Source organism: Streptomyces sp. NPDC042100 (assembly GCF_055582325.1).
The window spans coordinates 340,125-397,155 of record NZ_JBVJDK010000003.1 but is presented as its reverse complement, the minus strand read 5'-3'; the positions used below and the strand labels follow the sequence as shown (position 1 = coordinate 397,155).

The window sequence follows — 57,031 nt, the reverse complement described above, 5'->3', positions numbered from 1 at the left end:
CGTTGTCGAAGACGATGCCTGCCACGGTGGTTCCTTCCCATCACCGGCGGTACGTGCCGGACGATCCAAGTGGAATGAGAGCAACTGGTGTAGACCAATTGCCCTCACCCTCCTCAGTGGCGGCACCGCTGGTCAAGCCCTCCACGCCCCCACTCGCCCGCTCCGCCGAGAAGGGGCCGAACGGCCCCGCGCCCGACGGACCGAAAGACCCGCCGGAGCCCCGGATCAGCCACCCAAGGACCCGGGCTTCCGGCCCTCCCCGGCGACGGCGCCCAGGGCCGTTGTCAGTGGTGGATGAGAAGGTAGGTATATCGAGTTCGAGGAGGGGGAGCCTTCATGGCCGGAAACCAGAACTACATCAATCATGTCGCCCTTGTGCTGGACGCGAGTTCGTCGATGTCGCGCCTGAGCCGAAAGGTCGTCGAGGTCGCCGATCAGCAGATCTCCTATCTGGCCCGGCGTTCTCAGGAACTCGACCAGGAAACGCGGGTCACGGTCTATGTGTTCGCCGACAAGGTGGAATGCGTGATCTACGACAAGGACGTGCTTCGGATGCCGTCCCTGAAGTCGCTCTACCGGGTCGGCGGCATGACCGCCCTGCTCGCCGCCACGCTCAAGTCGCAGCGGGAGCTGGCCCAGACGGCACAGCTGTACGGCGACCACAGCTTCCTGACCTTCGTGCTGACGGACGGCCAGGAGAACGCGAGCCACCGCTGCGCCGACGCCCCGAGCACGGACCCGCGCGGCCTGATGCGGGCCGTCGCGGAGCTCGTCGAGAAGCAGGAGGACAACTGGACGCTGGCCGTCCTCGTGCCGGACCAGATGGGCAAGCGCGAGGCCATGCAGTGCGGTTTCCCCAAGGACAACATCGCCGTCTGGGACGCCACGAGCACGCAGGGCCTGGAAGAGGCCGGAATCGTCATCCGGGAGGCCACCGAGAAATTCATGGTGGGTCGCACGAAGGGAATCCGAGGCTCCCGCGCGGTCTTCTCCACCGGAGCCGAGGCGGTCAACACGGAAACCATCAAGGCGGCCGGTCTGACCCCGCTGGACACGTCCACTTATCAGCTGATTCCTGTAGCCCGTGACATAGCGATCCGGGAATGGGTCACCGAAAGCGGACACAGCTACCGGACGGGCTGTGCCTTCTATCAGTTGAGCAAGTCGGAGAAGGTCCAGGCACGCAAGCAGATCGCCGTCCTGGAGAAGAAGACGGACCGGATCTACAGCGGCCCCGAGGCCCGCGCCCTGCTCGGTCTGCCGGACGCGGAGGTCCGCGTGAAGCCCGACCACAACGACGACTTCACGATCTTCGTGCAGAGCACGAGTGTGAACCGCAAGCTCGTGGCCCAGACCCGGCTCCTCCTCATGAACTGACCGGACCGGACGCCCCCGTCCCCCGTGCCCCGCCATCGCTCATCTGCGACGCCCCCTCCCCCAGCAGGCCGGTGAGGGGGCGCGTCGGCTTCCCGGCCGGGACCGGTCACACATCCGGGGGTGACGTCGCTCCGGCGGGCTCGTTGGCCCGTGTATGCAGTCCCCTCAGACGAACAGCTCTCCCACTCGTCCGGCCTCGATACCCGCCCCCCGGCCGCCCTCTCGCGACCAGGCGGAGGCGGCGCTGATCGAGCACTATCCCGCCCTCGTGCGACTCGCCTATCTGATCCTGCCGCCCCGCCTCGGCCGGCACCGCAAGGTCCTCGCCTCCCACGCCCTGGTCCAACGCACTCTCAGCCGCACCAGCGGCCTCACGCACCGGGGTCCGTCCACGGGAGAACGGGACGCGGACAGGTACGAGGCCGGGGCCGGAGCCGGGGCCGGGGACCGCGCGCGGCCGGAGCGGACGGAGGAGGCGGGACGGGACGCGGCCACCGGCACAACCGAGGACGGAGCGGGCGCGCACGAGGCGAGCGCGCACGAGACAGGCGCGTACGACGTGGGCCCCGCAGGAACGGGCACGACCGGAACGGTCCCGGCAGGAACGGGCACGACCGGAACGGGCCCCGCAGGAACGGGCGTGGCCGGGTCCGGCGACGTGGCCGCCGTCGGACGGCAGCCCTCGCCCGGGGCCCCTGACCTCCCGCCGCTGCCACGGCCCCGCACCGAAGAGGCACCCGCGCGGTCGGCGCGGGACTGGCTCCGCGCCCGGGTCGTACGGGACGCCCTGCGCCCGCCGCTCCGCGTGGCGACCGGCGCGGCCCTGCCCAAGGCGCTCGGCCTGCGGATGTTCCCCCGGGCGGGCGGGACGGACGAGCTCGCGCTGGACCGGGCCCTCGCCGCCGCCGAGCCCGCGACCCGCGCGGCCCTGGCGCTGACGGCCCTGGAGGGCCTCGCCCCCGCCGCCGCGCTCGCGCTGCTGCGCGGCGCGGGCGTCGCCGAGCCGGAGCGGGCGGTGCGGGAGGCCGAGCGGCTGCGGACGCTCGGTGGCCCCGACGTGGCCGAGCTGCTGCGCCGCCCGGAGTTCGACCCCTGCACGGTCCACCTGCGCCCGACCGATCTGCTGCGCCGGAGCCGGCGTGTCCGCGCGGCCGCCCTCGTCGCCGCTGTCGCCCTCGTCACCGGAACCGCCGTCGGCGTCCTCGGCGACGGGCCCTCGGCCCCCGCTCCCCCGCGCACGGCCGGGGCTTCGCTCCCGGAGACCTGGACGCCGTCGCGCGTACCGTCCGAGCAGTGGGCCGACACCGCACGGGTCGACTTCACGGCCTGGCCGGCGCGTGGCGACCGGACCGGCGACCAGGCCCTGATCCGGCGGGCCATGACGGCGTGGACGGGCGGCGGCCCCGGCCCAGCGGCGGGCTCCGAGCAGCCGTCCCTGCTGTACGCGGGCACGGTGGACGGCTCGACCGTCGTTCTCCTGCACACCGGCCGCACCCTCATCCGCTACACCGACCCGGGCCAGGCCGCGCTCCGCTCCGGCCCCGGGGGCGACAGGGGCTCCCTGGTACGTACGCGGGCCGACAACAGCGATGTGACGACCGCGGCGGCCGTCGTGCTCACCCGGACGGGAGACCGCACCCGCTATCTGCTCGCGCCCTGGATCGCCGAGGTGGGGACGCGCGACCTGCGCGCCCCCGCCTCGGCGGCCCGCCCCCTCCGCGTATCGGCGGACGGGACCACGGAATCCGTGCCCTCCCCCTTGGCAGCCGGCTCCTGTGACCCGGTCCCGGTGCTGCAACTCCGTTCCTCCAGAAGGATCGTGGAGGATCACGCCTTCCTCGTCGCCGATCTGGGCGACCTCGTCCCCGCCCATCTGACCTGGACCCCGCTCCCCGTCCCCGGCGAGGCGGCACGGCGGCCACGGGAGGCGGCGGGCCCCCTCGGGCTCGCCGCCTGGGCGCACTCGGCCTGCTCGCTCTCCCGGCTCCGGGACGGCGGCATCCGTTCGGTCAACCGCTGGGAGTTCGCCGCGCAGTCCCTCCCCGAGAACGCGGGACGCGGGCTCTGGATCTGTGCCCGCGCCGACACCTGGGAGGGGCCGGGGCAGGCACAGGTCACGCTGGAGGTCCCCGGCCGCTCGCTGCCCGTCACGACCGTGCGCGACACCGCGGCCTGCGGGCGCTTCGGACAGGACGTCCTCGCGGGCGCCTACTGGTCGGCGAAGCCCCGGGGGCCGCGCTACCTCCTCGCGGCGGGCAGCCGCCGGGTCGTCGGCGTCGCCACGCGGGGCCCGGTCAGTGCCCGCGCCCCCGGACCGGTGCTGGCGGTGCGCGCGGACGGGCCCGCTCCGGTCCGCCTCACCGGACGCCTCCCCGACGGCTCGTCCCTGCCGGGGTGGACAACCCCCTCGATGGAAACCGGCGGGTGAGGAGAAGGGGGCGGGGCCACGGTCCCGCCCCCTCGCACGCACGGGTCAGGACACGAGCGTGCCGTCCACCTCGGTCAGCTTGACGGTGCACAGCCCGCCTCGCTCGGTCGTCACGTCGGTCACCTCCAGCCGGGTGCCCGGAGCGAGGATGTACTCCTCTTCTCCGGTGAAGGCCGAGAAGCTGCGGATGCCGACCGCGTGGGCGGGCGTCACCTCGAACAGCGTCCGCTTGCCCCGGCTGCCGAGGAAGGACCGGGCCACACTCAGCTGCGAGGTGCAGGACGAGACGCCCCACCAGGTGACCGTGCCGCCGACCGGGTACTGCCGCCGCAGGTCCAGGCCGACGCCCCGCCACAGCGGCTGCTTGTGGGCGGGCAGGTCCCCGACCGCGGCGAACAGCAGGCGCAGGTACGGCAGGTAGGGGACGACGCGGCTGCGGTCCGGGGAGCGCAGGACGGCGTTGATGTTCCGGTAGAAGCCGGACTCGCAGGTGTAGAGGAACAGCGCGGCGATGGCGTCGGCCGAGAGTCCCGTCCCGGCCTGTTCGTCCGCCCGCCGCTTGCCGAACTCGCGCGAGCGGTCGATGTGCCGGGCGAGGCCGGCCAGCACCCCGGTGACCGGCGCGACGGCGTCCTCGAACGGCATCAGGGGTGTGTCGAAGACGCCGGTGACCGGGGGCAGGACGTGGCCCTCGTCCTGGACGCTGGTGAGCCGCTCCAGATAGAGCTGGTGGAGCTCCATGGTGGAGGCGATGAAGGCTCCCATCCGCGCGGCGACCCCGGCGTCCGCGCCTGCCCCTCCGGCGCCCGCCGTGGCGCCCGCGCCGGCGGGCGGCGCGTCCCAGCCCTTGCTCGGCAGCCAGTCGACCGCCTCGGCGCCGAGCGAGAGCAGGGCGTCGTTCACCGTGGCGAAGTGGTCGCCCTCGCAGAACAGGTCGCCCTGGGCGGCCGGATTCGCGTGGTCGATGTGCCGCACCTCCACGCCCGGGTACTTCTTCTGCAGCCGCAGGACCGTCCGCTTCAGGCTGCGGGCGTGGGCGCCCCACCAGGTGAAGACGACTCCGCGGTCCCGCTCGTCCACGGCCTCCTGCTTGGCGCGGAGGATCTCCTCGACGATCCCCTCGGCCACCGGACGCCAGAAGCCGGTGTGCTGGTCGGTGGCCATCGCCCCGTCGGCGCTGGCCGTCAGCGAGGCGTTGAGCAGCAGCACGCCCTGCGTGAGCATCGCCTGGAACCACTCGGGCGGCTGGACGGTGTCGCGCTCCTTCAGCAGGGCGCGGACCTCTCCGACGGGCGTCTTCTTGGCGATGCCGTACTTCCACATCGCCGCCGCCTTGATCAGGCAGCGGATGCTGACGACCCTGCCGAACTGGCTGTCCTTCCAGTCGTTGAAGGTGTTGTCGAACATCGCGATGCCGGTGGCGCTCTCCGGCCGCGGATACGGGTTCTGCCCGAAGGCGACCACCTTCCACTTGTGCGGCGGGTGCGGCTTCAGCGCCTGGAAGGTGAGCTCCCGTACGGGCACGACCTGCGGGCTGCGGGCGGGGCCGATGAACGCGGCGGCGTCGGGACGTGCCTCGATGACCGGCTTGAGGACCGGAAGCCAGGACTCTCCCCCGCCCGCGAAGAGTCCGGTGAGACCGAGCGGGTCGTCGGCGGCGGGCGTCTCCGCGGGTGAGGGGGTGTCCGGGGACGCGGGGGTGGTCGTGTGGGCGGGAGCGGTCGTATGAGCGGGAGTGGTCGTGTGGGCGGGTGTGACCGTCTGGGAGGGCGGCGGAAGCTGACAGGTCGGCGGCGTGATCCGCACCCGCGTCGTCTCCGGCGCCTGCTCGATGCCCGCGAGCTGGTGGGTGATCGTGGTACGCAGCTCGTCGTCGTTCTCGAACCAGTGGTCGTGGAAGAGGGTGTAGCCGGTCCACATGAGGTTCGCGCAGACGCGGGGCGGCACCTTGCCCGTCCTGGCGCCCATTCCGACCAGGGCCACCGAGCGGATGCTGCCCGGGACCAGCCGGTTCTGGCGGTGCACGGCCTGGAAGGCCGCCGCGCAGGCCAGCGCCACGTTCAGGGTCTCGCTCACGTTCTGCGAGGAGTCCACCATCGTCGGCGTCGAGATCACGAAGCGCGGTACGGCCGCCCCGGACGGCACGCAGACGGCACTGCCCACGGGCATCCCCCCGGCGAACCGGTCCCGGATCGCCCGGCGCACCTTGAGCTGGATGCCCGCCCCGAGGTGCCGCTTGATCACCGCGTCGACGCCGCCGTCCATCCGGCCGGCCGAGTTCGTCGGCGTGACCCAGGCGTCCACGTCCTCGTCGAGGATCGAACCACGGCGGATCTCGATGCCCGGCGTGTCGGCGAACGCGGCCCGCCACGCCTTCACCACGCTCTCGTTGACATCCGTCAGAACGACCCGGAGCGGCGTCTGCGCACAGCCTTCGGTCATCACGAATCCCCCCTGTCAGAAGCTCTTTACTCCAGCGCTTCCGACGTTACGGGGCACCACTGACAATGCCGGTGGGGGCGCCGGGCACCGGCTCTCGCCGGGCCCGACGCCCCCTTCCGATCCCGTGCTCGGGTCAGCAGGTCACAGTGCCCCTGCGGATCGCGTGCCCGCCGGTGTTGCTGTCGTCGGACCAGTAGACGGGCTTGGTCCCGCCCACGCACTCGTCGGCAGCGGCGAGCGCGAAGCCCTCGTTGTTCAGGTTGGCCATGCCGGCCGGGCGGTTGTAGACGCCGGCCAAGGCGAAGCCGCCGTCGGCACCGACCTTGAAGGTGCGGTGCTGGCCGGAGCAGGTGTCGTCGCAGACGGCCCACAGGCGTGCCGCCTGCGGCTCCCACTGGAGCTCCATCACTCCGGCCATGCCGCTGCCGAGCGTGGCGACGCGGGTGGCGGCGCCGCCGTCCTCCAGCACGTACCCGTAGACCGATCCGGTGCCCTCCACGCCCACGAAGAAGACGCCGCCGGTGTGCGCGCCGAAGCGGGCGGGGTCGTAGGCGGCGCCGGTCGACTGGTCCTTGAATCCGGCGGCGGTGAGAGTGGCGTCGGGGATCCAGGTGATGGCCTCGAAACCGGCGTTGGAGCCCACGGACGGCAGACCGGCGGTCAGGTTCCACTCCTTGGTGGCGGTGAGGCTCGTGCCGCTTCCGGTGGCCACGTCGTACCGGAGGACGGACAGGCGGCTGGTGCCGGAGGCGTCGCCGTTGCGCTCGCTGGCGACGTACGCGCCGCCCGCGGCGCCCGCCCCCGTCAGGGTGACGGCCTCGCTGTCGGGTGCGCCGGAGCCGCCGGGGAAGCGCAGGGTCTTGCCGGAGGTCCAGCCGTTCGCCGTGTCGGGGCGCCAGCCGCCGGAGCCGTCGCGGACCAGCCGCCACAGCTTGCCGGAGTTCTGGGCGCCCCACAGCACGGAGCCCTCCTCGTACAGGCCGCTGAGGTCGGAGCCGAAGACGTTGGAGCCGTCGGCGGTGGCGACGGTGCTGCCGCCGGGCCATGCCTGGGGGCTCGTACCCCCGCCGGAGCCGCAGTTGTTCGGCGCGCCGAGCGTGAGAGCCGCCTGCCCGAAGGCGCCGGTGCCGTCGGGGCAACGCGACCAGGAGGGCGCGGAGTGGCTGGTCCAGGTGTAGCTGTCGACCAGAGTGCTGCCGCCGGGGAGGTAGAGGCGGGCCTTGTCGCTGGAGCCGAGGCCGAAGGCCGCGGAGACGTCGAACGCGCGGGCGGCGCCGGCGGCGAGCGTCGTGCCGCTCGGGACGGTGAACTTGGAGCTGTTGTTGTCGTCCTTGATGATCCACCCGGAGATGTCCACGGCGGCCGTGCCCTTGTTGAACAGTTCGACGGAGTCGTTGACGCTGCCGGTCGTCACCACCTCGTTGATGCGGATGTCGTCGGCCGGGGCCGCCTGGGCCGCGGGGGCGGGCATCGCCAGGGCGGCGGCCATGAGGGAGCCGGCGACGGCGAGCCGGAGCCGGCCGCGCGGGGAGGGGGCGAGGCGAAGAGGTCCACGGGGAGCACGCACTTCGGGCACGGTGTCCGTCCTGGTTGGGGGTGGGTGGGGTCGAGCGGGTGGTGCGGGGTGGAGCGGCGGGGCTGAGCAGGAAGAGGTTCGCGGCCACTGTCGAACGGCGGTCGGCATCGGACCGCTCGCCACGTGAACGCGCGCCGAACGGCAGGTCGCGGGCATGAGCGGGCGTGGGGCGTGGGACCTGGAGACGCTGGACCTTGGAGGCGAAGAGGCGAACTCGAAGAGGGAATCAATAGATAGGGGATACGGGCCCCGCAATCAAGACATACAGGGCGGTGATACGGGCGGTGCCGGGCCTGGCCGGTTCGCGACACCAGGGACGGGGTAGCGCTTCCCTCACCCGGGTCGCGGACCATACTGGTCGGGCCCCGATCACCCACTGAACGGTTCCATGGTCAACAACAGCGACAGCACCCCATCGAGCAGCGTCCCCGGCACCGCCTGGCTCGGGCGCGGCCGTCACCTCGGGCCCGAGCCCGAGCGGGACGTACGGCGCAATCTGATCGCCCTCAAGGCCGCCGGAGTCATCGACGACTTCCTGGACCTCGATCCGGTCGAGGCGGCCCGTTCCACCGACCTCTATCCGCGGGGCGAATCCGCCGACCCCGGTCCGCAGGCGCGCCGCCTGTTCGAGGCGCGGTGGCGGGTGGCGGACGAGGTCACGGTGCGCGCGCAGCTGACCACGTACGACCCGGTGTCACGGCGCGCGGAGGGCGAAGGCGTCCTCTGGGTGCTGGCGGCCGAGGCGGAGCGGTCGTGGGCGGCCGACTGGCCGTCGCCCGCCACCGTCTTCTGGCCGGACACCGAGCAGGTCGCCTGGGACCACGACACGGTGGCGGAACTGCGCCTGCGCACGCCGAACCATCTGCCGCAGGACGACGACGAACTGCGCCGCCTGCTGCGGGAGTGCGCCAGGCAGAGCTGGTTCGTCCACGTCGTGGTGCACGAGGCGATGACGCCGGACGCGGTGGGGCGCCGGCCGCTGACGGCGTTCCTGCCGCCGAGCCTGCGGCATCGCGTGGTCGAGCACCGGGCGACCCCGGAGCAGGCGCTGATCGCCGACTTCGCGATCAAGCGCGAGCTGGGCGTGGGGATACCGCGCGGCGGAGCCGTCGTCCTGCCCGGAGATCCGGGGGCTGACGGCTACGAGGCCGAGCGGTTCACGGTCCGGAACGTCTTCCTGGACGGTACGGAACCCTCCGAACTCATCGGCGCGATCGTCGCCTGCGCCGCGCTGCCGCGCCCGCTGTCCGCCGAGGCGGGGCGGGCCCTGGCCCGGCTGCGTGAGGGCTGGCACCTCTACACGCAGGAGGAGGAGTTGGTCCACGCGCGCGCCATGGTGACGCATTACGCCACGGCTCTCGCGTCGATGACAGCGTCCTGCGACCTGTACCGGGAGGCGGCGGAGTCCGCTCTGGCGGCTCTGGCGGACGTGAACGGAGGCGCCGCCGCCACCGGTGCATCCGGAAGACCGGGCAAGCCGGGACTGCTGCCCGGCCCCGGAGCGTCCGGCGTGCCCGGCGCCTCGGGAACACCGGGAGCGTCCGGGCCGCCCGGGTCGCCACCGACGAGACCGGCGACGGCACCGCCTGAGCCCAAGCAGGACTCGTCCCCTCTGAAGGCTCTGTCGAGAACCTTCGCCCGTTTCCGGAGCCCGAACGAGTAGCCGCCGTGAAGATGCCTCACCCTTCCCCCTTCCCCCTTCCCCACCCCCGCGCGGGACGTCCGGTGCTCGCTGCCGCCTTGGTGTTCGCTCTGCTCCCCCTCGCGGCCTGCGGCGGCCGGGTCGAGCCGACGGGCGAGGTGCGGGACACGACCGCGCGCCCGTCCGCGACGGCGCCGCCTGCCGCGATGGCCGTGACGGCGGACTTCGCGAAGCTGGAGCGCGCGTACGGGGCACGGCTCGGGGTGTACGCGATCGACACGGGCAGCGGGCGGGAAGTGGCCCACCACGCCACCGAACGCTTCGCCTACGCCTCGACGTTCAAGGCGCTGGCCGCCGCCGCTGTGCTGCGCACCCATACCGTGCGCGGCATCGACAAGGTGATCGACTACACGCGGAAGGACCTGGTCGACCACTCACCCGTGACGGAGAAGCGCCTGGCGTCCGGAGCGGGTGCCGGGGTGGCGCGGATGACGCTGCGCGAGCTGTGCGACGCCGCCGTCCGCTTCAGCGACAACACGGCGGCAAACCTCCTCTTCGACGCGCTCGGCGGTCCCGAGGGCCTCGCCGCCGAGCTGCGCCGGGCGGGCGACACGACGACCCTGGTGGAGCGCCGCGAACCCGAACTGAACCGCTGGTCCCCGGGGGACACCCGGGACACCACGACGCCCCGCGCGCTCGCCGGCACCCTGCGCGCCTTCGCTCTCGGGGACCTCCTCGGCCCCGCCGAGCGCGCCCAGCTCACGACCTGGCTGCGCACCAACACGACGGGCGACGAGCTGATCCGGGCGGGAGTCCCGGAGGGCTGGGTGGTCGGCGACAAGTCCGGCGGGGGCGGCGTCTACGGCGTCCGCAACGACGTCGCCGTGGTCTGGCCGCCGGACGCCGCACCCATCGTCATCGCGATCATGTCGAACCGGGGCACGAAGAACGCCCCCTACGACAACAAGCTGATCGCAGAGGCGACGTCCCTGGCCCTCGGTGCGCTGACGCGGGCACGGGGAACCTAGCCGACGCGGGGAGCCGGGCCCGGGGGGCATGGAACTCCGGCGGACTCCGTCCTTACCGGCGAGCAGCCGCCAGCGGGCGACGGCGACGATCGGTCAGAGCTCGTAGTCCTCGGCGAGTTCCTCCCACGGCAGCTCGCCGAGCGCGGGGTCGGCCGGTGTGCCCGTGGGTACGCTCGCGGTGGGCTGGAACCACACCACGGTGAGGGCGGAGCGGTACGAGACGGGGTCGAGTCCGGCGGCGATCACCGCCGACCGGAAGGCGCCGACGCAGGCCACGGCGGGTAGTTCCTCCACGGGGCCGAAGGCGCGGGCGGGCTGGTCCGGGTACGCGCGGACGGGCGGGACGACGTGCACCGGACCGGCGGGAAAGGCCCGTTCGGCTCGGTGCCGGAGCGAGCTGATCCTCATGTCGTTGACGGGCTTGCACGGGTAGCCCTCCAGCATCCCCGCGTACGTCGACGACATGTGCAGATCGACCAGTTCGATCGCACGGCCGGAGGACAGGACTATGTGACTCAGCGACATACGGTCACCCTACGGAGGGTGCCTCCGCCCCGTGCGCGGCGGGGCGGGGTGGTGCCGGCCTCTGGCCCTCACTCGAAGCCGAGCGGTCCCACGCCCAGGTCCTCGCGCATGAGGCGGCGCATCCGTGCCATGGCCGTGCGTCGCCGCTCGACCAGAGGGTCGGCCTCGGGCGAGCCGACCGTCGTCCCGCGCGCATAGGCGTCGCGCAGCGCGCGCAGGCAGTGGAAAGCATCGTTGCCCGCCTCCACGACCTGGGCCGGGCCGACGAGCCACAGGCGCTCGCCGGCGGTGTAGACGCCCGTGCCGCGCATGGCCTCCCGTACGGCCGCGTCGCGTGCCGACTCCGACCTGTGGTCGCCGAGGGCGACGGCCCGTATCTCCTCGCCCGCGGCCTTGAGCGCGGAGACGTACTCCGTGTACGCCTCCCGCCGTACTTCCAGGGCGTGCCGGCTCTGCTCGCGGCGCCAGCGGCCGCGGTCGGCGATCGTGGTGGCCGCGATGCCGATGACGGCACCGGCCAGCGTGGAGAGCAGGGGCGTCCAGTCCATGCCCCGCAGCTTGCCCAAGCCGCCGCGCGCGACACCAGTGACTTTCACCCGTCGTCGGGGCCGCTGAGGCCCCTTCACACGCGATGGCGGGTTACGCCTCCTCGGGCGCCGCCGTCTCGTCGGCGGGGCGGCCGGACCGCTTCCGGCGGCGGTAGAGGACCGCGCCGCACACCGCGAGGAGAAGCGCGGCCACGGCGGACACGCCGAGCGCCGTCTGCTCGGCGAAGAGCCGTCCCAGTACGGCGAGCACGCCGAGCCCCGCGGTCGCGTAGATCAGCGCCCAGGCGGCGCCGCCCAGGAACAGGGCGGGGAGGTAGCGGGGCAGCGGCATCCGCATGCTGCCCGCGAGGAAGTTCACGGCGGTCTGGAAGCCGACGGTGAGGAACGATACGGCGACCACAGGTGCGCCCCACCGCTGGATGGCGTGCTCGGCCCGGAGGAACTTCGCCGAGGAGATCCGCGCGCCGAACCTGCTGCGGCGGGCCCCGGCCCCGGCGAGCCACCCGACGGCGAAGGTGCCGCCGGCGCGGAGCAGGACGATGACGTACAGGGTGGCGGCGGTGAGCGCGATCTTATCCACGGAGCCTCGTCCCGGACGCTGTGTAGGACCCCGCGCCCGACCGCGTGTCGGACCCCATGTCGGAAGGCCCGTCGCCCGTCACCGGCATCGCCGGCCCGCCGGAGCGACGACGCGCGTCAGCCTGGTCACCGTCTTTCACCTGCGCCCTGCCTCCGCACATCCGTCCGCCGGGTCCACGCCCGCACGACCGGAACCCGAACCGCCTCGCCCGGGTCCGAGCGTCAGGCAAGGCCAGCCTAACCGAACATCCATACGGCGGGTGCAGGGCACCTGGCAACACGGTTCGACCGGCACGACCGGCGAGTCCGGCCGCCCCACCGACAGCCTAAACCTCTACCGGACCCCTCCCGGGACCACACCGGGTCCCTCGTGCCACCGGACGGACGGCTCGGTCACGCGCGCCTGCCCGGGAGACCGGCACGGGCCTGGCGGACGTCTGACGAGGGCCTGACAGGAGCGGGAGGCCGCATGTAGCGTCGCCGCATGACCGACGAGATCACCGCGCGGGCGGGCCGGGACTTCTACACCTTCGACGGCCGCATCTTCGAGATCTTCAGCAGCTACCCGAAGCGGTTCCATGTCCGGAACATGGAGCTGGAGCTCTCCGGACCCGACCGCAAGGGCAGGCGGACGGTCGTGGTCACCACCGGGACTCCCGAGGCACGATCGACGGAGAGCACCTGGCACTACTCGGCCGAGGAGTGGCAGCGGGCGCAGGGCCTGGAGGTGCTTCTCGAAGCGGTACGCGCGGCCATCGCGTCGGCCCGCGCGGGCGGCACGAGCGGCGTCTGAGCGCGGCGCGAGGCCCGAGAGCGCACCTGCCGCTCAGTCGTCGAACCAGACGACGAGGCGTACGTTGTCGTCGCCGTGCCGCTCCGCGAGTTCCGCCATGGCCCGCCAGACGGGCCGCCACTCCCCGTTCGGGCTGACGGCGTCCTTGCGGCGGATGACGACGGACCGGTAGAGGGTCCCCCGGATGAACCACTCGCTCCCCTCGGGCCACTCCCGCTCCTCGCCCTTCTCCAGCCCGACGGCCTCGGCGAACGCCCCGCTCCAGCCGGACTTGCCCGTCATCCGGAGCCCCTGCGGAGTCTCGCGGTACTGGTGCAGCCGCTTGTCCGGCTTCTCCGCGCGCTCCTCCCAGTCGACGGCCTTGACCTCCCCCCACGTGATCCACGTGTGCCCGTGGAACCCGTCCTCGCCGTACCACTCGGCGAGTTGGGCCAGCCTCGCGCCGAGCGCCGCGGAGACGTCGCCGGGAAGACCTCGATGGGCCGCCAAGGGACGGAAGTTGGCGAAGTTGCGGATGCCGAAGAGGCAGCCGAACGCGTCATAGTCGCGGGAGCCGTTGAGAGAGCCGAGATCGTGAGCGACGTACCAGGCCGCCTCCTTGCCGTCGTGCGATGTTCGATACTCGACGCATCCGCTGATGTCCGTACCCATGCCGATCATTGTGCGGACGGCGTCAACTGGCTTTGTCCGCGCGCCGCCCCGGCCGTACGAGCTGCACCTGGCAGCGGACAAGGTCCGAGGGGGTCCGCGTCCGGTGGGGGGGAGCGACAGCGGTCGCCTCTTAAGACGGCCGGTCGGTTTGCCGCCGGTTTCGGAGTCTCGGGTTCCGTATCGCGGGGAGGCGCATCAGGGTGTGGGTGAAGGCGTCGCCGTTCGGCCTGAGCGGGCACGCGGGGTGCGGGGGCAGCGGGTAGTCGTCGCGGAGGACTCCGGGCGGCAGGGTGCCCGTCGCGGGGAGCGGGGAGAGCTCGTCGGGGCGGGCGAGGTACGCCCAGACGCCGCTGTCCAGCGGTACCACCACGGCCTCCTCGTCGCCGGGCGGACGCCAGGGCTCTCCGGTGAGGGGGTGACGGGGGACGAGGAGGATGTCCGGGCGCGGTTCCGGGGCGGGTATCCCCGGGCCCGCGAGAGCCAGCGACCGGGTCTCCGGGTCCGGGGCGAGGCACTTGGCCACGGCGTACCCCAGCAACTCCCGTACGGGACCGGCCGGGAGGGTCACCGGGCGGTCCTCGGTGACCGCGACGAGGTGGGCGAGGGCCACCCCGAGCGCGGCTTCCCAGCGGGGGCTCCACCATCCGGTCGGCTCGACGGGCGGCACCCGGTGCCCGGACTCCGCCAGGTCGCCCCAGTCGGGCGGCGGTACGGCCGGGAGCCCTGAGGCACGGCGTACGACGGCGTCCGGTTCGAGCCACACCGCCTGCCACAGCCCGCAGTCGTCCATGCGGGTCGCCACCGCCCGCCCGCAGCCCTCGCACGCCAGGTTGGGGCCGGCCCTGCCGTCCACGCCCCTGCAGTAGCCCTCACACCTGTCCAGGACGAGGGTCATGTTCCGGGAGTCGCCCGGGGCGATCACGACCCTGTCGCGGGCCCCGAACGAGACGCTGTACAGGGGCGCGTACACGCCCTGGCAGGCTGCCGCGTCCTCTCCCGTCTCCTCCCAGAGGCGATACGGCGGACCGGTCGGGCGGGGCTCGACGGCATAGGTCGCCGGAGCCATCAGTGGAGGGTGGAGCTCCTCCCACGCCCCGTAGTGGGTGTGGACGGGAAGAGCGACCTGCGACATCGGGGCCGTCAGCTCTGTTCCGCAATCGGCGCACTCGAAGACATCCACGTACGGACAGGCGTCCCTTCACTCGTTTCCTCGCGATTGTGCGACCTCCCCGTCGGCGCGTCCAGCCGTTTTCACCACGCCCTGCCCCCGCCTTTCGGCCCTTCGGGCGGAGTCTCGCGAATCCCCCGGATCCGTGGCCTCGGCAGCGCTCGCAGAGGGCCCGGGAGGGGGTCCGGGCGCACTCCGCCGCCCCGGGTCTCGACGCGGATTCCGTCGCCGACGCGCTGCGCCATGGCCTCACGGTGGTCGTCTCGGTGGGGATCGACCACCCCGGTTTCGGTGGGAGCACGTGGGAGCGTCTGGACAACCCGGAGGTCCGCGCGCCGGTCGCCGCGGCCGTAGCGCGCCGGGTGGGCCACTGGTTCGCCGAGAATCCCGGCGTGGCCTCGGCCGTCGCCGACCGCGTCCTGAGCGGGCGGCGGCGAGCCGAGGGCTGAGCCCCGGCGGTCACACCGGGGCCGGCGGTCCCTCGCGGGCGTGTCCGGACGTGGGGGTGTCAGCGCGGGGCCGACCGTCCGGGCGCGGGATGGGGACCTGGATCCGGGCTTGGGCTTGGGCTTCGGCTTCGGCTTCGGCTTCGGCTTCGGCTTCGCCTTCGGCTTCGGCTTCGGCTTCGGCTTCGGCTTCGGCTTGGGCTTGGGCTTGGGCTTCGGCTTGGGCTTCTTGGGCCTGGGCCGAGGCCTGAATCCGGGCCTGGGCCTGGGCCTGGGCTCACTGCGAAGCGCGCGGCACGCACGGGTCGCAGCAGGTCGGTGCCGGTTCGACGCAGACCGATACCGAGTCGGCGTTGTCGGACAGGTCCGGGTCCTTCTCCGCGCCGGTGACCGAGGCCGTGTTCGTGATGAGGCCGGTCCTGGTCGCCTTCGCCCGGAGGACGAGTGTCACGCGGGCGCCGACCGCCAGGTCCCCGACCGTCCACCGGCCGGTCGCCGGATCGTAGGCGCCTCGGGACGCGTCGGCGGAGAGGAAGGCGAGGCCGGCCGGGAGCCGGTCCGTGACGGTGACGCCGGTCGCCGGGCTGGGGCCGGCGTTGTGGACGGTCACCCGGTAGGCCACGGTCTGTCCGACGGTCACGGTGGTCTCGTCGGCCGCCTTCGTCACGTCCAGGTCCGCCGCCGGGCGGACCATGGTGACGGCCTCGTCCGAGGTGGCCGTGAGCGGTTCGGGCGTGGCGCCGAGGCGGTTCTCGTACGCGGCGGTCGCCGTGTTGGCGACCCGGGTGCCCGCCGTCTCCAGGCCCAGGACGACCCGGTACTCGACGGTCGTCCCGCCCGGCAGGGACGCGGTGTTGGCCAGGCTCCCGCCCTGGGTGGCGGAGGCGTCGGTGCCCAGCCGGAAGACGACCGCGTCGGCGGCGGCGTCGTAGAACGCCTGGTCGTCCCCGCTCCGGTCGGTCTTCGCGCCGCTGTTCGGGCCGTCGATCACGCGCAGCGAGCCGGGCACGTACGTCGTGCCCGGGGGCAGCACGTCGGTGAGGGTGAGGCGCTCCGCCGCGCCGCCGCCCTCGTTCCTCGCGTTGATCCGGTACGTGACGACCTCGCCGACGTCCAGCGGGCCCACCGGGATCGCGGTCTTCGTGAGCACCACGTGCGGGGCGGTACCGAAGAAGATCCCGTCGAGGAAGTTGCCGATGCCCCGGTTGCCGCCGGCGGCCGAGACGGAGCGGAAGGCGAAGCGCGTGGTGGTCTGCCCGTCCGGGACGGTGTAGGTCCCGGTGTAGTAGCCCCACGCCGTGTTGCCGTCGGTGAAGGTGCGCTGCTCGACCACGCCGCCCGGGGCACCGATGTCCAGGGCCATCGTGTCCTGTCCCTGGCGGCCCCGGTGGTAGAGGCGCCAGTACAGCTTGGTGCCCGGGGTCGTCGGCAGGTCCTGGTAGAGCGTGGAGACCTGGTTGGCGTTGAGCTCGGCGAACTGCTCGCCGTCGGCGGAGGGCACGCCGTTGAAGCCGGAGTGCCACACCTCGATCATGTGGTCGGTGGCGGTGGTCAGCCAGCCGGGTACGTTCCGCGGCGCCTGCGTCTGGGAGGCGTCCGGCAGAAAGGCCATGTCGGTGACGGAGGGCTGCTCGAAACTGCCGTTGACGAGCGCGACCCGCAGCGGGGCCGGCGAAGGTGTGGTCATCTCGCGTCTCCAGTCCAGTCTCTCGGCGGTGGAAGCGCCGGAAGCCGCGGCGCGGCGCGGCGTGACGGCACGCGCTCGGAGCTCCTGACGCTCCGTAGCTCACAGGCCATGGCAGGTCACGTACAGTCGCGGCGAACGCGTCCCGGCCACCCCGGAGCTGGAGGTTTGCGCGCTCCGGCATCCGGCGTCACGGCCCTGCCGCTCCTCCCCTCACCCCCCCGGATCGCCCCATCCCTCCCCTGCCTCACGCCTCTCCCTCCCGCCCCACTCGCGCTGACCGAATGCCACCGTCGCCTGACGAGCGTGCGCCAACCGACACGGTGAATCCCCGGGCGCGACATTGACGCACGCGCGTTCGCCAGCCTGGCGCGGACGCGTGCGGGCAGGTGCGCGTGGCCGGAGGGGATGATGGGAGCGGAACGATGGATCACCAGGTCAGGAGCCTGCACGTGAAGCGGATGCACCAGCCCCGCGAGGACGCCGAGTTCGATTTCGCCCTCAAGATGAGCGGGGTCCCGGTCCTCGCGTACTTCATCGGGACCTGGCCCAAGGCGGTCGAGCCCTGCAAGACCATGGACCTCGTCGTGGGCGCCGTCGCCGACGAGTACGCGGGCCGCCTGCTGGCCGTCCGCGCCGACATCGCCCGCTGTCCGGCCGCGACCCAGCGCTACGGCGTCACGGGAGCCCCCTCGTACGTCCTGCTGCGGGACGGGGAGGCGGTCGCCCGGGGCACCGGGATCCTGAGCGGCGGGGAGTTGCGGGGGCTGCTGGAGGGGCACCTCTGACCGCCGCCCGCGGCCCGTCGCGCGTCGATACACGGCCGACACAAATCCGCGCGCTCGTGGACGCACGGCCCTGACTTCGTGGACGCGGTCGCCTTCCAGGCTTCGGTACGTACGCGGTGATCGCGTACCGGGGAGCATGGGAGGCAGCGGTCATGGACACGTGCGGGACACGTTCCGAGGGGCTTGCGGGCGAGGGGCCCGCGAGCGACGGGGTTGCGGGCGAGAGGCTTCCTGGCGAAGGGCTTCCTGGTCTGAGGCCTGTCGGGGAGCCGCGGTTTCTCCGGCGGCGGCTCCTCCTGGTCTCGGCCGCCGCGGCGCTCGCCGTCGGCGTGGGCGCCATGGGCGGCGTGGGCGGCTGGGCCGGGTTCGCGGCTCTCACCGGCGGTACGGACGCGGTCCACGGCTCCGGCGCCGCCGCTCTGGGCTCGCCCGAGGCCGCGCTACGGGCGCGGCTGAACCTGCCGTGGCCCGAGGAGGGCCAGGCCGGTGTCTCCGTCGAGGGCATCGGCAGCCTCGGCGGCAGCGGCGACCGCGAGCCGGTGCCGATAGCGAGCGTGGCCAAGGTCATGACCGCGTACCAGATCCTGCGCGACCATCCGCTCCGCGCCGGTGAGGAGGGGCCGGAGATCACGGTCGACGCGACGGCGGCGCAGGAGGCCTTCTCGCTCAGCGAGTCCGCCGCGCCGGTACGTGAGGGCCAGCGGCTCAGCCAGCGCAAGCTCCTGGAGCTCCTGCTGCTCCCCTCCGGCAACAACATCGCCCGTCTGCTGGCCCGTTGGGACGCGGGCAGCGAGCAGGCGTTCGTGGCGAAGATGAACAGGACCGCGGGCTCCCTCGGCATGGCCAGGACCCGGTACACCGGGGCCAGCGGCCTTGAGGACACGACCCGCAGCACCGCCGACGACCAGCTCGCGCTCGCCCGCAAGGCCATGGAGGAGCCGGTGCTCAGGGAGGTGGTCGCCATGCGCGAGACGACGGTGCCCGGACATCCCGGCCCCATCGCCAACACCAACCGGCTCCTCGACGAGCCCGGCGTGATCGGCCTGAAGACCGGTTCGAGCACGCCCGCCGGCGGCAACCTCATGTGGGCGGCCGAGGTGAAGTCCGGCGCCACCCGGCATCTGGTCCTCGGGGTGGTACTGGGCCAGCGCGCCCACACGACGCCCGCCGAGGGGCTGCGGGCGGCGCTGGACCGCAGCAGCCGCCTCGTCGGCGCGGTGCGGCAGGGCCTTCCGTCCGCGCTGTCCGGGATCGCGGGGACCCGCCCGTGAGCCAGGTGAGCCAGGTGAGCGGCGCGATCAGTGCGAGCGGCATGAACAGCACGAACGACACGAACGACACGAACGGCATTGACGCCGTGAACGGCACGAGCGACGTAGCCGACGAACCCTCCGCCGCGGCTCCGCGCCCGGAGGCGGCCCGTACACCTGACCGGAACGGCCGGTGGCGGCGGGGGCGGCTCATCGCCGCCGGGGCGGCCGTCCCCACGCTGCTCGTGGTCGGGCATGGCGCCGTCCCGAACGTCTTCGGCAATCCCGGGAGTCTCCTGGAGACCTTCCTCCCCTGGCTCGGGCTCGGCGTCCCCGTCTGCGCCGCACTGGCCGCCCTCCGGCGCAGCGCGAGCGCGGGCGTGGCCGTCCTGCTGGCGGCCGGGGTGTGGTGCGCCTCGTTCGGCGGCGCTCTCCTGGACAAGCGGGCCCCGGGCGGCGGCGACCTCACGGTGGTGTCCCAGAACGTCGGGGCCGAGAACCCCGACCCCGCCGGGACCGCCCGCGCCCTGGCGGCCTCGGGAGCGGGGCTGCTCGCCCTGGAGGAGCTGTCGCCCGCGATCACGCCGGCGTACGAGCGCGCGCTGGGCGGCTCGTATCCGCACCACATGGCGATCGGGACGGTCGGGCTGTGGAGCGCGTACCCGCTGCGGGAGGCCGAGGCGCTGCCGATCATGCCGTGGACCCGCGCCCTGCGGGTCGTCGCCGACACCCCCAAGGGTCCGGTCGCCGTGTACGTGGCCCATCTGGCTTCGGTACGGGTGCACCCGACGGCCGGATTCACGACCTTTCACCGCAACGAGGCGGCCGGCAAGCTGGCCGAGATCGTACGGGCGGAGTCGCTCCCGCGCGTGATAATGGTCGGCGACTTCAACGGCACCCTCGAGGACCGCGCGCTGCGGCCGGTGACCGAGGGGTTCCGCTCGGCCCAGGCGGAGGCGGGCGACGGCTTCGGCTTCAGCTGGCCCGCCGCCTTCCCCGTCGCCCGGATCGACCACGTACTGGTACGGGGCGGCACGCCGGTCGCCGCCTGGACCCTGCCCCGTACCGGGAGCGACCACTTGCCGGTCGCCGCGTCGTTTCGCTGGTGAGCGGGGCAGGCGCCCCTGTGGACACGGGGTCCCCGTGCTCCGGCGGCCACTCCCCCGCACGTACGCTCGCTGCACAGAATCCCACGTTCCACTTCTATCCAGGTGACGAGATGCGACAGCACGACAACACAGCGGCCGGGCAGGCCCAGCAGCCCGGGCCGGCCGGGCGGCAGGGCGGCGGTGAAGCCACTGGGACGCCCCCGGTGCACGTGCTGCTCGTCGAGGACGACGAGACGATCCGGAAGTCCATCGGCATGGCGCTCGAACGGTACGGATACCGGGTGTCGGGGGCGCCCGACGGCCTGACGGGCCTGGAGATGTTCCGGGAGGGCGACCACGATCTGCTGCTGCTCGACGTGATGCTCCCGCACCTGGACGGCATCGGCCTGTGCCGTCGGATCCGGGAGACCAGCCAGGCGCCGGTGCTGATGATGTCGGCCCTGGGCGACGCCCTGAACGTGGTGGCCGGCCTGGAGGCGGGTGCCGACGACTACGTCGTCAAGCCCGTGGACACCGGCGTGCTGGTGGCCCGGATCCGTACCCTGCTGCGGCGGGCCGCCTTCACCGCCCCGGCCTCGGCCGGCCCGGGGCCCGGCTCGACGGGCGACGACGCCGACGCCGACAGAGGGAGCGGCGGCGGAGCGGGGGGAGGCGGTGGCGACGGCAAGACGCTCTCCTTCCGGGACCTGACCGTCGACACCCTGGGTCTGGAGGTCCGGGTCGACGGGACCCTGATCGCCCTCACGCCCACCGAGCTGCGGCTGCTCCTGGAGTTCGTGGCCTCTCCCGGCATCGCGCTGCAGCGGCAGACCCTGCTGCGCGAGGTGTGGGACTACGGCTGGGACGGGGACATCCGGGTCGTCGACCTGGCGGTGCAGCGGCTCCGGAAGAAGATCGGGGCCGACCACATCGAGACCGTGCGCGGTTTCGGCTACCGGTTCAGGCGCTGACGTGGCGGGGACGGACGACCAGGCGATTCCGGGCGCCCGCGCGGGCGGCGGGGGCGGGAGCGGGGGCCCGGGCGGGGACGACGCGAAGGGGATGGAGGGCGTGGAGGGCGTGAACAGCATGGACGGCACGGACGGCGCAGAGGAAGCGGGCGGGCCGCGCGGGGCCCTGCGGCGCCTCGCCGATCCGCGTTCCCTGCGGTGGCGGATCGTGGCGGTGGTCGCGGTCGCCGCGTGCGCGATGGCGGTGGGCATCGGCGTCCTCGTACACCGCACCACCGTGGACCGTTCCCGGCACATCAGTGCCGGCTATGTGCTGCGCGAGCTGGACACGGCCGTGGAGGAGTACCGGGGGCTCCGGCCCGCCCCGCCGGGTCCGGCGGCCGACCCCGGCTACCTCAGCGGCGACGAGCTGCCGGACCACCTGCGCGCCATGGTGGCGGAAGTGCCTGCGGGCACGCCCGTGACCTGGTACGACACGCAGTCCCGGCAGGGGCCGTGGATGTGGGCGGCACGGCGTGTCGACGGCGAGGTGATCGCCACCAACATGCACATGGGGGCTGAGGAGCGCAGCATCGAGGCGCTCGACCGGCACATCCGGTACGCGACGATGGCCACGCTCGCCGTCGTCGTCCCGTTCACGCTGCTCGCCGCCGAGCTCGTCCTGCGCCGGCTGCGGCGGGTGGCGGGGACCGCGCGGCGGATCAAGCGCGGTGATCTGGACGCGAGGACGCTGAGCCGCCGTCACGACGAGATCGGCGAGATCTCGTCGGCGGTGGACCTGATGGCGGACGCCTTGCGGGAGCGGCTGCGCGCGGAGCAGCGATTCACCGCGGACGTGGCGCACGAGCTGCGGACGCCACTCACGGGCCTCGTCACCTCGGCGTCGCTGCTGCCGGAGGGCGAGGCCACCGATCTGGTCCGGGACCGGGTCCATGTGCTCCACGGGCTGGTGGACGACCTGCTGGAGGTCTCCCGCCTGGACGCGGGCACCGAGGAGGCCGACCTGCGGCCGGTGCCGCTGGACGAGCTGGTGACGGAGTCGGTGCGGCGTGCGGGGCTGGACTCGGAGACGCGGATCTCGGTCGTCGGCCGTCCGGTCGCCGTGACCGATCCCCGGCGGCTGGACCGGATCGTCACCAACCTGGTCGTCAACGCGCACCGGCACGGCGGTGCGCCGGTCGAGGTCGTGGTCGACGGGACCTCGGTCGTCGTCCGCGACCACGGTCCGGGCTACCCGCCCGAACTCCTGGCCCACGGGCCGCAGCGCTTCCGCACCGGCACGGCGGCACGCGGCCGGGGCCACGGCCTCGGCCTCACCATCGCCCAGGGCCAGGCCCGCGTCCTCGGCGCCCGGCTCACCTTGTCGAACGCGGCAGGGCGAGCGGGAGCGGACGGCGAGACCGGCGGCGCGGTCGCCAGACTCGTACTCCCGGAACCTCTTCCGCAAGAGCACTGACGACCGTTTCGAACTTGGCATTGTCAAGCCATCACAGAATGCTGCACGCATGATCGAGAAAGAGGTCGCCGTCAGGACCGTCGAGGAGCACCTGGAGCGCGACTACCAGCGGTGGCGGGCCGAGAGCCCGAAGGCGCTGAGGATGGCGGTGGCCAGGGTCACCGAGCACGAACTGGCGTGGATCGTCTCCTGGACCTCCGAGGAGCACTTCCGCACCCGGGACTCACGCTACGCGCTGGCCGGCAACGGACCCTATCTGGTCGACCGTGTGGACGGCGGATTGCACCAGATCGGCGTCGTCACCGCGGCGGCAGGGGGCTGGGAGGACGACTACCTGGTTCAGGTACGGGGTTTCCCGGCACCGCCCACCGCCCTGGAGCTGCTGCACACCGATCTCCTGGAAGCTGCGGCACGCGGGCGGCTCCACGCCGTGCGGGCGCTGCGCCGAAGGCTTCCCTCGTTCTCTCCTGCAGAAACGATCGAGTACGTGGGCGCACTGCTGGAGGGGGCACCGCCCCCGCATCTGCTGGACGTTGCCACCAGGGAGCTCACCGACCGGCCCGGCGCCGGAGACGGCCCGAAGGTGGTGCCTGTGCCGATGCCCGAAGCCGGTCAGGTCGTGGACCGAAGGTGGGTCTCGGGCGGTGATTGATCGTGGTCTGTGGTTCCGGACCGGGCCGGCGCCCCATGGCAGGACATCCCCCCATGCGGGCGTCGCATGGGGCGAGCAGGCGCGCAGTTCGCGGGCTCCACGTCGAGTCGTCGCCCGCATCACGTCATCGAGCAGGGCACGGCCTTCGAGTGGGTTACCGCAGCAGTACCAGTAGAGGTTGCCGAATTCGTCGTCGTGCCGGAGCTCGCCTTCGGGGCGGCGCGCATAGTCCTTCCAGAGGCGTGCGATTCCTCTCCTTGGAACGAAGTACGGGATGCACGTCCTGGACAATCCCTCCGAACTGTCGGAGCGCGCCCGGGAATGCCTCCACCGCGCGGGGCGAAGGGCAGACCCCGGCCGGTTCGAGATTCCGATCGAGATGTGGCGTGTGCGCGACCGGGTGGGGCGTACGGCCAGCGGGTCTCGAAGCCCTGCCGGGACCTGATCCACACGAACGGAAGCGTCGGCGGCGACGTGGACGGGGGCGGTCCGTTCGTCCCCACCGCCCCGTCGCTCACCCGGCTCGTCGAGTCCCACACCCTGACCGACTCCGTCGCCGGCTGACGGCCCTGGCCGATGCTCGTGCGGTCTGGGCCGGAGCCGGACCTGGGGCCGCTCGACCGGCTCGCTCCGGCGCCGGAGGCCTCCTGGGACGCCCAGGGGTGGCTGCTGTCGGATGCCGTCGCCGTCTCCGATTCGCGTGCCATGGGCTCGGCGACGGCGACGCCCCGCGCCTGCGCGTCTGCGTCTGGTCGCGGGGCGAGGACGGGCACTGTCAGGTCCGGGAGGCCTTGGCGGCCGTACGGGAAGCGGAGCGGTGGGTGTCAGCCCTGGGCGCGGCGGCGGCGCGTGACCAGCAGGACCGCCCCGCCCACCGCCCCCAGCGCGGCGGCCGCGGCCAGGTAGGGACCGACCTGGCCGCCGGTCGTGGCGAGGGAGCCGTCACCCGAGCCGCCGCCCGTGGGAGGCGCCACGGACGTGCCGGGCGTCGCCGGCTCCGTGGTCTCCTCGCCCGGCCGCGCCGTCGTGGGCGTCGGAGCGGGCGAGGTGGTGGAAGTCGAGGTCGGGGTGGGGGTCGCGGACGGCTTGGCGCCGCCCGGCGGGGTGGTGGGGACCTCGCCCGGAGTTTCGGGCGCCTTGGGCGTCGGCCGGCAGGTGAACGTGGACGATCCGGTCCACGGGTAGTTGTGGCTCTCGTTGCCCGTGCCGTGGGTGCGGATGTCGCCGCCGACGTAGACGCGCCCGTTGGTGCTGGCGGTGAGGTCGGCCGTGGCCTTGGGGGCGAGGATCGAGCCCATGAAGTTGCCCCCGCCACCGAGGCTGAGCGACGTGGAGCCCTCGAAGTTGTACAGGATCCGCGACGCCGCCTCTCCGAAGCGCGGGGAGTCGTACGTGTCGGCGCGGTCGCCGTTGAACCCGACGGAGAGCGGGGAGACGGCCACGGCCTGGCCGCCCGTCACGTTGACTACGACGGCCGCCCCTTCGGGGATCCCCGTGAACAGGAACGTCGAGGCCCCGTCCAGCTCCTTGGCCGCGATCTCGAAGACCTGCGGGCTCGCCGCCTTGCCGCCGGCGCCCTTGAAGGTGACCGTTCCGCCCGAACTGGTCGTCGTGCCGGTGCTCTTGAGCGCGGCGAGCGACGCGGACTCGCGGCGGATCGTGTCCCCGAACGCGTCGTACGGGCTCAGGGCCGTACGCGCCCCCACTCCGGCGGTGCGGGAGCCGCCGTTCGTCTCCAGTGAGCCCTTCTCGTCGATCGCGCCACCGACCGCGACGGAGCCCCCGTACCGTGGGCCCGCCGTCAGGCCGTGGCCCACGTCCACCGTCGTCCCCTTGGCGATCTTCAGATCGCCGCCCACCGCGAGCATCACGGCACCCGACGGGGGCAGGATGCCCGAACCGGCGCCGACGCGGCCGACGTTGAAGACGCCTCCGGAGCTCTTGGCGAAGGTGGCGTCACCGGCGATGACCAGCAGGCCCTCGGCCTCGGCCGTACCCCCGTCGGCGGTGTAGTCGCCGCCCGCGTAGAGGGCGACGTTGGCGTCGGTGAAGCGGGGGTTGTGCCCGATGCCGGGCTCCTGCCCGGGAGCCGGGCAGCCGGGAGCCTGCCCGCCGGCCGCCGGCGCCAGCGGCTGGGCGAGCGCGGCGCACGGGGCCGAGAGGCCGAGGACGAAGGCGAGCGCCACGGCGCCGCGCATTCCTGAGCGCATGGCGGCAGTGACTGTGTGCGACATGGTTGTGCCGTTCTCTTTGAGGGGCGAGAAGGAAGGAAGAAAGGAAGGAAGAGGGGGGTGAAGGGTGATGTGGGAGAAGTGGGGGCGGGACTAGTCAGTAGCCCCAGCCGTCCCAGTCGTTACCGTCGGATCCCGCCTCGCGGTCCGACTCGGCCTGCAGCGCGGCGCGGGTCATCGGGCCGTACACGCCCAGCTCGTCGACGAGGGCGCGGGAGGCCTGGAAGCGGGTGAGGGCGGCCTGGAGGTACTCGCCGAACATCCCGTCCGCCGAGCCCAGGTACAGGTGGAGCCGCTGGAGCCGGCGCTGGAGGTCCTTCACCCGGGGGCCCGAGCTGCCGAGCCGCAGGACGTCCGAGCCCGTCCGCTCGGGGGGCCCCGAGGTACGGGTGGGCGGCTGCGCGGGCGGAGGGATCGTGCGCGCGGATGCGGTCGTGCGCGTCGGCGCGTGCGTGGTGCGGGGTGTGGCGGCGGCGGTGGCAGGGGGCGTCGTCGTGGTTCGAGTGACAGGGGAGGTGGCGTGGGGCTTCGGCGGGGTGGTGGCCGAGGTGGCCGGCGGCGTCGTGGTGCCCCACGAGGAACTGGGGAGCGGCAGGTCGGGCACGGTCAGGGACAGGTCGCTGGGCGCCTCCTGGTCCATCCCTGAGGTGAGGCCGACCGTCAGCCCGATGCCGGCGGCGATGGCGCCCGCGATGAGGAGCGGGAGCGAGAGGCCGGCACCGTACTCGCGCCGCTCCGGTCTCCCGGTCGGTTTCGCGTCCGGATGCCAGCCCGACTCCGGCTCACACCCTGAGCCCGAACCCGGACCCGGACCCAGACCCGAACCCGAACCCGGACCCGGCCTCGACCCCTGCCTCGGTCCCGGCTCCTGGCTTCGCGCGGCCCTCCGGCCCCGGGCCGTCCCGCTCCTTCCGGCCTTCCCCCGGCTGCTCCCCCGGCCCCCGCCCGCCGCCGACTCCGCCTCCACCGCCGACTCCGTCTCCGCCCTCCAGGACCTGGGCGCCCTCCTCGCATGGCGGGACCTGCCCGCGCCGTGCCGCGCGCGGGGGCGGCCCTCGCCGGGGGCGCGCGGGAGCGGCGGCGCGGTGTCGAAGAGCTCGACGTCCTGCTCGCGGGCGCCGGGACCGATGGTTTCGGGACCTGCGACCACACCGAAGACGGGGTGGTCGCGCCCGGGGCGCGCGGGCGGCTCGGGGGCGCTGGAGGCGACTGCTTCGGTCAGGGCAGTCCTGTTGCGCATACGTGTGCTCCAGAGATGGCGAAGCTGTGGGCGTTGTGGCGGGAACGCGGAGAAACGCGGGGTGCCGAGGAGACTCTGACCGGCGTTCAAAGTAAGCGTCAACTGCATGCATAGGGGTACAGAAAGGGGCGCTCGCGACCTTGATTCTTAAACAACCCTTAATAAGTGACGCACGTCACTCGCGGACTACGCGAGACCAGGCCGACCGGCTTAAATCCCGCTCTTCGGGGCGCAGTTGAACACCCGGTTCGACCCTCACGAAAACCGCGTGCCCCGAGACGGCTCGTCTTGTTATGGTGGGGGCATGGCTTTCTACTTCTTCGTCTGAGTCCGGGCACGGCCCTCGCCGCCGTTCACGCCGCCCGTCGATTCCTCGTACGCAAGGAAAGTCACCCATGCGCGACCGCGCCCATCCCACCCTGCCCTCCGGCCCCTCGATGCCTCACGCGTCCGCGCCCGCTCCCGCCACCGCCACCGCCACCACGCAGCTGGCCGTCAGGGAGGTCACCAAGTCCTACGGCACCCGGACCGTCCTCGATCAGGTCTCCTTCACCGTCCGCCCCGGCGAGCGCGCCGCCGTCATCGGCGAGAACGGTTCCGGCAAGTCCACGCTGCTGCGGCTGCTCGCCGCCGCCGAACAACCGGACGCCGGGACGGTCACCGTCCGCTTCCCCGGCGGCGTCGGGCATCTCGCCCAGACGCTCGCGCTTCCCCCGTCCCGCACCGTGCGCGACGCGATCGACCTCGCCCTCGCCGAGCTCCGCGCCATGGAGTGCCGGCTGCGGGCGGCGGAGGAACGGCTCGGCGAGGCGAGCGAGGCCGAACTCGCCGCGTACGGCGAGCTGCTGATCGCCTACGAGGAGCGCGGCGGCTACGAGGCGGACGTGCGCGTGGACGCCGCCCTGCACGGCCTCGGGCTCGCGGGCGTCACCCGCGAGCGGGTGCTCGGCACCCTCTCCGGAGGCGAGCGGTCCCGCCTCGCGCTCGCCTGCGTGCTGGCCGCCGCCCCCGAGCTGCTGCTGCTCGACGAACCGACCAACCACCTCGACGCCGCGGCCGTGCGCTGGCTCGTGGACCACCTGCGGGCGCACCGCGGCACCGTCGTCGCCGTCACGCACGACCGAGGGTTCCTGGAGCGCGTCGCCACCACGATCCTCGAGGTCGACCGGGACGCGCGCGCGGTGCACCGCCACGGCGACGGCTGGGCCGGGTACCGCGCGGCGAAGGCCGCCGCGCGGCGGGGCGCCGAGCAGCGCTACGCGGAGTGGACCGAGGAGCTCGCCCGCGCGGAGGAGCTGGTCGAGGCCGCGGGGCGGCGGCTGGGCGGCACCGGCGGTGACCCCAAGCAGGGTTTCGGCAAGTTCCGCCGCTCCAGCGAGGGGAAACTCGGCGGGCAGGTGCGGGCCGCGCGGGAGCGGCTGGCCCGGCTGCGCCGCCACCCCGTGCCCGCGCCCGCGCCGCCACTGCGCTTCACCACCGCGCTCACGGCGGCCGCCACCGCCCCCGGCACTCCCCCGGACGCCCGCCCGCCGGCCGGCGAGCCCGCACCGGGGCCGGAGCCGCTCGCCGTACTCGACGGCGTACGGGTCGGGCGGCGACTGCGCCTGGACGGGGCCCTCACGATCCGGGCCGGGGGACGGCTGCTGGTCACGGGCGAGAACGGCGCGGGCAAGACGACGCTGCTGCGCCTGCTCGCCGGAGACCTGGCACCGGACACGGGCACGGTGCGCCTCCCCGCGCGGGTGGGCTATCTGCCGCAGGAACTGCCCGCGCGGGCCACGCACCGCTCCCTGCTCGCCGCGTTCGCCTCGGGACGGCCGGGGCCCCCGGACGAGTACGCGGAACAGCTCCTGGGGCTGGGCCTCTTCCGCAAGGAGGACCTGGACGTCCCCGTCGGCGCGCTCTCCGCGGGCCAGCAGCGCCGCCTCCAGATCGCCCGCCTCGTGACCCTCCCCGCCGACCTCGTCGTCCTCGACGAACCGACCAACCACATCGCCCTCGACCTGGTCGAAGACCTCCAGGCCGCGCTCGCCGCGTACCCCGGAGCCGTCGTCGCCGTCTCCCACGACCCCGCCTTCCGGGACCGCTTCGAGGGCGAGCGGCTGGAGCTGCGGGCGGGCCTGGCCGAGGGAGGAGAGGAGGGTTCCGGCTGACCGGAACCGGCCCCGGGCGGCATTGTCAGACCCCCACGCGATGATGCCCGCATGACCGCGACTCCCGCCGTTGAGGCGTGCCCTGCCCTGTCCGTTCGTGCCGACTACGAGGCCGCTCTGGAGCGCCTCCGTGAGGCTTCGCGCGCCTACTACGGCGGCGAGAACAGCCCCATGGACGACGCCTCGTTCGACCGGCTGCGCCGCGCCGTGCTGGAGTGGGAGGCCGCGCACCCGGACGACGCCGCCGGCTCGCCGACCGGGATGGTCGCGGACGGCGCGGCGCCCGAGGGCGACGTCCCGCACACCTCGCGGCTGCTCAGCCTCGACAACGTCTTCAGCCCCGAGGACCTCGTCGGCTGGGAGGCCTCGCTGCGGCGGCGCCTCGGGCGCGAGCCCGAGGGCGGGTTCACGGTCGAGCCGAAGCTGGACGGCGCGGCGGTCGCCGCCCGCTACCGCGCGGGACGGCTCGTCCAGATCGTCACCCGAGGCGACGGCAGCCACGGCGAGGACGTCAGCCATGTCATCGGCTCCGTCGTCGGACTGCCCGAGCGACTGGCCGAGCCGCTCACGTTCGAGGTCCGCGGCGAAGTGCTCTTCACCCAGGAGCAGTTCGAGACGGCGAACGAGGTGCGCACCGCGCACGGCGGAGCCCCGTTCGCCAACCCGCGCAACGGGGCGGCCGGCACGCTGCGCGCCAAGGACCGGCCGTACCGACTGGAGCTCACGTTCTGGGCGTACGGCGTCGTCGACCTGGACGGCGCCTCGTTCCTGCCCCCGGGCGCGGGCCACGCCCGGGCGCTCGCCGCCGTCGCGGACGCCGGGGTGCGGACCACCGCCGACACACCCGCCGGGCTGCACGTCGTCGACACGCTCGCCCAGGCCCAGCGGCAGGTGGACGCCATCGCCGCGATGCGCGCGGGGCTGCCGTTCGGCATCGACGGCGTCGTCATCAAGACCGACAGCGCCGCCGAGCAGGAGGCGGCAGGCCTCGGCAGCCGCTTCCCGTACTGGGCCATCGCCTACAAGCTGCCCGCCGTGGAGCGGCAGACGGTGCTGGAGGACGTCGTGTGGGAGGTCGGCCGGACGGGGGTGCTGGCGCCGACGGCGATCCTGACGCCGGTCGAGATCGACGGCTCCACGGTCTCCCGGGCCACCCTCCACAACCCCGCCGACATAGCCCGCCGCGGCCTCCACCTCGGCGACACCGTCACCGTCTACAAGGCGGGCGACATCATCCCCCGCGTCCAGGCCCCGGTCGTCGGGCTGCGGCCCGCGGGCGCGCCGCCGGTCCCGCTCCCGGAGGCGTGTCCGAACTGCGGCGGCGCCATCGACACGAGCCAGGAGCGCTGGCGGTGCGCCAAGGGCACCGCGTGCGCGCTCGCCCCGTCCATCGAGTACGCCGCCGGGCGCGACATCCTCGACATCGACGGCCTGGGCCGGACGTACGTCAAGGCGCTCATCGACTCCGGTCTCGTCACCGACGTCGCCGATCTGTTCACCCTGACCGAGGAGCAGCTCACGGTCGCCTCCGGCAGCGAGAAGCGCGGCGCGAAGCTCGCCGAGCAGCTCGGTCTGGCCCGGACGCGGCCGCTCAGCCGGGTGTTCTGCGCGCTCGGCATCCCGGGCACGGGGCGCAGCATGTCGCGCCGGATAGCCGGCCACTTCGGCACGATGGACGCCATCCGCGCGGCGACCGTGGAGGATCTGCGGGCCGTCGAGGGCATCGGCCCGGAGAAGGCACCGGTCGTCGTCGCGGAGCTCGCCGCGCTCGCCCCCGTCGTCGACAAACTCGTCGCCGCCGGCGTCAACATGACCGAGCCTCGGCGGGCCGGGGCCGAGGAGGCCACCGCGGCAGGGCAGGGCACGGGCGCGCTCGCCGGGAAGACGGTCGTGGTCACCGGCAGGATGACCGGGCGTCTGGACGGCTTCGGGCGCTCTCAGATGAAGGAGCTGATCGAGCGGGCGGGCGGCCGGGCCGGCAGCGGCGTCAACGCCAGGACCACGTATCTGGTCGCCGCCCCCTCGGCGTCGGGCAAGCCGAGTTCCAAGGCGACGGCCGCGCGGGAGCTCGGCGTCGAGGTGCTCACCCCGGAGGAGTTCGCCGATCTCGTCGCCGAGCAGCTCGGGGCCGAGGACCTCGTGACCGAGCAGCGCGAGACCGAGCAGGGCGTAACCGTTGCTTCGTAACTTGGCCTCGTAGCCGACGACCTCGTGACCGATTCGCTCGGCTGACGCCGGCCTCGGACCGGGAGGCGCGGCCCGGGGGCCCGCGGCCCCGCACGACGCCCGTGCCCGCCACCGGGGAGGGGTGGCGGGCACGGGCGTCAGCGGTCGTTCAGGTCACGCCTTCCTGGCTTGGCCGGAGCGGGTCGCGTGCGCGGCGCAGCCGCCGTAGCCGGGGTCGCCGTAGCCTCCGTCCCCGTACCCGCCGTCGCCATGGCCACCGTCGCCGTGGCCCTCGTCCCCGTAACCGGTCGGCTCGCAGGGGTTCTGCTCGCGGCTGTTGTCCAGTCGCGCGACGACGACCGCGTGCTCGGCGCTCACGACGTACGGGCCCGTGACGGGGTCGGCGGGCAGCACGTAGCCGTCGGGCACGGCGGTCTCACGAAGGTAGTACGTGCCGTTCTCCAGGTTGTCGAAGGAGCACAGGCCGGCCGCGCTCGTGGTGCACGCGGTGCCGACGCGGGTGTCCGGGTCGGCACCGGTCGCCTGCAGACCCGCGCGCCCGTTGGTCTCCTCCCACAGCTCGAAGCTCGCGCCGGGCAGGGGATCCTTCGTGTCGGCGTCGGTCTTGACGAGGGTGACCTTGCCCTTGTCCTGCGGGACCGGGGACTTCCGGTTGGGCGCGGTGACGGAGACTCCGGCGCTCGCGTTCTGGTCCGTCAGGACCAGCGGGCCGAAGACGGCCGGGGAGGGAAACTCGTAGCCGCTCGGCGCGGCCGTCTCCTCCCAGTAGTACGTACCGGTCTCCACCGTCCGCGAACAGATGCCGTCCGCTCCGGTCACGCACACCGTGCCGACCTGCGTGTCCGGCTGCGCGCCGCCCGTCTGGAGGCCCGGCACACCGTTCGTCTCCTCCCACAGGCGGAACGTCGCACCCGGCAGCACCGCACCCGACTCCGCGTCCGTCTTCACCACCTTCACCGCACCCGTGACCGGCGGCGGCGTCGTACCGCAGTCGGGCAGGTCGCCGTTGAAGGGGTACGCGTGGAACTCCTGGCCGCCGCCTCCGGTGGCGGAGCTGGTGTGGGTGACGGAGCCCGTGGTGAAGAAGCGTCCGTTGATGCCGGGCAGGGTCACGGTCGTCATGGAGGACTGCTCGCCCATCAGGAAGCTGCCCTGGAACTGGCCGGTGCCGTTGAGGCCGACCGTGGTGGCGTCGGGGAAGTTCCAGAGCAGGCGGTCGCGATAGGCGTTCAGCGGGTCGAGGGAGTCGGTGAGGGCGCCGCTGTAGGTGTTGATGACGCGGTTCGCGCCGAGGAGGTTGACCAGGATCGTCGCTCCGGCGGGGATCCCGCTGAACACGACGCCCTGCTGGCCGCCGCTCGTGGAGGCGATGTCGAAGTCGACGTTGAAGACCTGAAGGGCGGAGGTGTTGTCGCCCGTGAAGAGGGTCTGGAAGTTCTGGTTGACCGCGGTGCCGGTGGGCGTCCGGGGCTTCCCGTCGACGCGTGCGTAGCAGCGGCTCGCGGTGGTGAGCCGGTCGCGGAGGCCCGCGTACGGGGTGACCGCGTTCGCGTCCTGGACGAGGGTGCCGGTGACGTCGCCGGTGGCCGTTCCCGCGTGGCGCACGGTGCCCGTCTCGGTGAGGAAGCCCCCGGTGGTCTCCAGGCGCTGGCCGGAGGCGATCGTGACGTCGCCGCCGGTGGTGAGGAAGTCCGCGTCCTTCGGCGGGACGACCCGGGAGCCGACGCCGACGATGCCGAGGTTGTAGAGGCCGCCGACGGTGGATTCCTTGTTCTGGTCGAAGTCGTCCAGGACCACGACCCGGCCCTCGGCCTCGGCCGCCCGGCCTCGGACGAGGAAGTCGTCGCCGACGAAGATGTTGATGCCCGCGTCGCGGCCCGCGAGCGGCCCGTTCCCGATCTGCGGGTACGGGTCGGGGCAGCTCCCCGGCACGCAGGGCCCGAGCCCGCCCGGCAGCGGTGCCGCGACCGCGGCCGAGCCGCCCGGGCCCAGGAGCAGGGCGGGGACGGCCGCGAGGCTGACGGCGCAGGAGAGCCCAGCCGAGAGGGCCCGCTTCCGGGGGCCCGGTGGGCGCCGGCGGCGCCGCGAGGTGTGGTGTCTCATGGGCCGGAGTCTTCGGCCCCCGGTACGGCTCCACCATTCGCACGGCCCGGGGTTGGGCCGCTCAGGGCGACCGCTCACCGAGAGGCGTGAAGCGGGACCGCCGAAAGGAGTACCGGCACGAAGGCCGGAGGCCGGAGGCCGGAGGCCGACACCCGACGGGGGCGGTCCCCGGCGGAGGTCGGCACCCGGCAGGGACCGTCACCCGGCAAGGACCGTCACCCGGCGCGGGCCACGTCACCGGCGCAGGCCGCGCCTCCGGGCGCTCACCCGCGCGCCGCGCCCTCGTACGTACGGATCTCCACCGGGACCACCGACGTGCGCGGCGCGGGCGGGGACGCCGGGGTGTCGAGGCGTTCCAGGAGCATCCGCGCCGCGCGGCGGCCGACCTCCTGGGCGTCGTAGGCGGCCACGGTGAGCGGGGCGTCCAGCAGGTCCGCCGTGTCGACGTCGTCGAAGCCGGCCACGGCGACCCGCGCGCCGGTGGCCTTGGCGGCGCGCAGGACGGCCAGCGTGTTGCGGTTGTTGGCGGTGACGACGGCCGTCGGCCCGGCCGCGAGCAGGTCGGCGGCGGCCGCGAGCGCCTCGGCGGGGTCCGTTCCGCAGTGCCGTACGAGGGCCGGATCGTGGAGCAGGCCCGCCTCGTCGTGGGCGGCGAGGAAGCCCCGTAGGCGCTCGGCGCTGGTGTAGGCGGCCTCGGCGTTGCCGAGGAAGGCGATCCGGCGGTGCCGCTCGCCGAGCAGGCGGCCCGCGAGGGCCCGGCCGCCGCCGAAGTCGTCGACGAGGACGCAGTCGGCCCCGTGGCCGACGGGCGGCCGGGCGACGAGGACGGCGGGGGTGCCCGCGGTGTGCTCGGCGCGCAGGTGCGTGTGGTCGTCGCCGGCGGGGACGACGATCAGCCCCTCCACGCGCCGGCCGACGAAGTCGGTGGTGAGCGCCCGCTCCTTGGTCTCACTGTCGGCGGTGTTGGCGACGACGGTGAACAGGCCCTGCCGCTCCAGCTCCGACTCGACGCCGAGGGCGAGGCGGGAGTAGAAGGGGTTGGCGAGGTTGGTGACCATGAGCGCCACCAACCGCGTGCCCTGGCCGAGACGCAGCGCGCGGGCGTTCTCGTTGATGCGGTAGCCGAGCGCGGCGACGGCGGCCAGCACCTCGCTCCGCGCGCTCGCGCTGATGCGCGGGTCGTCCCGGAGCACCCGGGAGACGGTCATGCTCGACACCCCCGCCCGTGCCGCGACATCGCGCATCGTGGGCTTCCCGCTCTTGCTCCGCGGTGTCATCGCGCCGTCCCGCTTCCCGTCCCGTGTCCCGTGTCCCGCTCTCCTGCCGTGACCAGTATCGGCGCATTCGCGTGACCACGGGGTGTTCCACCCGCGCACCGGGCCTCCGGGGTTCCTTCTGCCCCCGGAAAGGGGCCGAGCGGCCGTGCGGGTAAGGACTTTCGCCTCGGCTCCGGGGTGCTCCCGCCGCCCTATGTTATCGATAACTCGCAATGAGGCGAGGATGAGGAATCGAGATCCGAATGCCTTCTCCCCAGGTCTCCCCGACCGACAGCACGGCTCCCGCCCCCGGGCTCCGGCTCGTCGCGATCACCGCCTGTCCCACCGGCATCGCGCACACCTACATGGCGGCCGAGAAGCTCCAGCAGGCCGCCGAAGCGGCCGGACACACCATCAAGGTCGAGACGCAGGGCTCGATCGGCGCCGAGAACGTCCTAACCGCCGCGGACATCGCCGCCGCCGACGGTGTGATCATCGCCGCCGACAAGGACATCGACCTCGCCCGCTTCGGCGGCAAGCGCGTGGTCGGCGCCTCCGTCGCCGACGGCATCCACCGCCCCCTGGAGCTCATGGAGCGGACCAGGAAGGCCCCCGTCCACCACGTGGCGGAGTCCACCGCCGGACCGCCCGGCGGCGGCGGTCGCGAGCGGAGCACCGTCTACAAGGCCCTGATGAACGGCGTCAGTTACATGATTCCGTTCGTCGTCGTGGGCGGGCTGCTGATCGCCGTCTCGCTCGCCGCGGGCGGCCACCCGCAGGCCGACGGCGGCCTCGTCATCCCCGACGGCTCGCCGTGGAAGCACGTCTTCGACATCGGCTTCATCGGCTTCCAGCTGATGGTGCCCATCCTGTCCGGCTACATCGCGTACGCCATCGCCGACCGGCCCGCGCTCGTCCCGGGCATGATCGGCGGCTGGATCGCCAACACCGGTGCGCTGTACGACTCGGAGTCCGGCGCCGGCTTCATCGGCGCCATCGTCACCGGCTTCCTCGCGGGCTACCTCGTCCTCGCCATCAAGAAGGTCAAGGTCCCGAAGTTCGCCCAGCCGATCATGCCCATCATCGTGATCCCCATCGTGGCGACCACGACGCTCGGCATGTTCTTCATCTACGTGCTCGGCAAGCCCATCGCCGGGGTCTTCGGCGCCCTCACCTCCTTCCTCTCCGGCCTCACCGGCGGCAGCGCCGCGCTGCTCGGCGTGGTGATCGGCCTGATGCTCGCCTTCGACATGGGCGGCCCCGTCAACAAGACGGCCTTCCTCTTCGCCACCGGCATGATCGCCGAGAACAACCTGTACGTGATGGGCATGTTCGCGGCCGGCGCCTGCGTCCCCGCCTGCGGCATGGGCCTCGCCACGCTGATGCGCCGGCGGCTCTTCGACGAGCAGCAGCGCGAAGCCGGGCTCGCCGCGATGTTCATGGGCTTCTTCGGCATCGCCGAGGGAGCCATCCCGTTCGCCGCGGCCCGTCCCGCGCAGGTGATCCCGGCCAACATGCTCGGCAGCGCGGTCGCCTGCGGACTCGGCGGCGCCTTCGCCGTCACCGGCTCGGTGCCGCACGGCGGCCCGATCGTCGCCCTCATGGGCGCCATCGGAGGCGTCCCGCTCTTCTTCCTCGCCGCCGCGCTCGGCACCGTCGTCACCGCCGTCACCGCCGTCACGCTCCTGGAGCTCAGCGACCGGCGCGCCGCCGCACGCGCGGAGGCCGAGGCGATCCTCTCCGGCCCGACCGGACCCGGCGCGCCCGCGCCCTCGTCTGCGCCCGCGCCCGCGGAGATGGCACTGGCCGGGGCTCCCGCCGGGACCAGGACCGGGATCAGGGACGGGGCCCCGTCCCTGGACAAGCCCGCGCCCGCTTCCTCCCCCGTCTCCTCTCCGGAGCCCCGTTCCGTGCTCGGCGGCGCGATGACCTGCGACACCGTCACGACCGCGCTCGCCGCGCGGGACAAGCCCGCCGCCCTCCGCGAACTCGCCGGCCTCCTCGGCCGCTCCGGCCGCGTCACCGACCCGGCCGCCCTGGTCGAGGCCGCCGAACGGCGCGAGGAGTTGAGCACCACGGCGCTCGGCGACGGCATCGCGATCCCGCACGCCAAGACCGACGCCGTCGTCCGGCCGGTCGTGGGCTACGCCCGCAGCGAGCACGGCATCGACTGGGACGCACCCGACGGCGTCCCCGTACGCGACCTCTTCATGATCGCCGTACCGGAGCGGATGGCCGGGGACGAGCACCTGCGGCTGCTCGCCGCCCTCGCCCGCAAGCTGGCCGATCCCGACTTCCGCGCCCGGCTCGGCGCCGCGACGACGCGGGACCGGACCCTGACCGTCCTGGAGGACGTGGCATGACCCACTCCCCCCGCCCCACCGACGCCGACCCCCCTGCCCCCGCCCGTACTCCCTCCCTCACCCCCACCCTTCCCCGGAGCGCACCCATGACCGGCAGCCACACCCCCGAGCTCACCTACGACCGCGAGCCCCGCTACCGCCCGGCCGGCGGCGCCGTCGGCACCGGCTGGGACGGCCTCGTCGCCTCGCTGCCGACGCGCGGCGTGACCGTCGCCGTCGACGGGCCCGCCGTCCTGGACTGGGACCTGCTCGCCAAGGAGGTCCAGCGGGCGCTGGCCGCGCGCGGGGCGTCCGTCCGCGTCGTCGACGTACGGCGCCTGTACGCGCCCTGGGAGAAGATCGTCGAGCGCACGGCGTCCGGCCCGCTCGCCGACGACCCGTTCTACCTGCCGCTCGCGGACAACCCGCTGTCCGACCTGTTCGACAGCGCACTGGCCGTCGAGGGCGGCAGCGACTGCGTCACCCTCGTCGTCGGGCCGGGCGCCGCGGAGGCGCCGCACGACGTCCTCTGGTACGCCGACCTGCCCAAGCGCTACGCCGAGCGCGCCCACACCGAGCGCCGGGGCGCGCTGCTGGGCCGCGCGGACACGGTGGGCCGCGACTTCAGGCGCCTGTTCTACGTCGACTGGCCGATGATCGACCGCCACCGCGACGCCCTCGCCCCGCGCGTGGAGCGGTGGATCGACACCCAGTCGCCCGAGGGTCCCGCGTGGCTGGACGGGAGCACGCTGCGCGCCACGCTGGCCGAGCTGGCCGAGGCGCCGGTGCGCACGCGCCCGTACTTCAACTCGACGCCCTGGGGAGGCACCTGGGGCCGGGACGAACTCGGCTTCACGCCGCAGGCCGGCAACACGGCGCTCGGGTACGAGCTGATGGCGCCCGAGAGCGGCGTGCTGCTCGGCGAGGACGCGGGCGCGCAGGTCGAGGTGCCGTTCCAGCTGCTGCCCGTACTGCACCCGGAGCGGTTCCTCGGAGCGGACGTGCACGGCTGGTTCGGGACCTCGTTCCCCATCCGCTTCGACTACCTGGACACCGCGGACGGCGGGAACCTCTCCCTCCACCTGCACCCGAAGGACGCCTACATGCGGGCGCGCTTCGGCTACCCGTACACCCAGCACGAGACGTACTACATGACGGCGGTCGGCGAGGGCTCGCAGGTGTACCTGGGGCTGCGCGAGGAGTTCGACCCGGCCGCCTTCCGCGCGGACGTCGAGGCGTCCACGCGGGGCGCCGAGATGGACGTGGCCACGCACGTCAACGCCTTCGACGCCGAGCGGGGCCAGCTGTTCATGATCCCGGCCGGGACCCCGCACGCCAGCGGCGCCGGGAACGTGGTCCTGGAGGTCAGCGCGACCCCGTACCTCTACTCCCTGCGCTTCTACGACTGGCAGCGCATGGACGCGGAGGGCAACCCCCGGCCCCTGGCGTACGAGCACGCCTTCGCCAACCTCGACACCGGCCGCAGGGGCGACGCGGTCGCCCGCGACCTGGTGCGGCGGCCGTCCGTGCTGCGCACCGGGGAGGGCTGGCGCGAGGTGGTCGTGGGCGCGCTTGCGGAGATGTTCTACGAGGTTCGGCGCGTCGAGCTCGACGCCGCCGCGACCGCCGTCGACGACACCGCGGGGACGTTCCACATCCTCAACGTGGTGGAGGGCGACGGCGTCCTGATCGAGTCCGCGCACGGCACGCACCCGCTGGCCCGCTTCGAGACCCTGACCGTCCCCGCCGCGACGGGCGCGTACCGCCTGCGCGCGGTGGGCGACGGTCCGGTCAAGGTCGTGAAGTCGCTCGTGGTCCGGGCGCCCGAGAGCCACCGGGAGGCCACCACGAACAGCTGAGTCAATGGGGTGACGGCCCGGGGAGGGGCCACCGGAGAACCACCGGCCCCTCCCCGGGCCGAGCGACGTTCCGGGCGACGTGCCGAGCCGCGCACCGAGCCGCGCACCGCCGAAGCCTAGAAGGGGTCCCCGTAGCCGTTGCCGTCGCCGTCGCCGTCGAGCTCCGCCAGGACGCGGCGCTCGACCGCCTCCACCTCGTACCGCGCGTCGGGGTCGTCGGCGGCGCGGACCGCCGCCCGGACCAGGGCGAGGTAGAAGAGGGCGGGGGCGCAGGGGGTCCAGGACTCCTCGGGCTCGTCGCGGATGAAGCGCAGGACGCCCTCGGGGCTCGCGTCGACGAAGGCGTGGGCCTCGTGCTCCCACTTGTCGGCCACGCCTCGGCTCCAGCGCAGCCGCAGGTCCTCCTCGGACAGGTCGGTGAGGACGGCCCGGAAGAAGCCCGCCCACTGGTTGTTGCGCACGTCGAAGCCGAAGCCGAGGAGTTCGAGGTCCACCGCGTCGGAGGCGAGGACGGCCAGCTCCTCGCGCAGGGCCCGGCGCGCGGCGGTGTGCAGGCTGACGCGCCCGTCGGCGGAGAGGTCGTGGTTGCGGGCGAGCCCCTCGTTGGCGGAGGAGTTCCACTTGGAGGTGTTCGGCCCGGCCACCCGCGAACTGCGCCGTGAGAACAGCATCTTGCGGTCCTTGCCGGTCTCGACCGCGATGTTGACCCCGAAGCTGCAGAACATGAACGGCTGGACCTCCAGCAGGTCCTTCCCTTCCAGATACTGCTGACGGAGGGTCAGACCGTTGCGCTGCTCCCGGCCGAGGTTGAGCGAGGTGGCGAGGAAGTCGTAGTAGTCGGCGTCGCACAGGGTGAGCGTGGCGACGGGGATCTCCGCCGTGTGGGTACGGGAGACGACGAGGCGGCGCACCGCGAACCGGGGGTTGTTCCAGCGGTACGGTTCGCCGGCGGCCTCCTTGCGGGCCTCCTCCGCCTCGATCTCGCGCCGCCACTCGGCGACCTCGTCGGGCAGCTCCACCCGCGTCGGCACGTACTTCACGCGCATGTTCTCCTCGGCGATCGGACTGGTGCCGTCCCCTTCGAAGACATGGCAGTCGGTCTGCCGCCCGACCACGGTGAATCTGTCCATGTCCATGGAGGTCCTCAACCCGCCCTTCACGAGGCGCCGTTCGGAAACCCGTGACACGCGTCACGCCGGTGGATCAGTATAGGCGCGGGAGGGACTACGGGCTTGGCTGCCGATGTCGAGATCAGACGGGACGCGCTCCGGTCGACCGGGCTTGTCGGCACGGTCGCCATCGCGGAGTACGGCGAGCGCGGCGGGCTGCGCGACCGCAGGCACGTCCTGCGCGCCCGCGCCCGTTTCGCGGCCCTGTGCGACCGGCTCGGTTTCGCCCGGGCCGAGGCGCTGGAGGGCGACGGCACGCTGGAGCGGGTGGACGAGGGGCTGCGGCGGTTCGTCGCCGCCGACGCGCAGCGGAAGATCCTCTACTGGACCGGCCACGGCCACGCCACGGAGGAGGACGGGTACGTCCTGGCCTGCCGGGGCAGCTACGAGCCCGGTCGGCCGCACCCCGTCGCCACCCGAGCCATGCCGTTCGCCCGGCTCCTGGACCGCCTGTCCCATGTGCGCGGCTCGGAGCTGCTGGTCGTCATCGACGCGTGCGAGTCGCAGCAGACCCTCGACGAGGCCGACTGGCTGTCCGCGGCGCTGCGGCGTCACCGGCGGACCGGTCGGGAGCCGGGGCTGGAGGTGTCCGAAGGCTCGCACCGACGGGCCGGCCGGGACGGCGCCGCAGCCGCGCGCGAGGGCGGCGCCCGGCCGGGCGCCTTCGCCCGTGACGGGCTCGTGTTCCTCGCCACCGCGGGCGCCGACCGGCCGGTGGAGGAGAGCCTGTGGGTGGACTGGCTCCAGGACACCCTCGCCGACCGGGGCCTCGAACTCGACGGCACGGTCCGCCCGTTCGAGCCGACCGCGCCCTTCCTCCTGGTGCCGGACCTGCTGGAGGCGATCGACCGGCGGGCCGTCGCCGCCGGGTACGAGGACGCGGCGCTGCGGCCCGCGTACGTGGAGGTCCGCTCCCTCGGCCGTCGCTTCCTGCACAACCCGCACTACGACTCCGCCGACGCCGTCTACCGCACCGCCGCGCTGCCGCCCGACCACGAACCCTGGCTGACACCGGCGCAGTTCGGGCCGGTGAACGACGGGCTGCCGCCGGGCCAGTTCTCCGGCCGGGTGCGCCCGCTCAGCAGGCTGGTGACGTGGGCCGCCTCCCAGAGCCGGGGCATGGTGGTGGTCACCGGCCCGGCGGGGACCGGCAAGACGGCGCTCCTCGCGCGCCTGGCCCTGCTGTCGGTGCCCCGGCACGTCCGGGCCCTCGAACCGGCGCCGCCGCCGCAGACCGTGCCCCGGCCCGGCTCGGTCCACGCGGCGGTCTCCTGCCACGGCCAGTCCCTGAACTCCCTGTCCCAGACACTGCTGCGCGCCCTCGCGCCACTGGGCGCGCTCGCCCCGGTGGATGCTCTCGCTCCGCCGGGTGTTCTCGCCCCACCAGGTGCGCCCGCCCCGCCGGATGGTCTCCCTCCGCCGGGTGCTCTCCCTCCGCCGGGTGCCGGGCCGCCGCACGACGCGGGCGTCACCGCGCGGGACGCCGTCGAGCGGATCGGCGCGCTCGTCCCGCGCGCCGGCGGTGTCACCCTGCTCGTGGACGGCCTCGACGAGGCGATGCCGGGGCAGGCCCACGAGATAGCCCGCAGGCTGCTGAACCCGCTCTCCCGCCGCCCCGGCGTCAAGGTCGTCGTCGGCACCCGTGCCCACCCCCGCAGGACCGTCGACGGCGCGGCCTCCGAGTCCCTCGTCGACGCCCTGGACAGCTCCTCCCCCCTCCTCGACCTGGACCGCGACCGGGACACCGAGCGGGACATCGCCGCCCTGGTGGCCGCCCTTCTCTCCGACACGCCCGGCTCCCCGTACGCCGGACCGGATCAGGAGGCGGCGCGGCTGGAGGCGGCGGCGCTGGTGGCGCGGCGCTGCGGGCGCCGCTTCCTCGTCGCCCGCCTGGCGGCCCGCGCGCTGGCCCGGCAGTCCGCCCCGCTGCCGGCCGCCGCGCTCGACCGGTTCGTCCAGCGCGGCGGCGCCGAGCTGCGCGCGCGGATGGCCGAGGAGCTGGACGTGCTCGACCCCGGGGACCGCGACCGGTGCGCCGAGCTGCTGCTGCCGCTCGCCGTGGTCCAGGGCCCCGGCCTGGACGACCCGGACCTGTGGCTCGCCCTGGCCAACGCGCTGCGCCGCAGACGCACCCCGGAGATCTCGCGCGGCCTGCTCGACAGTGTGCTGCACCGGCTCAAGGGCGTCCTGATCACCGTGGAACACCGGCTCGGCCTGCCCCCGCTGCACCGCCTCGACCACGCCAGTTACGGCCCGGCCCTCCTGGAGCGGGCCCGGCTGGCGGAGGGGGCGGCGCACCGTCGCGTCTTCGACGCCCTGCACCGCCCGGCGGGCGACTGGGACCGGGCGCACCCGTACACGCTCGCCTGTCTCGGAGCGCACGCCGCCCAGGTCCCGACGGGCGCGGACGAGCCGCCGGACGAGCCGCACCCGCTGGCACAGCTCTTCCTGGACCCCGAGTTCCTGATCCGGACGGACCCGGACGTGATGCTGCCGCTGACCCGGCACGTGGCCGCCGACGGCGAGGGCGCCCAGCTCTACCAGCGGCTCGGCGCCGCGTTCCGGGCCCGTCAGGAGCACGGGCCGCGCCGCGCGGTCCTCGCCGCCGAGGCGTTCGCCGGCCACCGGGACCTCCACGAGGCGCTCGACCGGCTGCCGGGGTTCGCGGAACGGGCGTGGCGGGAGGTGTGGACGGACGCGGTGCCACGGCCCGCCGAGCTGACGCTGCCCGCCCCGCTCGGTGGCGCGCTGGCCCTGGACTGGAGCCGGTCGGGGCTGCTCTCCCTCGCCGGGCGCGGGGAGATAGTCGGCCGGCGTGCCGACACCGGCGCCTACGTCCACACCCGGCGGGCGCCCCGGGACCCGGAGCGGGACGCGCTGTTCGCCGCCGTCCGCGAGACGTCGCTGCGCGGGCGGCGGATGACCGTCTCGCACGACGGCCGGTCGCTGCACCTGTGGTGGGGCGACGAGCGGCTGCCGCGCCGCACGTACGGCTGGGACGGGACGGTCGGCTCGCTGGACGCGGCCCCGTGCGGCGACGGGGTGCAGATCGTGGCGGCGGACGGGCACCGGGTGTGGGCGTGGCGCTGGGCGGTCGCGGCGGGCGGCGCGCCCGGTGCCGGGGACGTACGCCATGACGTGCTGCCCGTACGCGCCGACCGGGTGGCGCTGCTGGCCCTGCGCGACCGCTGCTTCCTGCTGACCGCGTCCGGCACGCTGACCCTGCACGAACTGCACGTCAAGCGCTACGGCGACCGGCCCCTGGTGCGCGCCCGGCACGAGCTCCCCGGCGAGCCCGGGGTGCGCCACCTCGCCGCCGTGGCGCTCGCCGAGGACGCCGGGCACGGTCTGGTGGCGGTGGCCGAGGCGGGCGAGGACCGGGACGCGGTCACCGTCTGGCGGGTCTCCGCGCCGGGGCACGGGGACCCGGCGATCGTCCGGGTGGCCCGCGTCGAGTCGTCCGCGCGGCAGATCGCCCTCGGCAGACGGGGCACGCTGCCGCTGCTCGCCCTGAACGAGGGCGGGCGGGTCCGGGTCCTCGGGCTCCCCGGGCGGGCGGCACGCACGGCGGCGGGCGGGGCCGACCCGGCACGCCTGGCGGACCGCCCGGAGACCGTCCTGCGCCTTTCGGCGCCGGGCAGCGGGCTCGCGTTCGATCCCGCCGGCACCGGGCGGCTGGCGGTCGGGGACGGCGACGAGGTCCGGGTGGTCGACACCGGGGCGCCTGACGGCCCGGATCCGGACCCGCGGCCGGTGGGCGGCGAGACCTGGCCCCGGTCGGGCGTGGCGGCCTCGCCCGGCGGGTCGCTGCTCCTGGCGCGGGCGACCGGCGATCGGGTGCTGATCGGCGTGCACACCCCGTTGCGCGGCCGGACGGGCCCGGGGCTCTCCTTGTCGCGGGACCCCCGGGGACCGCGAGGGCCTCGGGGACCGCTGGTCACGGCGGTGTCCGCGCTGTGGCAGGACGGCGCGTGGCTGGTGGCCGCCGCCGCGGGGCGCCGCGTGCGGGTGTGGCGGCTGTCCGAGGACCTCGCGGAGTGGGCTGAGGACGAGCCGGTCGAGCTGGCGGGGGACGTCAACGACGTGGTCCCCGGGCTCGCTCTCGTACCGGCTCCCGGGGGTGGGTGCCTGCTGTTCGTCCCGGATGGCGGCCGGGTGCTCCCGTACGGCCGGGAGGGCGGGACGTGGACCGCGCGGCCCGCGATCGCGGCCGCCGACGTGAAGGTGTGCCATCTGGCCGCGCACACGGCGGACGGGCTGACCTGGATCGTGGCGGACCGGGGCGACTCGCTGAGCCTGTGGAAGGGCACGGCGAGCGGCTTCGACCGGGTCGCGGTGCTGGCCGCCGCGCCCGACCAGCGCGTGGGGCTCGCCCTGACCAGCCGCGACGACGGCGGGGTACGGGTGCCGCTGCTGGCCTGGTCTGAGGCGGGGGCGCTGCGGCTGGCCGAGTACGACGACGGGTGGACGGTCCGCCGCTGCGCCGCCCCGCACGGCCCGCCCGCCGCGCTCGCCTTCGCGGGGGCGGCCCGCCGGCCCCTGCTGCTGGCGTTCGGCGGGACCGGGACCGTCACCGTGCGGGACGTGGCGGGGAACGTCACGCTCGACGAACTGGCGGTCCCCCACCGGGGCGTGGAGGTGCGGGCGGCGGGCGCCGCGTACGGGTCGCGCCACGGGCTGACGCTGTTCGTGCAGGGCCGGGACCGCTGCGACCAGTTGAGGATTCCCCAGGACCGGCTGGCCGCCGCGCTGGGGCGCGGGTGACCCCGGGCCGGGGCGACGGGAGGCGGGCGGGGCCCGCCGGGGACGGAAGAGAGCGGAGAACCCTCACATGGACCACGACCTGGTCGTCTTCGTACCGGGCATCCTCGGCACGCGGCTGACCCGCGACGGCAAGGACGTCTGGAACCAGTCGCTCCAGGCGCTGCTCGGCCTGCGCGGGCCGGGACGGGCGCTGGCGGGCCTGACGCTGCCGCCGGGCATCGGCGACGAGGCGCCGGAGGGACCCTGGGTGCTGGGCGCCGACCGGCTGCTGAAGAGCCCCGAGGCGCTGCCCGGATTCGTCGCCAGCATGGGCTACCCCGATGTCCGGGCCGCCCTCGGCCTGACCGGACCCGGCGGTGGCCCCGGCGGTGGCCCGGGCCGCGAGCCGCATCCCCGGCAGTACCTGGCGTTCCCGTACGACTGGCGGCTGTCGAACCGGCTCACGGCGCGGCGGCTGCGCGACCGGGCCGAGTCGGCGCTGGCCGAGTGGCGGGAGCTCGCCCCCGGCGTCTACCCGGAGGCACATGACGATCCGCCGAAGCTGATCCTCATGTGCCACTCCATGGGCGGGCTCGTCGCCCGCTACTACCTGGAGTGCCTGGGCGGGCGCGACCACACCCGCGCGCTGGTGACCCTGGGGACGCCGTTCCGGGGTGCCGCCAAGGCGGTCCGGGTTCTCACCGGTCACGCGCTGGAGCCGGGGAACACCGTCACCCGGGCCTTCGAGCGGGCGCTGTCGGTCAACGAGCGGCTGGCCGGGCTCGCGCGCTCGTTCCCGTCGGTCGCCCAGCTCCTGCCCCGCTACGAGGCGGTGCTCCGCGAGGACGACGACCGGCGGCGGCTGCTGACCCGGGTGCCCGTGCCGGACCTGCCGACCGGGCTGGTGGAGGAGGCGTTCGCGTTCCACCGGGACATCGACGAGGCCTGGGAGCGCCACCAGGCGGGACGCGCCGCGCCGCCGTACCGGGTGCACTGTTTCGCCGGCCGGGCGCACCCCACCGAGCACGGGGTCGTGGTCCGCGCCGACGGAACGCTGGAGTTCACGACCCGGCTGGACAACGACGGGGACTGGAGCGGCGACGGCACCGTGCCCGCCGGGTCGGCCTTGGCCGCGTGGACGCTGGAGCGGGAGGACGAGGCGCTGTGGAACGGCGAGCGGCACTCCGGCATGGCCGGCGCCGAGTCCCTGCGGCATCAGCTCGGCGCCGTCCGGCGCGGCAGGCCCGCCCGGCTGATGCTCGACGGGGACACCGCGTTCGGCCTCCAGGTGCCGGAACTCGCGGCTGCGGGCGCCCCGTTCACGATCCGGGCGACGGGCCCGGCGGTCACCGAGCGCACCCTGCGCGCCCACCTCGTCCCGCCCGCCGGCCCGGCTGCCGCAGCCCCGGAAGCGGTGCCGCTGCTGCCGGACGGCACGGGCGGCCTGACCGCCGAACTGACGGCTCCCGCCGGGACCTGGGTGCTACGGGTCGAGGCGGACCGCCCGTACGGGGTCTGCCACGAGGTGGTGACGGTCGCGGAACGGTGAGCGGGCTAGGGCTCGGACCGCTGGGGCCGCTCGGACCGCTGGAGGCGCTCGGACCGCTGGAGGCGGCGGAGCTCGATGGCCTTGCGCACGCCGTCGACGACGAGGCCGGTCCCGGCGAGGACGGCGAAGATCGAATAGGGCGACGGCAGGCTGTCGGCCAGGTACAGGGCGAGCAGGATCGCCCCCACGACGAGGGAGACGCACGCCTGTCCCAGCTTCACGATCACTTCTCCTGTTTCCCGGTGCGCGGCAGGTACGAAAGGGATGGTACGGGACGAAAGTGAGCTACGGGGAAGCCGGCGGGGTCGCCAGGAAGCCGAAGGTCCCGCCGCTCGCCACCTCCTCGGCCGCCGCGCGGCCCGCGCCGGGCGCCCGGGCCTCGGCCCGCGCCAGGGAGGAGCCGAGGCTCACGCGGCGGGCGCCGAGCGCGGCCAGTTCCGCGACGCTGCCGACCGCGCGGCTCGCGAGCACGTTCACCGGCCTGCCGACGGACGCGCACACGGAGCGGATCTCCGCCGCGCCCGGGAGACCCGGCGCGTAGAGGACGTCGGCACCGGCCGCCTCGAAGGCCTGGAGCCGGGCGATGGTGTCCGCGAGGTCGTCCCTCCCGTACAGGTGGTTCTCCGCGCGGGCGGTGATCACGAACGGGAACGGCAGCGCCCGCGCCGCCGCCACCGCGGCCTCGACCCGCTCGACCGCCTCGCCGAACGGGCGGACCGGCGCCGCCGGGTCCCCGGTCGCGTCCTCGATCGAACCGCCCGCCAGACCGGCCGCCGCCGCGAGCCGGATCGTCTCGGCCACCTCGTCCGGTGTGGCGCCGTAGCCGCTCTCCAGGTCCGCCGTGACCGGGAGCGTGGTCGCCGCGGCGATGGCCGCCGCGTTGGCGAGGGCCTCGGCGCGGGTGATCAGGTTGCCCGCGTCCGGCCGGCCCAGCCCCAGGGCCAGCCCGCCGCTGGTCGTCGCCAGCGCCGGGAACCCGAGGCCGGTCAGCATCACCGCCGACTCGGCGTCCCAGGCGTTGGCGACCACGAACACACCCCACTCGTGCAGCCCCCGGAACACCGCGCCCTTCGCCGCCCGGTCCGCCCCGCCCACCCCGTCCGTCATACGCCTCTCCGCTCCGCTCGTCTCTGCTCGTCTTCTACTCGTACGCGATCGTCACGTACGGCGACGCTACCGTCCGGGTCTGACACTCGGCTCCCGGCTCCCGGTACTCCAACCCCGCCCGCACGTTAGGAGGTCCGAAAGGCTTGATCGACACCGGAACAGCACCGGTCCGAGGAAAGGTGACGACATGTCGGACGAGGCGAAGCGCCGTATCTTCGCGATGCTCGACGCGGACGGCGACGGGGTGATCACCCGCGACGAGTACCTTGCCCGCGTCGACCGCGCGGCCGCCGCCTGCGGGCGTGGGGCGCGGGACCCGCTGGTCGGGGTGGCGCGCGCGGCGCACGAGGAGGTGTTCCGGCAGATGGACGGCGACGGGGACGGCGGGGTGACCTTCGTCGAGTACCGCGACTGGGCCGGGCACGAGGCCTTCGAGGGGTCCTGCCGCCCCGCGCTCGGCTCCCTCTTCGACCTCGCCGACCTGGACGGCGACGGGCGGCTGGACGCCGAGGAGTTCACCCGGCTCCGCGCGGCGACCGGGAACAGCGCGGACGGTGCCGCCGCCGCGTTCGCCGTCCTGGACGCCGACGGCGACGGAGCCGTGGACCGGGCCGACTACCTGGCCGCGATCCACGACTTCCTCACCACCGGCTCCTCCCCCATGGCCGACGCCTACCGGCCCGGCGAGCGGGAACTGTCCCCTGGGTGACGCGTGCGGGTGACGCCAGGGCTCGGGCACCTGGCGGGAGCACGGCGGCCACGGTCAGCGGCGCGGCCCAGGGCGCGCCGCTGTCGGCGAGGCGCCGGGGCCGGGGCCGGGGCCACCCGGGTGGTGCGACCGCCGCCGGCGTCCAGCCGAGCTCGACGAGCGCCTGGGCGACGACGAGACCGGAGCGGTTGTGGCCGGAGTGGTCGGGCTCAGGAGCCCCTCGGCCCTTCTGGCGCGTCCTCATCCCGGCGCCCTCCCCTGATGTCCCTGCTCCGCCCGAGGCTCCGTCCAAGGAGCGAACCCCTGTCCGCGCGGAGTGTCCGTGCGCGTCGTTACAGTCGGCGGATGACGAAGACCACCCCCGGCCGGCCCTTCCCCGTGGAGACTCTGTTCCCCGAACTCGCCCCCTACCGGGCCCGGGCGACCCGGCTGCATCCCCGGCCGGGGCGGCCCGGGATGCGGGACAGTCACGTCGGCGGGCCGATGCTGTGGCCGGACGGGGAGCCGTGGCCCGTCTGCGACGGTCCGCACGCGCCCGTGACGGAGGGGTACGCGCCCGAGGAGATCCGCCGGGCCCGCGCGTCCGGCGAGCGCCCCGGGAAGCGGACGCGCGCCGCCGGGGACGGTGCGCCTGAGGCCGTGCCGTTCATGGGGCTGGCCCAGCTCTTCCGCCGGGACGTGCCCGGGCTGGCGGCCGGGCCCGGCGACGCTGATCTGGTGCAGCTCTTCCATTGCCCGCTGGAGCACGACCCGCAGGAGGCGCAGCCCTGGCTGCTGCGGTGGCGACGCGTGGACGAGACCGAGCGGGCGGGCGGCTTCCGCGCGGCCACGGCACCGCCCGAGGTCCCCTTGCTGTCGTGGCCGGACGAGCTGCCCGTGCCGTGCGTCCTGCACCCGGAGGAGGTCGACTCCTATCCGTGGGCCGAGGGCGACACGCTGCCCGCCCCGCTCATCGCCCGCATCGACGCCTGGGACGACGCCCAGACGGCCGCCCACGGCCGGGACGCCGTCAGCTACCAGTACGACCTCTCCATCCCGCCCGGCTGGCGGGTCGGCGGCCACCCGAGCTGGGCGTCCACGGGGCCGCTGCACCTCGGGTGCGAGGCGTGCGCGGCCCCGATGCGGCTCCTGCTGACCGCCGACGGCCGCGAGACCGGCTCCCCCGCGCACACGTGGCTCCCGGTCGAGGACCGCGAGCACGCGGCGCGGGAGGACACCCGCCGTGGCGTCCTCCAGCCCACCGGGCTGCGCTTCGGCCGCGACCATGACCTGCACGTCTTCGTCTGCCCGGCCGACCCCGGGCATCCGCCGGAGTGGGTGCTCTCCTGACGGCTCAGCCGGCCGGCGCGATGTCCGCCCACAGGGCCGCCGCGTCGGGAGAGAGCGGGATGAACGCGGTGCGGCCGCCCGGCTCCGTCCCCATCCCCATCCTTGCCGTCGTCCCCGTCCCCGTTCCCGTTCCCGTCCCCGAATTCGTCGCCGCATTCGTCGCCGCGCTCGCCTCTGAATCCAGCTCCGTCTCGTCCCACCACAGGCCCTGCCCCTGCCTCAGCGGCTCGCCTCCGGGTCCTGCCGCCGCACCCGCCCCCGGGTCCGTCCGCCACGTGCCGCTCAGCACGTACAGCAGGCCCGCTCGGCCCGGGGCGAACGGCTCGGCCCGGGCCGTGATCCGCGCCACGCGCGCCGTCCACCGGCCCCGCCGGGCCATGACGTTCAGCACCCGGCAGGGGCCGCCGGGCAGGCGGGCGTCGAGCGCGAGGTCGCCGGAGAACGCGAACGGATCGCCCGTGACCGCTACCAGCCGGTCGAACTCCCCCGGTGCGCTGAGGCGTACGCCGTCTCCCGCCAGCAACGTGAGCGTGCGGTCGACTCCGGGGAAGGCCGAGAACGGCCCGTCCGCGTCGATGTCCGCCACGCTCGCCCGCCACCCGAACTCCTCGCCGTCCGCCGGGCGTGCCGCGATCTCGCGCGTCGCCCCGCCGCCGTTCCGCCACCGTCCGGCCGCCAGGGCTTCGACGTCGAAGCGGGTCGGGCCACCGGCGAGGCGGCCAGCGCGGTCGGTGCGGCCAGCGCGGTCGATGCGATCGGTGCGGTCGGTGTCGTTCATGCGTGCTCCCGGCTGATGGCGGATCAGCGACGAATGATCCCAGACGTCCGCCCGCCGTCACGCGTCCCAGGTGACCGGCAGGCTCTTCACTCCGTGGATGTCCGCCGCCTCCGGGCGCAGCACGACCTCGTCCGCCGGTACCGCCAGGCGCAGGGTCGGGAAGCGGCGGAGCAGCGCGGAGAACGCGACGCGCATCTCGATGCGGGCCAGCTGCGCGCCCAGGCACAGGTGCGCGCCGTGACCGAAGGCCACGTGGCCGCCCGCGTCCCGGCCCAGGTCGAGCCGGTGCGGGTCCGGGTAGCGCTCGGGGTCGCGGTTGGCCGCGTGGTAGGAGAGGACGACCGTCGTGCCGGCCTCGATGGTCCGGCCCGCGAGCTCGACGTCCACCAGGGCGGTCCGCATGAAGGACTTGGCGACGGTCAGGTAGCGGAGCAGCTCTTCGACGGCCCGGTCGGCGAGCGCGGGGTCGGCGCGCAGCGCGGCGAGCTGGTCCGGGTTCTGGAAGAGGGCGAAGGTGCCGAGCGACAGCATGTTGGCGGTCGTGTCGAACCCGGCGGCGAGCAGGACCAGGCTCATGCCCCTCAGCTCCTCGTCGCTGAAGTCGCCCTCGGTGAGCTCGCTGAGCACGTCGTCGGTGGGATGCGCGCGCTTGGTGACGACGAGTCGGGCCAGGTACTCCTGGGTGGCGGTGTAGGCGGCGATCAGCTCCTCGTCGCTCGTCGCGCCGCCCATGAACAGGTCGACCTGCTCCTGGAACGAGTCGCGTTCCTCGTACGGCACGCCCAGCAGTTCGCAGATGATCTGCGTCGGGATCGGCTTGGCGAAGGCGGTCACCAGGTCCGCGGGCGGGCCCGTCCGCTCCATCGCGTCCAGGCATTCCTCGGTGATCTGCTCGATGCGCTCGGTCAGCATCCGCATCCGGCGGGCCGTGAACCGCCCGACAAGCGGCTTGCGGTAGCGGCTGTGGAGCGGGTCGTCGGTGAGGAGGAACTCTCCGGGCGGGGCCGGCGGTATCTCGAAGTCGACGACGTTGATGAGCTCCTTGCGGGAGCTGAACCTCGGGTCGGCGAGGACCGAGCGGGTCAGCTCGTGTCCGGTGACCATCCAGCCGGGCTTGCCGCCGGGGTGGACGTACCGGCTGATCGGTCCGTGCGCGCGGGCCTCGGTGAGCACGGCGGGCGGGTCGAAGGGGCAGCCGGCCGGGCGCTCCGCCGGCAGCGGCGGGACGGTGTGGACGGACTCGCTCATGGCCATTCCTCATCTCGCGACATGACGTGTTCGGCTCTCTTCAAAAGCTACGTTGCATTCACATCCCGAGCAATCAATGAAGTAAGTAATTCCAGCTCAGCGCAGCTAAATTGATGCAATGACGCTGCGGCCGAACGCAATAAGACGTTGCAATGACATCGAGCGAAGGCAATACTGGCCCGATGCCAGGAGGACGGTTGACCCAGCAGGAGCGCCACCGGATCGCGGCCGGTCTGGCCGGCAGGCTCTCCTACGCCGAGATCGCGCGGCGGCTCGGCCGCCCGACGTCCACGATCAGCCGCGAGGTGACGCGGAACGGCGGCCCCGGCGCGTACCGGCCCCAGCAGGCGCAGCAGGTGACGGCCCAGCGAGCCCGGCGCAGCACCCCCGCGCCCTTGCCTCCATACGCGGGCGGCCCGTCGGCACCGGGCACGGCCACCGGGACGAGCACGGGTGCGGGCATCGGCACGCCCGAGGCCGAGACCGAGGCGGAGATCGTCGAACTGGCCGTCCGGTCGGGGATGCCTCGGATGACCGCGCGCGTGCACGTGGACCTGCTGATGTCCGAGGACGGCCGGCGCACCGCGGCCGAGCTCACGCGCCGCCTGCGGGTGAGTCCGGCGTCGGTCTCCGTCGCCGTCAGGTTCCTCGTCGAGAACGGCTACGTCCGGCGCGAGCGCGATCCGCAGCGGCGGCGCGACGTGTACGTCGTCGACGACGACGCCTGGTACCACTCGATCGTCATCAGCGCCCGCCAGACGCTGGAGGTCGCCGAGGCGTCGATAGCGGCGGCGGACCGGCTCGGACCCGACCACCCCGCCGCCCTGCGCATGGCACGGGCGGGCACGTACCTCCAGCAGGTCGTCCGGGAGATGCTGGCTTCGGCCGACCGCTGGCGCACGCTCCTCTCCTGATGGGAAGCGGCCGTCGCCCATGCGCCGGTGAACGCCGGGCCGGGCCGGACCGCGCCCGCTCGCTCGCCTGACCGCCCGTCCACCCGCCCGCTCGTCAGGCCTCGTCCACGCGGGACAGCGCGTCGGCGATGAGGCGGGTGGCGAACTCCCGGTCGTCGGCGATGCGGTTGATGTGCTCGGCGAGGAGGAAGGCCGTGGCCTCCAGGGGGTTCATCTCCTCGCTCGTCCAGTCGCCGTACTGCTTGCGCCACAGGCTGGGGCTCAGACCCGTGCCCGCCGCGACGACGAGGCCGGCCATCGTGGGGATCGCCTCGGGGCGGACGCTCTTGGGCATCGAGCGCATCGCGGCCACGACGCCCGGGACCACGTACTCGATGACGTCCTTGTCGTGCTCCTCGTGGGCGTGCCGCAGCCATTTCATGAACATGAAGATGACCGTGCAGGTGCCGTCCAGCAGGTCCTGCACCTCGACCGGGCCCAGGGAGGCCGTGTACTGCCGGATCAGGCGCTGCTGTTCGGGGTCGGGCAGGGGCCGGTCGTCGTAGACGGACTTGAGCCGGGAGTCGATCACCATGAGCGCGCCGCCCACGTCACCGGCGGGGGCGTACTTCGGGTCGCAGGGCGATGACACAGGATCCTCCTCCGTGACCGCGGAACGCTGCGCGGCATGTGCCCGCACGGTAGACCGGCGGAAAGCCCCGGGCCGGGCGATTCGGTGAAGACCACCCGCAAGGAGACGCGCACGCGGCGTCCGGCGACTTAATCGATTGCCGGGGGCTGAAACGGTCGGATAGGAATCCTCCATGATCCGAGGCAAGAGAATCGCATTGCGGGCCCGGCACGCGGAAGACATCCCGGTCCTGCGGACCGAGCTCTACGACGACGTGGTCAACTCCTCGCGCTCGGAGTCCGGTCCATGGCGCCCGGTGTCGCCGGACTCGCAGGACCCGCGGCTCGCGGTCGACGAACTGAAGGAGCGGTACGTGCCGTTCTCCGTCGTCGACCTGGAGGGCGGGACGCTCGTCGGCAGCGCCTCGCTCTGGGGCATCGACACCCACAACCGTCTCGCGCACCTCGGTGTCGACATGCTGCCCGCGTGGCGCGGCAAGGGGTACGGGACCGATGTGGTGGCGGTCCTGTGCCACTACGGCTTCGTCGTGCGCGGGCTGCGCCGGCTGCAGGTCGAGACGCTCGCGGACAACGAGGCGATGCTCCGCGCCGCCGAGCGCAACGGCTTCGTGCGCGAGGGGGTACTGCGCTCGTCGGCGTGGGTGCTGGGCGAGATCCTGGACGAGGTGCTGCTCGGGCTGCTCGCCGAGGAGTGGCGGCCCCGCCCGGACGCGTAGGCCGGTCAGCGGCCCGCATCGGGCCTGCCGGCGCCCTCGCCTTCCTCGCCTTCTCTGGCTTCCTCGGTGTCCGGGGACGGGCAAGCGGGCGTGCCCCCGCCGGTGTCGTCGAAGGCGCCGTGCCGTCCGGCCCCGGACGCGAAGCGCGCGGCGCCGGAGAGGGTCTCGCCCGCCGACAGGGGCACCATGCCGTGCCGTAGTTCGGCCGCGAGGGCCTCGGTCTCGGGCAGGCCGTGCTGGCCGCGCACGGAGAGGCGGTCGTGGCGCAGGCAGAGCTGGGGGAACGCGGCTATCCGGCGGGCGAGTTCCTCCGCTGCGGCGCGGGCGCGGCCCGGCGGCACGAGGCGGTTGGCGAGCCCGATCTCGTACGCCTCGGCGGCGTCGACCGGGCGACCGGTGAGGATCAGGTCCATGGCGCGGCTCTCGCCGATCAGGCGCGGCAGCCGGACCGTACCGCCGTCGATGAGCGGGACGCCCCAGCGGCGGCAGAAGACACCGAGGACGGCGTCCTCCTCGACGACCCGCAGGTCGCACCAGAGGGCTAGTTCGAGGCCGCCCGCGACGGCGTGGCCGGAGACGGCGGCGATGACGGGCTTGGAGAGCTCCAGCCGGGTCGGCCCCATGGGCCCGTCGCCGTCGGGCGCCACGCGGTTGCCCCGCTCGGTGCCGACGGCCTTGAGGTCGGCGCCCGCGCAGAACGTCCCGCCCTCTCCCCACAGCACGGCCACCGAGGCGTCGTCATCGGCGTCGAACGCCCGGAAGGCGTCGGCGAGCTGACGGGCCGTCGGTCCGTCGACGGCGTTGCGGGCGGCGGGCCGGGAGAGGATCACGGTGGTCACCGGCCCGTCCCGCTCGACGCGGACCGCAGGGCCGGGGCCGAGGCCGGGGCCGGGAGGGGTGCACGCCGGTGCGGGCGGCGCGGGGATGTCGGTCATGGCGGCATTCTCACGCGCCGCGCACACGGCGCGCACGCCCCGGCCGCCAACGGCGGCCGAAATCCCTTCCCGGGCTAGGGGACGGCGGACAGATGTGCCGCCGCGTGGTGCCGCATGTCCGTGACGGAGTCCGCCGTGTTCGTCACCACCGGGTCGTGGGTGGCGACCACGGTGACGCAGCCGTGGCGGCGGGTGGTGTCGGCGATCAGGGTGGTGAGGGCCTCCGCACGGGCGCGGTCGACGGCGGCGGTGGGCTCGTCGACGAGCAGGAGTTCCGGCTGGAGGAGCAGGGCGCGGGCGAGGGCGACGCGTTGGCGTTCGCCGCCGGAGAGCTGGTCGGGGCGGTGGCGCAGGCGGTGCTCCAGGCCGACTTCGGCGAGGAGTTCGCGGGCGCGGGCGCGCAGGGAGCGGGGCGGTCGGCCCGTGAGGGAGGCGGCGGCCAGGAGCTGCTGTTCGGCGGTGAGCCCGGTGAGGAGGTTGCCGCTCTGGAACATGTAGCCGATGCGTTCGCGGCGGGCCCGCGCGCGCTCGCGGTCGGTGAGGGCGGCGAGGTCGGTGCCGTTGAGGAGGACCTGTCCGTCGTCCGGGCGGAGCAGGGCCCCGGCCACGGCCAGGAGGGTGGACTTGCCGGAGCCGGAGGGGCCGACGAGGGCGGTGAGGGCGCCCGGTTCGAAGCGGGCGGTGACGGCGCGCAGGGCAGTGGTGCGGGAGTCGCCGCTGCCGAGGGTCACGGTGATGTCGTGGAGGTCGAGGCTCATCGGGCGGCTCCCAGCATGGTCATCGGGTCGACGGTGGCGACGCGGCGCAGGGTGAGGGCTGAGCCCGCGAGGCCGACGAGCGCCACGGCGGCCATGGTGGTCGCGAGGGTGCTCGCGGGGAGGCTGAACGGGACCTGTTCGCCGACGAGGAGTCCGACACTGGCGGCCAGGGCGGCGCCCGCCGCGGTGCCGGCGGCGACCACGACGGCGGCCTGGGCGAGGGTGTGGCCGAGCAGGCGGCGCCGGGAGGCGCCCATCGCGCGCAGCAGGGCGAGTTCGGGGGTGCGCTGGACGGTCCAGACGGCGAAGAACGCGCCGACGACGAGCGGGGCGATGAGGAAGAGGAAGCTCTGGATGGAGGTCATGGTCAGGCGTTCGCCCTCGAATCCGGGGGCCGCCGTGAAGGCCTCCTCCAGGGGGACGGTCCTCGTCCCGTCGCGCCGGTCGGCCGCCGCGAGAGTCCCGGGGTCGGCGTCCTCGGGGAGCCGGAGGGCCAGGGCGCTGTACTGGCGCGGGAGTTCGGCGGGCGCGGTCGTCGCACCGGGCACGGTGAAGCGGATCCGGCGCCAGGTGTCGGTGGTGACGTACGCGACGGGGACATGGCCGTAGGAGGAGCGGCCGGTGGTGCCGAGCACGGTGAGCCGGATGCCGAGGCGGTCGACGGCGAGGGTGTCGCCGATCCGTATGCCCTCGTTGACGAGCTGACGGGAGACGACGATGCCCAGAGGGCGGGCCGGGTCCAGGCGGTCGCCGGCGTCGGCGCCGGGGTCGATGAAGGAGCCGGGCTCGACACCGAAGGCGGCGAGGTCGACTTCGGCGCCCCGGCCGGTGGTGCCGCGGGTGAGGGTGACACCGAGCGGGGCGGCCTCGGCGGCCCCGCCGACGCGGCCGGTCCGGTCGGTCCCGGTGCGCGGCGGGTCGATCAGACCACGGGCGAACTGGTCGGAGTCCGGGCCCGCCGCGAAGGCGATGTGGGTGGCGGGAAGCCTGCGCAGGGCCGAGACGGTGTCGTCGCCGAGGCCGGTGGTGAAGCCGGAGACGATGCCGACGAGGGCGGCGACGAGGACGACGACACTGCCCATCAGGAGGAAGCGGCCCCGGGCCGCTCTCAGTTCCAGCAGGGCGAGGAACACGGTGTTCCCTCCAAGGTCCGAGATGGGATAGCTGGGCTGGATGAGGTGGGTGAGGTGGGATGCGATAAGGGGAATGGGGGCGCCGGGACGTTAGGGACGGTGCGTCCCTAACTCGGCGAGCTCACGATAGACGATGGCGACGGTGCGTCCCTAAGGGGGGTGCCGATCACGAATATCGGTTGACCCTCTGGCGGGGGCCGGACGCACTCGGGGCGGGCGGGGCACCACCACGGGGCTTCCGCGATCAGGGGAGGCCGCAGCACTCACGCACATCCGCGCCACGACCAGCGATGACCACGACGTCTTCGTCGACACCCTCCACACGGCGTTCGGGCGCTTCCCCGAGGCGGCCCCCGACGAGGACGGCGGCGGGGTGTGGCGGGCGGCGCTGGCGATGGACCGCTGCCTGTTCGCCCTCGCCCCGGAGGACGCGCGGCCGGTCGGTACCGCCGGGGCGTACGGGTTCGAGCTCACCCTCCCCGGCGGCACCCTCGCACCGGCCGCCGGGATCACGGCGGTCGGTGTGCTGCCCCCCTCGCCCCGGCGCCGGGGCGTGCTCAGCGCGCTGATGCGGCACCGGCTCGCCGACCTGCGGGAGCGCGGGGAGTTCCTGGCGGTGCCGCCGGCTTCCCAGGCGCCGGTCTACGGCCGCTTCGGCTGCGGACCCGCCCCCCATACGCGCCGGCTGACGGTCCAGCGCCACGAGGCCGCCTTCGCGGGACCTGGGCACCCCTCCTTCCGCACCGAGCGGCCCCCGTACTGCCTCCCCTGGTTCTGAGCGGGACCGAGGGGCCGGGGCCGGTCACAGGGCGAGAAGGGTCTGGCCCGTCGGTTTCGGGGCGGCCAGGGG

General features: G+C 74.0%; 46 protein-coding genes and 1 pseudogene (2 of these 47 only partly in view). 24 read left to right on the top strand and 23 right to left on the bottom strand.

Going from position 1 to position 57,031, the window contains the following annotated elements:
- Window positions 1-25: the start of an ABC transporter ATP-binding protein gene (locus ACZ6J5_RS09160; protein ID WP_469389306.1), read on the bottom strand. It extends 1,067 nt beyond the left edge of the window; the window shows 25 of its 1,092 coding nt (coding positions 1-25); its start codon is at window positions 23-25; its stop codon lies beyond the left edge, outside the window.
- Between the two features lie 311 nt (window positions 26-336).
- Here ACZ6J5_RS09160 and ACZ6J5_RS09155 point away from each other — a divergent pair, with 311 nt between their 5' ends.
- Entirely contained in the window at window positions 337-1,377 is a 1,041-nt protein-coding gene (locus ACZ6J5_RS09155; RefSeq protein WP_469389304.1) for a vWA domain-containing protein, read from the top strand.
- A gap of 154 nt (window positions 1,378-1,531) precedes the next feature.
- Entirely contained in the window at window positions 1,532-3,805 is a 2,274-nt protein-coding gene (locus tag ACZ6J5_RS09150) for a hypothetical protein (protein ID WP_469389302.1), read from the top strand.
- A gap of 45 nt (window positions 3,806-3,850) precedes the next feature.
- Here the strand turns inward: ACZ6J5_RS09150 and ACZ6J5_RS09145 are convergent, their stop codons facing one another.
- Together ACZ6J5_RS09145 and ACZ6J5_RS09140 are read right to left on the bottom strand one after the other, a co-directional pair.
- Window positions 3,851-6,247 (bottom strand): ADP-ribosyltransferase domain-containing protein, encoded by a 2,397-nt coding sequence (locus tag ACZ6J5_RS09145; protein WP_469389300.1) that lies wholly within the window; start codon window positions 6,245-6,247, stop codon window positions 3,851-3,853.
- A 133-nt stretch (window positions 6,248-6,380) separates the two neighbouring features.
- Window positions 6,381-7,718, bottom strand: coding sequence for a lamin tail domain-containing protein (locus ACZ6J5_RS09140; RefSeq protein WP_469389638.1), 1,338 nt, complete (start codon window positions 7,716-7,718; stop codon window positions 6,381-6,383).
- Between the two features lie 493 nt (window positions 7,719-8,211).
- Between ACZ6J5_RS09140 and ACZ6J5_RS09135 the strand changes: the two genes are divergently transcribed.
- Both ACZ6J5_RS09135 and bla read left to right on the top strand, forming a co-directional pair.
- Window positions 8,212-9,486: a hypothetical protein gene (locus ACZ6J5_RS09135; protein ID WP_469389298.1), complete on the top strand. Its 1,275-nt coding sequence runs from the start codon at window positions 8,212-8,214 to the stop codon at window positions 9,484-9,486.
- Between the two features lie 11 nt (window positions 9,487-9,497).
- Window positions 9,498-10,493 carry a class A beta-lactamase gene (gene bla, locus ACZ6J5_RS09130; protein ID WP_469389296.1) on the top strand — a complete coding sequence of 332 codons (996 nt, stop codon included), beginning with the start codon at window positions 9,498-9,500 and terminating at the stop codon, window positions 10,491-10,493.
- Between the two features lie 93 nt (window positions 10,494-10,586).
- Here bla and ACZ6J5_RS09125 read toward each other — a convergent pair whose 3' ends face one another.
- The 3 genes from ACZ6J5_RS09125 to ACZ6J5_RS09115 form a co-directional block, all read right to left on the bottom strand.
- Window positions 10,587-11,018, bottom strand: coding sequence for a hypothetical protein (locus ACZ6J5_RS09125; protein ID WP_469389294.1), 432 nt, complete (start codon window positions 11,016-11,018; stop codon window positions 10,587-10,589).
- A 68-nt stretch (window positions 11,019-11,086) separates the two neighbouring features.
- Window positions 11,087-11,566: a hypothetical protein gene (locus tag ACZ6J5_RS09120; protein ID WP_469389293.1), complete on the bottom strand. Its 480-nt coding sequence runs from the start codon at window positions 11,564-11,566 to the stop codon at window positions 11,087-11,089.
- Window positions 11,567-11,657: 91 nt separating this feature from the next.
- Window positions 11,658-12,146 carry a DedA family protein gene (locus ACZ6J5_RS09115; RefSeq protein ID WP_469389291.1) on the bottom strand — a complete coding sequence of 163 codons (489 nt, stop codon included), beginning with the start codon at window positions 12,144-12,146 and terminating at the stop codon, window positions 11,658-11,660.
- Window positions 12,147-12,629: 483 nt separating this feature from the next.
- Here ACZ6J5_RS09115 and ACZ6J5_RS09110 point away from each other — a divergent pair, with 483 nt between their 5' ends.
- On the top strand, window positions 12,630-12,938 hold the full coding sequence (locus ACZ6J5_RS09110) for a hypothetical protein (RefSeq protein WP_469389289.1): 309 nt from the start codon (window positions 12,630-12,632) through the stop codon (window positions 12,936-12,938).
- Window positions 12,939-12,971: 33 nt separating this feature from the next.
- Here ACZ6J5_RS09110 and ACZ6J5_RS09105 read toward each other — a convergent pair whose 3' ends face one another.
- On the bottom strand, window positions 12,972-13,589 hold the full coding sequence (locus ACZ6J5_RS09105; RefSeq protein WP_469389287.1) for a hypothetical protein: 618 nt from the start codon (window positions 13,587-13,589) through the stop codon (window positions 12,972-12,974).
- A 130-nt stretch (window positions 13,590-13,719) separates the two neighbouring features.
- Complete coding sequence (locus ACZ6J5_RS09100) at window positions 13,720-14,655, bottom strand: hypothetical protein (protein ID WP_469389285.1); 936 nt, start codon at window positions 14,653-14,655, stop codon at window positions 13,720-13,722.
- Window positions 14,656-14,657: 2 nt separating this feature from the next.
- On the opposite strand from ACZ6J5_RS09100, the gene ACZ6J5_RS09095 reads away from it, so the two are divergent.
- A complete protein-coding gene (locus ACZ6J5_RS09095) occupies window positions 14,658-15,206 on the top strand; it encodes a TopoII/MutL transducer domain-containing protein (protein WP_469389283.1) in 549 nt (182 codons plus the stop codon).
- Window positions 15,207-15,480: 274 nt separating this feature from the next.
- On the opposite strand, the gene ACZ6J5_RS09090 is transcribed toward ACZ6J5_RS09095, so the two are convergent.
- Window positions 15,481-16,890, bottom strand: coding sequence for a DUF7507 domain-containing protein (locus ACZ6J5_RS09090; RefSeq protein WP_469389281.1), 1,410 nt, complete (start codon window positions 16,888-16,890; stop codon window positions 15,481-15,483).
- Between the two features lie 422 nt (window positions 16,891-17,312).
- On the opposite strand from ACZ6J5_RS09090, the gene ACZ6J5_RS09085 reads away from it, so the two are divergent.
- The 7 genes from ACZ6J5_RS09085 to ACZ6J5_RS09055 all read left to right on the top strand — a co-directional run bounded on the left by ACZ6J5_RS09085 (window position 17,313) and on the right by ACZ6J5_RS09055 (window position 23,656).
- Entirely contained in the window at window positions 17,313-17,675 is a 363-nt protein-coding gene (locus ACZ6J5_RS09085) for a thioredoxin family protein (protein WP_469389279.1), read from the top strand.
- Window positions 17,676-18,013: 338 nt separating this feature from the next.
- Window positions 18,014-18,946: a D-alanyl-D-alanine carboxypeptidase family protein gene (locus tag ACZ6J5_RS09080; RefSeq protein ID WP_469389277.1), complete on the top strand. Its 933-nt coding sequence runs from the start codon at window positions 18,014-18,016 to the stop codon at window positions 18,944-18,946.
- Entirely contained in the window at window positions 18,943-20,034 is a 1,092-nt protein-coding gene (locus ACZ6J5_RS09075) for an endonuclease/exonuclease/phosphatase family protein (RefSeq protein WP_469389275.1), read from the top strand. Before ACZ6J5_RS09080 ends, ACZ6J5_RS09075 begins: the two co-directional genes overlap by 4 nt.
- Before the next feature lie 110 nt (window positions 20,035-20,144).
- Window positions 20,145-20,984 carry a response regulator transcription factor gene (locus tag ACZ6J5_RS09070; protein WP_469389273.1) on the top strand — a complete coding sequence of 280 codons (840 nt, stop codon included), beginning with the start codon at window positions 20,145-20,147 and terminating at the stop codon, window positions 20,982-20,984.
- A 1-nt stretch (window position 20,985) separates the two neighbouring features.
- A complete protein-coding gene (locus tag ACZ6J5_RS09065) occupies window positions 20,986-22,440 on the top strand; it encodes an ATP-binding protein (protein ID WP_469389271.1) in 1,455 nt (484 codons plus the stop codon).
- Window positions 22,441-22,489: 49 nt separating this feature from the next.
- Entirely contained in the window at window positions 22,490-23,092 is a 603-nt protein-coding gene (locus tag ACZ6J5_RS09060; protein ID WP_469389270.1) for a YrhB domain-containing protein, read from the top strand.
- Between the two features lie 381 nt (window positions 23,093-23,473).
- Entirely contained in the window at window positions 23,474-23,656 is a 183-nt protein-coding gene (locus tag ACZ6J5_RS09055; protein WP_469389268.1) for a hypothetical protein, read from the top strand.
- Between the two features lie 260 nt (window positions 23,657-23,916).
- On the opposite strand, the gene ACZ6J5_RS09050 is transcribed toward ACZ6J5_RS09055, so the two are convergent.
- Window positions 23,917-25,302, bottom strand: a complete 1,386-nt coding sequence (locus ACZ6J5_RS09050) for a choice-of-anchor A family protein (RefSeq protein WP_469389266.1) — start codon at window positions 25,300-25,302, stop codon at window positions 23,917-23,919.
- A 118-nt stretch (window positions 25,303-25,420) separates the two neighbouring features.
- Entirely contained in the window at window positions 25,421-25,963 is a 543-nt protein-coding gene (locus tag ACZ6J5_RS09045; RefSeq protein ID WP_469389264.1) for a peptidoglycan-binding domain-containing protein, read from the bottom strand.
- A 1,037-nt stretch (window positions 25,964-27,000) separates the two neighbouring features.
- On the opposite strand from ACZ6J5_RS09045, the gene ACZ6J5_RS09040 reads away from it, so the two are divergent.
- Complete coding sequence (locus tag ACZ6J5_RS09040) at window positions 27,001-28,716, top strand: ABC-F family ATP-binding cassette domain-containing protein (protein WP_469389636.1); 1,716 nt, start codon at window positions 27,001-27,003, stop codon at window positions 28,714-28,716.
- 51 nt (window positions 28,717-28,767) lie between these two features.
- On the top strand, window positions 28,768-30,903 hold the full coding sequence (gene ligA, locus ACZ6J5_RS09035; RefSeq protein WP_469389262.1) for an NAD-dependent DNA ligase LigA: 2,136 nt from the start codon (window positions 28,768-28,770) through the stop codon (window positions 30,901-30,903).
- Window positions 30,904-31,056: 153 nt separating this feature from the next.
- Here the strand turns inward: ligA and ACZ6J5_RS09030 are convergent, their stop codons facing one another.
- On the bottom strand, window positions 31,057-33,006 hold the full coding sequence (locus ACZ6J5_RS09030; protein WP_469389260.1) for a choice-of-anchor A family protein: 1,950 nt from the start codon (window positions 33,004-33,006) through the stop codon (window positions 31,057-31,059).
- A 263-nt stretch (window positions 33,007-33,269) separates the two neighbouring features.
- The gene (locus ACZ6J5_RS09025) at window positions 33,270-34,283 is read right to left on the bottom strand and encodes a LacI family DNA-binding transcriptional regulator (protein WP_469389258.1); all 1,014 of its coding nucleotides are present in this window, start codon (window positions 34,281-34,283) and stop codon (window positions 33,270-33,272) included.
- Window positions 34,284-34,525: 242 nt separating this feature from the next.
- On the opposite strand from ACZ6J5_RS09025, the gene ACZ6J5_RS09020 reads away from it, so the two are divergent.
- Together ACZ6J5_RS09020 and ACZ6J5_RS09015 are read left to right on the top strand one after the other, a co-directional pair.
- Window positions 34,526-36,625, top strand: a complete 2,100-nt coding sequence (locus ACZ6J5_RS09020) for a fructose-specific PTS transporter subunit EIIC (RefSeq protein ID WP_469389256.1) — start codon at window positions 34,526-34,528, stop codon at window positions 36,623-36,625.
- 86 nt (window positions 36,626-36,711) lie between these two features.
- Window positions 36,712-38,463 (top strand): class I mannose-6-phosphate isomerase, encoded by a 1,752-nt coding sequence (locus tag ACZ6J5_RS09015; protein WP_469389254.1) that lies wholly within the window; start codon window positions 36,712-36,714, stop codon window positions 38,461-38,463.
- Between the two features lie 116 nt (window positions 38,464-38,579).
- Here ACZ6J5_RS09015 and ACZ6J5_RS09010 read toward each other — a convergent pair whose 3' ends face one another.
- Window positions 38,580-39,593 carry a translation initiation factor 2 gene (locus tag ACZ6J5_RS09010; protein WP_469389252.1) on the bottom strand — a complete coding sequence of 338 codons (1,014 nt, stop codon included), beginning with the start codon at window positions 39,591-39,593 and terminating at the stop codon, window positions 38,580-38,582.
- Window positions 39,594-39,695: 102 nt separating this feature from the next.
- On the opposite strand from ACZ6J5_RS09010, the gene ACZ6J5_RS09005 reads away from it, so the two are divergent.
- Together ACZ6J5_RS09005 and ACZ6J5_RS09000 are read left to right on the top strand one after the other, a co-directional pair.
- Window positions 39,696-44,396, top strand: coding sequence for a hypothetical protein (locus ACZ6J5_RS09005; RefSeq protein WP_469389250.1), 4,701 nt, complete (start codon window positions 39,696-39,698; stop codon window positions 44,394-44,396).
- A 67-nt stretch (window positions 44,397-44,463) separates the two neighbouring features.
- Entirely contained in the window at window positions 44,464-45,924 is a 1,461-nt protein-coding gene (locus tag ACZ6J5_RS09000; protein ID WP_469389248.1) for a lipase/acyltransferase domain-containing protein, read from the top strand.
- A gap of 5 nt (window positions 45,925-45,929) precedes the next feature.
- Here the strand turns inward: ACZ6J5_RS09000 and ACZ6J5_RS08995 are convergent, their stop codons facing one another.
- The gene (locus ACZ6J5_RS08995; protein ID WP_469389246.1) at window positions 45,930-46,145 is read right to left on the bottom strand and encodes a hypothetical protein; all 216 of its coding nucleotides are present in this window, start codon (window positions 46,143-46,145) and stop codon (window positions 45,930-45,932) included.
- A 64-nt stretch (window positions 46,146-46,209) separates the two neighbouring features.
- Entirely contained in the window at window positions 46,210-47,031 is an 822-nt protein-coding gene (locus tag ACZ6J5_RS08990) for an isocitrate lyase/PEP mutase family protein (RefSeq protein ID WP_469389244.1), read from the bottom strand.
- Window positions 47,032-47,218: 187 nt separating this feature from the next.
- On the opposite strand from ACZ6J5_RS08990, the gene ACZ6J5_RS08985 reads away from it, so the two are divergent.
- Together ACZ6J5_RS08985 and ACZ6J5_RS08980 are read left to right on the top strand one after the other, a co-directional pair.
- Window positions 47,219-47,740, top strand: coding sequence for an EF-hand domain-containing protein (locus ACZ6J5_RS08985; protein WP_469389243.1), 522 nt, complete (start codon window positions 47,219-47,221; stop codon window positions 47,738-47,740).
- Window positions 47,741-48,085: 345 nt separating this feature from the next.
- Window positions 48,086-49,069, top strand: a complete 984-nt coding sequence (locus ACZ6J5_RS08980; protein WP_469389241.1) for a hypothetical protein — start codon at window positions 48,086-48,088, stop codon at window positions 49,067-49,069.
- Between the two features lie 4 nt (window positions 49,070-49,073).
- Here the strand turns inward: ACZ6J5_RS08980 and ACZ6J5_RS08975 are convergent, their stop codons facing one another.
- Window positions 49,074-49,847: a HutD/Ves family protein gene (locus tag ACZ6J5_RS08975; RefSeq protein WP_469389239.1), complete on the bottom strand. Its 774-nt coding sequence runs from the start codon at window positions 49,845-49,847 to the stop codon at window positions 49,074-49,076.
- Between the two features lie 57 nt (window positions 49,848-49,904).
- Complete coding sequence (locus tag ACZ6J5_RS08970; protein ID WP_469389237.1) at window positions 49,905-51,095, bottom strand: cytochrome P450; 1,191 nt, start codon at window positions 51,093-51,095, stop codon at window positions 49,905-49,907.
- 182 nt (window positions 51,096-51,277) lie between these two features.
- On the opposite strand from ACZ6J5_RS08970, the gene ACZ6J5_RS08965 reads away from it, so the two are divergent.
- Window positions 51,278-52,009, top strand: a complete 732-nt coding sequence (locus ACZ6J5_RS08965; protein ID WP_469389235.1) for a GbsR/MarR family transcriptional regulator — start codon at window positions 51,278-51,280, stop codon at window positions 52,007-52,009.
- Window positions 52,010-52,103: 94 nt separating this feature from the next.
- Here the strand turns inward: ACZ6J5_RS08965 and ACZ6J5_RS08960 are convergent, their stop codons facing one another.
- Window positions 52,104-52,640 (bottom strand): hypothetical protein, encoded by a 537-nt coding sequence (locus tag ACZ6J5_RS08960; RefSeq protein WP_469389233.1) that lies wholly within the window; start codon window positions 52,638-52,640, stop codon window positions 52,104-52,106.
- 172 nt (window positions 52,641-52,812) lie between these two features.
- Between ACZ6J5_RS08960 and ACZ6J5_RS08955 the strand changes: the two genes are divergently transcribed.
- On the top strand, window positions 52,813-53,355 hold the full coding sequence (locus tag ACZ6J5_RS08955) for a GNAT family N-acetyltransferase (RefSeq protein ID WP_469389230.1): 543 nt from the start codon (window positions 52,813-52,815) through the stop codon (window positions 53,353-53,355).
- A 5-nt stretch (window positions 53,356-53,360) separates the two neighbouring features.
- Here ACZ6J5_RS08955 and ACZ6J5_RS08950 read toward each other — a convergent pair whose 3' ends face one another.
- The 3 genes from ACZ6J5_RS08950 to ACZ6J5_RS08940 all read right to left on the bottom strand — a co-directional run bounded on the left by ACZ6J5_RS08950 (window position 53,361) and on the right by ACZ6J5_RS08940 (window position 56,181).
- Window positions 53,361-54,290, bottom strand: a complete 930-nt coding sequence (locus ACZ6J5_RS08950; RefSeq protein WP_469389228.1) for a crotonase/enoyl-CoA hydratase family protein — start codon at window positions 54,288-54,290, stop codon at window positions 53,361-53,363.
- Window positions 54,291-54,364: 74 nt separating this feature from the next.
- Window positions 54,365-55,048: an ABC transporter ATP-binding protein gene (locus ACZ6J5_RS08945; protein WP_469389226.1), complete on the bottom strand. Its 684-nt coding sequence runs from the start codon at window positions 55,046-55,048 to the stop codon at window positions 54,365-54,367.
- A complete protein-coding gene (locus ACZ6J5_RS08940) occupies window positions 55,045-56,181 on the bottom strand; it encodes an ABC transporter permease (protein WP_469389224.1) in 1,137 nt (378 codons plus the stop codon). Before ACZ6J5_RS08940 ends, ACZ6J5_RS08945 begins: the two co-directional genes overlap by 4 nt.
- A gap of 271 nt (window positions 56,182-56,452) precedes the next feature.
- On the opposite strand from ACZ6J5_RS08940, the pseudogene ACZ6J5_RS08935 reads away from it, so the two are divergent.
- Window positions 56,453-56,905 (top strand): annotated as a pseudogene (locus ACZ6J5_RS08935) (GNAT family N-acetyltransferase); the annotation flags it as partial.
- Between the two features lie 78 nt (window positions 56,906-56,983).
- Here ACZ6J5_RS08935 and ACZ6J5_RS08930 read toward each other — a convergent pair.
- A protein-coding gene (locus tag ACZ6J5_RS08930) for an RNHCP domain-containing protein (protein WP_469389222.1) crosses the window boundary here: on the bottom strand, window positions 56,984-57,031 show its 3' portion. It continues 369 nt past the right edge of the window; the window shows 48 of its 417 coding nt (coding positions 370-417); the start codon falls outside the window, past its right edge — the gene reads right to left on this strand; its stop codon occupies window positions 56,984-56,986.

Coding starts and splice junctions, on each gene's coding strand:
- ACZ6J5_RS09155 (WP_469389304.1), top strand. CDS start 337: ATGGCCGGAAACCAGAACTACATCAATCATGTCGCCCTTGTGCTGGAC.
- ACZ6J5_RS09150 (WP_469389302.1), top strand. CDS start 1,532: ATGCAGTCCCCTCAGACGAACAGCTCTCCCACTCGTCCGGCCTCGATA.
- ACZ6J5_RS09145 (WP_469389300.1), bottom strand. CDS start 6,247: ATGACCGAAGGCTGTGCGCAGACGCCGCTCCGGGTCGTTCTGACGGAT.
- ACZ6J5_RS09140 (WP_469389638.1), bottom strand. CDS start 7,718: ATGCCCGCCCCCGCGGCCCAGGCGGCCCCGGCCGACGACATCCGCATC.
- ACZ6J5_RS09135 (WP_469389298.1), top strand. CDS start 8,212: ATGGTCAACAACAGCGACAGCACCCCATCGAGCAGCGTCCCCGGCACC.
- bla (WP_469389296.1), top strand. CDS start 9,498: ATGCCTCACCCTTCCCCCTTCCCCCTTCCCCACCCCCGCGCGGGACGT.
- ACZ6J5_RS09125 (WP_469389294.1), bottom strand. CDS start 11,018: ATGTCGCTGAGTCACATAGTCCTGTCCTCCGGCCGTGCGATCGAACTG.
- ACZ6J5_RS09120 (WP_469389293.1), bottom strand. CDS start 11,566: ATGGACTGGACGCCCCTGCTCTCCACGCTGGCCGGTGCCGTCATCGGC.
- ACZ6J5_RS09110 (WP_469389289.1), top strand. CDS start 12,630: ATGACCGACGAGATCACCGCGCGGGCGGGCCGGGACTTCTACACCTTC.
- ACZ6J5_RS09105 (WP_469389287.1), bottom strand. CDS start 13,589: ATGGGTACGGACATCAGCGGATGCGTCGAGTATCGAACATCGCACGAC.
- ACZ6J5_RS09100 (WP_469389285.1), bottom strand. CDS start 14,655: ATGGCTCCGGCGACCTATGCCGTCGAGCCCCGCCCGACCGGTCCGCCG.
- ACZ6J5_RS09090 (WP_469389281.1), bottom strand. CDS start 16,890: ATGACCACACCTTCGCCGGCCCCGCTGCGGGTCGCGCTCGTCAACGGC.
- ACZ6J5_RS09085 (WP_469389279.1), top strand. CDS start 17,313: ATGGATCACCAGGTCAGGAGCCTGCACGTGAAGCGGATGCACCAGCCC.
- ACZ6J5_RS09080 (WP_469389277.1), top strand. CDS start 18,014: ATGGGCGGCGTGGGCGGCTGGGCCGGGTTCGCGGCTCTCACCGGCGGT.
- ACZ6J5_RS09070 (WP_469389273.1), top strand. CDS start 20,145: ATGCGACAGCACGACAACACAGCGGCCGGGCAGGCCCAGCAGCCCGGG.
- ACZ6J5_RS09060 (WP_469389270.1), top strand. CDS start 22,490: ATGATCGAGAAAGAGGTCGCCGTCAGGACCGTCGAGGAGCACCTGGAG.
- ACZ6J5_RS09050 (WP_469389266.1), bottom strand. CDS start 25,302: ATGCGCTCAGGAATGCGCGGCGCCGTGGCGCTCGCCTTCGTCCTCGGC.
- ACZ6J5_RS09045 (WP_469389264.1), bottom strand. CDS start 25,963: ATGGACCAGGAGGCGCCCAGCGACCTGTCCCTGACCGTGCCCGACCTG.
- ACZ6J5_RS09040 (WP_469389636.1), top strand. CDS start 27,001: ATGCCTCACGCGTCCGCGCCCGCTCCCGCCACCGCCACCGCCACCACG.
- ligA (WP_469389262.1), top strand. CDS start 28,768: ATGACCGCGACTCCCGCCGTTGAGGCGTGCCCTGCCCTGTCCGTTCGT.
- ACZ6J5_RS09030 (WP_469389260.1), bottom strand. CDS start 33,006: ATGAGACACCACACCTCGCGGCGCCGCCGGCGCCCACCGGGCCCCCGG.
- ACZ6J5_RS09025 (WP_469389258.1), bottom strand. CDS start 34,283: ATGACACCGCGGAGCAAGAGCGGGAAGCCCACGATGCGCGATGTCGCG.
- ACZ6J5_RS09020 (WP_469389256.1), top strand. CDS start 34,526: ATGCCTTCTCCCCAGGTCTCCCCGACCGACAGCACGGCTCCCGCCCCC.
- ACZ6J5_RS09015 (WP_469389254.1), top strand. CDS start 36,712: ATGACCGGCAGCCACACCCCCGAGCTCACCTACGACCGCGAGCCCCGC.
- ACZ6J5_RS09010 (WP_469389252.1), bottom strand. CDS start 39,593: ATGGACAGATTCACCGTGGTCGGGCGGCAGACCGACTGCCATGTCTTC.
- ACZ6J5_RS09000 (WP_469389248.1), top strand. CDS start 44,464: ATGGACCACGACCTGGTCGTCTTCGTACCGGGCATCCTCGGCACGCGG.
- ACZ6J5_RS08990 (WP_469389244.1), bottom strand. CDS start 47,031: ATGACGGACGGGGTGGGCGGGGCGGACCGGGCGGCGAAGGGCGCGGTG.
- ACZ6J5_RS08985 (WP_469389243.1), top strand. CDS start 47,219: ATGTCGGACGAGGCGAAGCGCCGTATCTTCGCGATGCTCGACGCGGAC.
- ACZ6J5_RS08980 (WP_469389241.1), top strand. CDS start 48,086: ATGACGAAGACCACCCCCGGCCGGCCCTTCCCCGTGGAGACTCTGTTC.
- ACZ6J5_RS08975 (WP_469389239.1), bottom strand. CDS start 49,847: ATGAACGACACCGACCGCACCGATCGCATCGACCGCGCTGGCCGCACC.
- ACZ6J5_RS08970 (WP_469389237.1), bottom strand. CDS start 51,095: ATGAGCGAGTCCGTCCACACCGTCCCGCCGCTGCCGGCGGAGCGCCCG.
- ACZ6J5_RS08965 (WP_469389235.1), top strand. CDS start 51,278: ATGCCAGGAGGACGGTTGACCCAGCAGGAGCGCCACCGGATCGCGGCC.
- ACZ6J5_RS08955 (WP_469389230.1), top strand. CDS start 52,813: ATGATCCGAGGCAAGAGAATCGCATTGCGGGCCCGGCACGCGGAAGAC.
- ACZ6J5_RS08950 (WP_469389228.1), bottom strand. CDS start 54,290: ATGACCGACATCCCCGCGCCGCCCGCACCGGCGTGCACCCCTCCCGGC.
- ACZ6J5_RS08945 (WP_469389226.1), bottom strand. CDS start 55,048: ATGAGCCTCGACCTCCACGACATCACCGTGACCCTCGGCAGCGGCGAC.